At 39.7% G+C, this 57671-nt stretch carries 51 protein-coding genes, 1 tRNA gene and 1 pseudogene (1 of these 53 running past the window's edge); 27 read left to right on the top strand and 26 right to left on the bottom strand.

Features of this window, described 5'->3' with window-relative positions:
* From JWR87_RS15790 to JWR87_RS15775, 4 genes are all read left to right on the top strand, one after another.
* A protein-coding gene (locus tag JWR87_RS15790) for a bifunctional 4-hydroxy-2-oxoglutarate aldolase/2-dehydro-3-deoxy-phosphogluconate aldolase (RefSeq protein WP_297821864.1) crosses the window boundary here: on the top strand, positions 1–20 show its 3' end. It extends 625 nt beyond the left edge of the window; only the last 20 of its 645 coding nucleotides appear in the window; its start codon lies beyond the left edge, outside the window; the stop codon is at positions 18–20.
* Positions 21–146: 126 nt separating this feature from the next.
* Positions 147–1460 (top strand): MFS transporter, encoded by a 1314-nt coding sequence (locus JWR87_RS15785; RefSeq protein WP_297821862.1) that lies wholly within the window; start codon positions 147–149, stop codon positions 1458–1460.
* Positions 1461–1480: 20 nt separating this feature from the next.
* Positions 1481–2845 carry an enolase C-terminal domain-like protein gene (locus JWR87_RS15780; protein WP_297821859.1) on the top strand — a complete coding sequence of 455 codons (1365 nt, stop codon included), beginning with the start codon at positions 1481–1483 and terminating at the stop codon, positions 2843–2845.
* 346 nt (positions 2846–3191) lie between these two features.
* Positions 3192–5222 carry a M13 family metallopeptidase gene (locus tag JWR87_RS15775; RefSeq protein ID WP_297821857.1) on the top strand — a complete coding sequence of 677 codons (2031 nt, stop codon included), beginning with the start codon at positions 3192–3194 and terminating at the stop codon, positions 5220–5222.
* Positions 5223–5298: 76 nt separating this feature from the next.
* Here the strand turns inward: JWR87_RS15775 and JWR87_RS15770 are convergent, their stop codons facing one another.
* Together JWR87_RS15770 and JWR87_RS15765 are read right to left on the bottom strand one after the other, a co-directional pair.
* Positions 5299–5868, bottom strand: coding sequence for a hypothetical protein (locus tag JWR87_RS15770; protein ID WP_297821855.1), 570 nt, complete (start codon positions 5866–5868; stop codon positions 5299–5301).
* Entirely contained in the window at positions 5868–6911 is a 1044-nt protein-coding gene (locus JWR87_RS15765) for an agmatinase family protein (protein WP_297821853.1), read from the bottom strand. The genes JWR87_RS15770 and JWR87_RS15765 overlap by 1 nt, the downstream gene beginning before the upstream one ends.
* 471 nt (positions 6912–7382) lie before the next feature.
* On the opposite strand from JWR87_RS15765, the gene JWR87_RS15760 reads away from it, so the two are divergent.
* On the top strand, positions 7383–8534 hold the full coding sequence (locus JWR87_RS15760; protein ID WP_297821851.1) for a Gfo/Idh/MocA family oxidoreductase: 1152 nt from the start codon (positions 7383–7385) through the stop codon (positions 8532–8534).
* 18 nt (positions 8535–8552) lie between these two features.
* Here JWR87_RS15760 and JWR87_RS15755 read toward each other — a convergent pair whose 3' ends face one another.
* On the bottom strand, positions 8553–9683 hold the full coding sequence (locus JWR87_RS15755; RefSeq protein ID WP_297821849.1) for a Gfo/Idh/MocA family oxidoreductase: 1131 nt from the start codon (positions 9681–9683) through the stop codon (positions 8553–8555).
* A gap of 296 nt (positions 9684–9979) precedes the next feature.
* Between JWR87_RS15755 and JWR87_RS15750 the strand changes: the two genes are divergently transcribed.
* The 6 genes from JWR87_RS15750 to JWR87_RS15725 all read left to right on the top strand — a co-directional run bounded on the left by JWR87_RS15750 (position 9980) and on the right by JWR87_RS15725 (position 16352).
* Positions 9980–10399, top strand: coding sequence for a cytochrome c maturation protein CcmE (locus tag JWR87_RS15750; RefSeq protein ID WP_297821847.1), 420 nt, complete (start codon positions 9980–9982; stop codon positions 10397–10399).
* A gap of 22 nt (positions 10400–10421) precedes the next feature.
* Complete coding sequence (gene ccsA / locus JWR87_RS15745; protein WP_297821845.1) at positions 10422–13031, top strand: cytochrome c biogenesis protein CcsA; 2610 nt, start codon at positions 10422–10424, stop codon at positions 13029–13031.
* Between the two features lie 291 nt (positions 13032–13322).
* The gene (locus JWR87_RS15740) at positions 13323–13940 is read left to right on the top strand and encodes a DUF4294 domain-containing protein (protein WP_297821843.1); all 618 of its coding nucleotides are present in this window, start codon (positions 13323–13325) and stop codon (positions 13938–13940) included.
* A gap of 137 nt (positions 13941–14077) precedes the next feature.
* Positions 14078–14812: a bacillithiol biosynthesis deacetylase BshB1 gene (gene bshB1, locus JWR87_RS15735; protein WP_297821841.1), complete on the top strand. Its 735-nt coding sequence runs from the start codon at positions 14078–14080 to the stop codon at positions 14810–14812.
* 54 nt (positions 14813–14866) lie between these two features.
* Complete coding sequence (locus JWR87_RS15730) at positions 14867–15937, top strand: acyl-CoA desaturase (RefSeq protein WP_297821839.1); 1071 nt, start codon at positions 14867–14869, stop codon at positions 15935–15937.
* A 127-nt stretch (positions 15938–16064) separates the two neighbouring features.
* The gene (locus JWR87_RS15725) at positions 16065–16352 is read left to right on the top strand and encodes a SelT/SelW/SelH family protein (protein WP_297821837.1); all 288 of its coding nucleotides are present in this window, start codon (positions 16065–16067) and stop codon (positions 16350–16352) included.
* A gap of 100 nt (positions 16353–16452) precedes the next feature.
* Here JWR87_RS15725 and JWR87_RS15720 read toward each other — a convergent pair whose 3' ends face one another.
* Positions 16453–16614 (bottom strand): DUF1328 family protein, encoded by a 162-nt coding sequence (locus JWR87_RS15720; protein ID WP_297821835.1) that lies wholly within the window; start codon positions 16612–16614, stop codon positions 16453–16455.
* Positions 16615–16830: 216 nt separating this feature from the next.
* On the opposite strand from JWR87_RS15720, the gene JWR87_RS15715 reads away from it, so the two are divergent.
* From JWR87_RS15715 to JWR87_RS15705, 3 genes are all read left to right on the top strand, one after another.
* Positions 16831–17628, top strand: coding sequence for a HipA family kinase (locus tag JWR87_RS15715; RefSeq protein WP_297821833.1), 798 nt, complete (start codon positions 16831–16833; stop codon positions 17626–17628).
* Complete coding sequence (locus tag JWR87_RS15710; protein ID WP_297821831.1) at positions 17606–17989, top strand: DUF3037 domain-containing protein; 384 nt, start codon at positions 17606–17608, stop codon at positions 17987–17989. The genes JWR87_RS15715 and JWR87_RS15710 overlap by 23 nt, the downstream gene beginning before the upstream one ends.
* Positions 17990–18214: 225 nt before the next feature.
* Entirely contained in the window at positions 18215–20719 is a 2505-nt protein-coding gene (locus JWR87_RS15705; protein ID WP_297821830.1) for a M14 family metallopeptidase, read from the top strand.
* Between the two features lie 50 nt (positions 20720–20769).
* Here the strand turns inward: JWR87_RS15705 and JWR87_RS15700 are convergent, their stop codons facing one another.
* From JWR87_RS15700 to JWR87_RS15655, 10 genes are all read right to left on the bottom strand, one after another.
* Complete coding sequence (locus tag JWR87_RS15700; RefSeq protein ID WP_297821828.1) at positions 20770–21999, bottom strand: thioredoxin fold domain-containing protein; 1230 nt, start codon at positions 21997–21999, stop codon at positions 20770–20772.
* A gap of 390 nt (positions 22000–22389) precedes the next feature.
* Positions 22390–23439: a hypothetical protein gene (locus tag JWR87_RS15695; protein ID WP_297821825.1), complete on the bottom strand. Its 1050-nt coding sequence runs from the start codon at positions 23437–23439 to the stop codon at positions 22390–22392.
* 69 nt (positions 23440–23508) lie between these two features.
* Positions 23509–24078 carry an HAD-IIIA family hydrolase gene (locus JWR87_RS15690; protein WP_297821823.1) on the bottom strand — a complete coding sequence of 190 codons (570 nt, stop codon included), beginning with the start codon at positions 24076–24078 and terminating at the stop codon, positions 23509–23511.
* A 99-nt stretch (positions 24079–24177) separates the two neighbouring features.
* On the bottom strand, positions 24178–24876 hold the full coding sequence (locus JWR87_RS15685) for a nucleotidyltransferase family protein (protein ID WP_297821821.1): 699 nt from the start codon (positions 24874–24876) through the stop codon (positions 24178–24180).
* A 68-nt stretch (positions 24877–24944) separates the two neighbouring features.
* The gene (gmhA, locus tag JWR87_RS15680) at positions 24945–25520 is read right to left on the bottom strand and encodes a D-sedoheptulose 7-phosphate isomerase (protein WP_297821819.1); all 576 of its coding nucleotides are present in this window, start codon (positions 25518–25520) and stop codon (positions 24945–24947) included.
* A 178-nt stretch (positions 25521–25698) separates the two neighbouring features.
* Entirely contained in the window at positions 25699–26721 is a 1023-nt protein-coding gene (locus JWR87_RS15675) for a dehydrogenase (RefSeq protein ID WP_297821817.1), read from the bottom strand.
* A 12-nt stretch (positions 26722–26733) separates the two neighbouring features.
* A complete protein-coding gene (locus JWR87_RS15670; RefSeq protein ID WP_297821815.1) occupies positions 26734–27864 on the bottom strand; it encodes a glycosyltransferase family 4 protein in 1131 nt (376 codons plus the stop codon).
* Positions 27865–27876: 12 nt separating this feature from the next.
* On the bottom strand, positions 27877–28821 hold the full coding sequence (locus JWR87_RS15665) for a glycosyltransferase family 2 protein (protein ID WP_297821813.1): 945 nt from the start codon (positions 28819–28821) through the stop codon (positions 27877–27879).
* 4 nt (positions 28822–28825) lie between these two features.
* The gene (locus JWR87_RS15660) at positions 28826–29365 is read right to left on the bottom strand and encodes a DUF4199 domain-containing protein (protein WP_297821811.1); all 540 of its coding nucleotides are present in this window, start codon (positions 29363–29365) and stop codon (positions 28826–28828) included.
* Positions 29355–30638 (bottom strand): dihydroorotase, encoded by a 1284-nt coding sequence (locus JWR87_RS15655; RefSeq protein ID WP_297821809.1) that lies wholly within the window; start codon positions 30636–30638, stop codon positions 29355–29357. Before JWR87_RS15655 ends, JWR87_RS15660 begins: the two co-directional genes overlap by 11 nt.
* Positions 30639–30726: 88 nt before the next feature.
* On the opposite strand from JWR87_RS15655, the gene JWR87_RS15650 reads away from it, so the two are divergent.
* The 7 genes from JWR87_RS15650 to JWR87_RS15620 all read left to right on the top strand — a co-directional run bounded on the left by JWR87_RS15650 (position 30727) and on the right by JWR87_RS15620 (position 35881).
* Positions 30727–30800 (top strand) — tRNA-Pro (locus JWR87_RS15650).
* Between the two features lie 288 nt (positions 30801–31088).
* Positions 31089–32354, top strand: coding sequence for a site-specific integrase (locus JWR87_RS15645; RefSeq protein ID WP_297821806.1), 1266 nt, complete (start codon positions 31089–31091; stop codon positions 32352–32354).
* Between the two features lie 337 nt (positions 32355–32691).
* A complete protein-coding gene (locus tag JWR87_RS15640; protein WP_297821804.1) occupies positions 32692–33024 on the top strand; it encodes a helix-turn-helix domain-containing protein in 333 nt (110 codons plus the stop codon).
* 42 nt (positions 33025–33066) lie between these two features.
* Positions 33067–33954 (top strand): toprim domain-containing protein, encoded by an 888-nt coding sequence (locus tag JWR87_RS15635; protein ID WP_297821802.1) that lies wholly within the window; start codon positions 33067–33069, stop codon positions 33952–33954.
* 93 nt (positions 33955–34047) lie between these two features.
* A complete protein-coding gene (gene mobC, locus JWR87_RS15630) occupies positions 34048–34428 on the top strand; it encodes a plasmid mobilization relaxosome protein MobC (protein ID WP_297821800.1) in 381 nt (126 codons plus the stop codon).
* Positions 34425–35354, top strand: a complete 930-nt coding sequence (locus JWR87_RS15625; protein WP_297821798.1) for a relaxase/mobilization nuclease domain-containing protein — start codon at positions 34425–34427, stop codon at positions 35352–35354. The genes mobC and JWR87_RS15625 overlap by 4 nt, the downstream gene beginning before the upstream one ends.
* A 14-nt stretch (positions 35355–35368) precedes the next feature.
* A complete protein-coding gene (locus JWR87_RS15620; RefSeq protein WP_297821796.1) occupies positions 35369–35881 on the top strand; it encodes a hypothetical protein in 513 nt (170 codons plus the stop codon).
* Between the two features lie 69 nt (positions 35882–35950).
* On the opposite strand, the gene JWR87_RS15615 is transcribed toward JWR87_RS15620, so the two are convergent.
* Complete coding sequence (locus tag JWR87_RS15615; RefSeq protein ID WP_297821794.1) at positions 35951–36358, bottom strand: DUF1016 N-terminal domain-containing protein; 408 nt, start codon at positions 36356–36358, stop codon at positions 35951–35953.
* A 176-nt stretch (positions 36359–36534) separates the two neighbouring features.
* Between JWR87_RS15615 and JWR87_RS15610 the strand changes: the two genes are divergently transcribed.
* Both JWR87_RS15610 and JWR87_RS15605 read left to right on the top strand, forming a co-directional pair.
* Positions 36535–36846 (top strand): hypothetical protein, encoded by a 312-nt coding sequence (locus JWR87_RS15610; protein ID WP_297821792.1) that lies wholly within the window; start codon positions 36535–36537, stop codon positions 36844–36846.
* Positions 36847–36893: 47 nt separating this feature from the next.
* Positions 36894–37142, top strand: a complete 249-nt coding sequence (locus tag JWR87_RS15605) for a hypothetical protein (protein ID WP_297821789.1) — start codon at positions 36894–36896, stop codon at positions 37140–37142.
* A gap of 429 nt (positions 37143–37571) precedes the next feature.
* On the opposite strand, the gene JWR87_RS15600 is transcribed toward JWR87_RS15605, so the two are convergent.
* The 9 genes from JWR87_RS15600 to JWR87_RS15560 all read right to left on the bottom strand — a co-directional run bounded on the left by JWR87_RS15600 (position 37572) and on the right by JWR87_RS15560 (position 45858).
* Positions 37572–38030 (bottom strand): M15 family metallopeptidase, encoded by a 459-nt coding sequence (locus JWR87_RS15600; RefSeq protein WP_297821787.1) that lies wholly within the window; start codon positions 38028–38030, stop codon positions 37572–37574.
* Positions 38031–38179: 149 nt separating this feature from the next.
* The gene (locus JWR87_RS15595) at positions 38180–39214 is read right to left on the bottom strand and encodes a lipocalin-like domain-containing protein (RefSeq protein WP_297821784.1); all 1035 of its coding nucleotides are present in this window, start codon (positions 39212–39214) and stop codon (positions 38180–38182) included.
* Positions 39215–39331: 117 nt separating this feature from the next.
* Positions 39332–42100 carry a type 2 lanthipeptide synthetase LanM gene (lanM, locus tag JWR87_RS15590; RefSeq protein WP_297821782.1) on the bottom strand — a complete coding sequence of 923 codons (2769 nt, stop codon included), beginning with the start codon at positions 42098–42100 and terminating at the stop codon, positions 39332–39334.
* A 151-nt stretch (positions 42101–42251) separates the two neighbouring features.
* Complete coding sequence (locus JWR87_RS15585; protein WP_297821780.1) at positions 42252–42428, bottom strand: Nif11-like leader peptide family natural product precursor; 177 nt, start codon at positions 42426–42428, stop codon at positions 42252–42254.
* Between the two features lie 170 nt (positions 42429–42598).
* Positions 42599–42934 (bottom strand): hypothetical protein, encoded by a 336-nt coding sequence (locus JWR87_RS15580; protein ID WP_297821778.1) that lies wholly within the window; start codon positions 42932–42934, stop codon positions 42599–42601.
* A gap of 259 nt (positions 42935–43193) precedes the next feature.
* Entirely contained in the window at positions 43194–44153 is a 960-nt protein-coding gene (locus tag JWR87_RS15575) for a hypothetical protein (protein ID WP_297821777.1), read from the bottom strand.
* A 122-nt stretch (positions 44154–44275) separates the two neighbouring features.
* Complete coding sequence (locus JWR87_RS15570) at positions 44276–44854, bottom strand: glycosyl hydrolase 108 family protein (protein WP_297821775.1); 579 nt, start codon at positions 44852–44854, stop codon at positions 44276–44278.
* Between the two features lie 599 nt (positions 44855–45453).
* A complete protein-coding gene (locus tag JWR87_RS15565) occupies positions 45454–45624 on the bottom strand; it encodes a HipA N-terminal domain-containing protein (RefSeq protein WP_297821773.1) in 171 nt (56 codons plus the stop codon).
* A gap of 30 nt (positions 45625–45654) precedes the next feature.
* Complete coding sequence (locus tag JWR87_RS15560) at positions 45655–45858, bottom strand: helix-turn-helix transcriptional regulator (protein ID WP_297821771.1); 204 nt, start codon at positions 45856–45858, stop codon at positions 45655–45657.
* 1487 nt (positions 45859–47345) lie between these two features.
* Between JWR87_RS15560 and JWR87_RS15555 the strand changes: the two genes are divergently transcribed.
* The 4 genes from JWR87_RS15555 to JWR87_RS15540 all read left to right on the top strand — a co-directional run bounded on the left by JWR87_RS15555 (position 47346) and on the right by JWR87_RS15540 (position 55299).
* The gene (locus JWR87_RS15555) at positions 47346–47900 is read left to right on the top strand and encodes a gluconate 2-dehydrogenase subunit 3 family protein (RefSeq protein ID WP_297821769.1); all 555 of its coding nucleotides are present in this window, start codon (positions 47346–47348) and stop codon (positions 47898–47900) included.
* A complete protein-coding gene (locus JWR87_RS15550) occupies positions 47884–49599 on the top strand; it encodes a GMC family oxidoreductase (RefSeq protein WP_297821767.1) in 1716 nt (571 codons plus the stop codon). Before JWR87_RS15555 ends, JWR87_RS15550 begins: the two co-directional genes overlap by 17 nt.
* A 487-nt stretch (positions 49600–50086) precedes the next feature.
* Complete coding sequence (locus JWR87_RS15545) at positions 50087–52402, top strand: glycoside hydrolase family 20 zincin-like fold domain-containing protein (protein WP_297821764.1); 2316 nt, start codon at positions 50087–50089, stop codon at positions 52400–52402.
* A gap of 440 nt (positions 52403–52842) precedes the next feature.
* Entirely contained in the window at positions 52843–55299 is a 2457-nt protein-coding gene (locus JWR87_RS15540) for a heparinase II/III family protein (protein WP_297821762.1), read from the top strand.
* 522 nt (positions 55300–55821) lie between these two features.
* Here the strand turns inward: JWR87_RS15540 and JWR87_RS15535 are convergent.
* Positions 55822–57018 carry a Gfo/Idh/MocA family oxidoreductase gene (locus tag JWR87_RS15535; protein ID WP_297821760.1) on the bottom strand — a complete coding sequence of 399 codons (1197 nt, stop codon included), beginning with the start codon at positions 57016–57018 and terminating at the stop codon, positions 55822–55824.
* A gap of 101 nt (positions 57019–57119) precedes the next feature.
* Positions 57120–57671 (bottom strand): annotated as a pseudogene (locus tag JWR87_RS15530) (hypothetical protein); the annotation flags it as partial.

Genomic DNA, 57671 nt, shown 5'->3' with positions numbered 1-57671 from the left:
AAGTAATGGTGGGAAGTTAGCCGGAAAATGGCAATTCGGGAGTTCAAAGAAGTTCGTGGGTTCGAAAAAAATCGCTAGTGCGTGGGGGAACTATAGGTCGCAAGGTTCTTTATTAACCAAAATCTGCTATATGAAAAATTGGATAAATGCTATCAACAAAAATTAAGAACTATCGATGGCTTATTGTGGTGTTATTGTTTTTTGCTACGACGATCAATTATCTCGACCGGCAGATAATAGGTTTACTAAAGCCAATTCTTGAAAAAGAATTTAATTGGAGTGAAACCGACTTTGCACACATTGTAATGGCATTTACCGCTGCGTATGCAGTAGGTCTCATATCCTTTGGTTGGTTAATAGACAAAATAGGGACGAAGTTAGGGTATGCCATAACTATAGTTGTCTGGAGTATAGCGGGAATGCTTCATGCACTGGCACGAAGTGCTTTTGGATTTGGTTTGGCGAGAGTAGGATTGGGCCTGGGTGAAGCCGGCAATTATCCTGCTGCAATGAAGACTGTAGCAGAATGGTTCCCTAAAAACGAAAGAGCACTGGCTACCGGTTTATTCAACGCGGGCACCAGCGTTGGCGTAGTCGTCGCGTTGCTTGTTGTTCCCCTGATATTAAATTTTTATGGCTGGCAGGAGGTTTTCTGGATTACAGGTGCTTTTGGTTTTGTCTGGTTAATTTTCTGGTGGATCTTCTATGATGTCCCGTCAAAACAAAAGCGATTGTCGGCACAAGAGTATACCTACATTACCAATGGTCAGGATGGCGAAACGGATAAGGGAAGCGCCATTCGTACGGTAAGATGGCAAAGGCTATTTATGTTTCCTCAGACATGGGCAATGATAACAGGCAAAGGTCTTATTGATCCCATTTACTGGTTTTTTCTATTTTGGCTGCCATCTTACTTCTCCTCAACTTTTAGTCTCGACCTTAAAAAACCAAGCCTCCAGTTAATGGTTATTTATGCAGCTACTACAATTGGAAGCATTGGTGGGGGCTATCTGTCATCCTGGTTGATTAAAAAAGGCTGGCCGGTATTAAAAGCACGAAAAACAGTTCTTATCATATTCGCATTCCTTGAAGTGTCTATCATACTGGCTCAGTTTGCAAAAGAGGCATGGGTCGCTGTCGCCCTTATTAGTCTTGCAGTGGCTGCACACCAGGCATGGGCAACTAATGTTTTTACGATGGCTTCCGACATGTTTCCGACCGAAGCCGTAAGTTCTGTAGTGGGCATTGCCGGAATGGCGGGGGCTATAGGAGGTATATTATTTCCGATACTGATCGGAACCTTACTTGATACCTATAAAGCTGCGGGAAACCTGACAGGTGGTTATAATATAATTTTCACCTTTTGCGGTTTTACTTACTTAATCGCCTGGACAATCATTCACTTTCTGACACGAAAATCTGAAAAAGTAAGACTTAGTGAATTGACGGATTTAAAATAATAATCAAAAAACAACCACATATGAAGAAACCTGAAACGGAGTTCTCTTCGAGCCGAAGAGAGACGATGAAAAAAATTGCTCTCGGCTCAACTGCAGGTCTGTTTGGACTGCTTGGAAGTCCTTTTGCCAATGCACGAACACCAGAAATGCCTGAAAGGTATAAAGCAGGCCTGCCGCCGGTAAAAATACGAAGCGTTAAAGCCATTGCAACAGCACCCGAAGGCAGCAACCTGATAGTTGTAAAAGTTGAAACAACCGAGCCTGGGTTGTATGGGTTGGGTTGTGCCACCTTTACACAAAGAGCAGCAGCAGTAGTTACGGCCATAAACAGTTATCTCCACGACTTTTGCGTAGGCAAGGATGTTGACAACATCGAAGACATGTGGCAGTCCTTTTATGTAAGTTCTTATTGGCGCAACGGGCCAGTTTTAAACAACGCATTGAGCGGTCTCGATGAGGCTTTGTGGGACATTAAAGGTAAACGTGCGAATATGCCTGTATACCAACTTCTCGGCGGAAAATCAAGATTTGCTATTCCATGTTATGCACATGCAGGCGGCAATACTCCCGAAGCGGTAGCAGAAAGTGTAAAGACTTTCATGGATCAGGGTTTTCGTCACGTGCGCATTCAGCAAGGCGGTTATGGAGCCGTGGGGGCTAATCAGGCAAAGCCCGATTTTAAAGCTGCCGGTTTTGCTTCTGAGGCTGATAACTACATGAACGAAGCGGCTTATTTAAAATCGGTGCCGAAAATGTTCGAAATGGTTCGCAAAGTATGTGGAGATGAAGTGGAGCTGCTGCACGATATTCATGAACGGGCACAGCCGATGGATGCAATTAATTTATGTAAGAAGCTGGAGGAATACCGTCCTTTCTTTATTGAAGATCCATTTTCTCCTGAAAACACCGGCTGGTGGAAACAACTCCGCCAGAGTACAACTGTACCTATTGCCATGGGCGAACTTTTTAATAATATCAACGAGTTTTTAGAGCCAATGGCTAATCATTACTTCGATTACATTCGTATACATGTTTCCCAAATTGGCGGTATAACCCCTGCTATGAAGGTTGCGAGGTTAGGCGAGTGGTTTAATGTAAGAACAGCATGGCACGGTCCCGGAGATGTTTCTCCTGTCGGGCATGCCGCTCATGCTCATATTGACCTCGCCGTTTGGAACTTCGGTATCCAGGAGGCAGGACGCTTTTCCGAAAAATTGCAATCGGTATTTCCTGGCTGCCCAACAATGAAAAATGGGTACATGTCGGTAAATGAAGTGCCGGGTCTGGGTGTGGATATAAATGAAAAAGAAGCAGCGAAATATCCAATAGGAACTAAGTCTAACTGGCAGGTTAGGGGAAGGGATGGAACGATTATAAGACCGTAGGGAAAGGTTTAGGGTTTAAGGTTTGGGGTTTAGGGTTGAAGGTTTAGGCTTTTGGTTTCTGCATTTCATTTTTGTGCAGCCCCGGTTGTGTCACTCCCTTGTACTATTGTAATTATTTCGGCAGGAAGATTAGTATTTCAAGTGAATTTTAAGTGGAAATTAAAACAGTGGTAAAAAGCTGAATAATGAAAATATTGTAAAAGTGTGCAACGCAACGATGTTGCTTAAGGTGTTTTAAGCCGGCTACCAAAGAGTCTTTCTTTAGTAGCCGGCTTCGACTCTCAAAGACTCAAGTGTGTATATTTGGAATGTTTTCAGGTGGAATAATATATAAAAGTATAATTGAATGAAAATAAGTGTGCTGCTATTTGCTGCTCTTACTACCGCTTGTGTGGCTTGCAATAACAACTCCGGTACAACAAATCAACCTGACTTCTTAGCTAAGAATATTGATAGCACCGTTAATCCTGCTGATGACTTTTTTGCTTATGCAGAAGGCGCGTGGTTAAAAAATACGCCAATACCCGAAGAGGAAAGTTCGTGGGGTATTGGCAACCTGGTACAGGAGGAGATTTATAACAGGCTTCGGAAGATTAACGAAGATGCTACAATCAAAAGTTCTAAAACAGGCGTAGAGCAAAAGATCGGCGACTTTTGGTACAGTGGTATGGATACTCTGTCGTTGGAAAAACAGGGGCTACAACCCTTGCAGGCGAACTTTGCTGAAATCAGCAGAATACAGTCAACAAAAGACTTGCTTGCTGTAGCGGCTGGTTTTCACAATAAAGGTATTGATGTTTTGTTCAACGATTATGTTAGCCAGGATGATAAAAACAGCGAGGTGTACGCTTATCAAATGAGCCAGGGTGGATTGGGAATGCCTAACAGGGATTATTATTTCAATACCGATGCGAGAACTGAAGGAGTTAGGAAAGCCTACAAAATTTACCTCGTACAAACCTTTATGCAACTGGGGAATGACAGCCTTACTGCGGTGAAGAATACCAAGGGTGTATATGATTTGGAAACGAGGCTTGCAAAGTCGAGCAGAAAATTGGCAGACTTACGTGACCCATATAAGAACTACAATAAGATGGATGTAAAGGCGCTTAACACCTTGTCATCTAATATTGACTGGGTTACCTACTTTAAGAACATTAATGCCAATAAGATTGATTCTGTTATTGTAGGGCAGCCTGAGTTTTATGCAACACTTAATCATGAAGTTCAATCCACTTCAATCGAAGACTGGAAAAATTATCTGCGCTTTCATGTAGTGCAAAGCAGTGCGCCTTATTTAGATAAAAAGACTTACAGCAACTATTTCACCTATCGAAAAAGTTTATCAGGTGCAGCCGTTCCCAGGCCAAGATGGAAAAGAGTATTAGATGCTGAGGAAAGGGCAATGGGTGAGGCTTTAGGGCAAATATTTGTGAAGGAATATTTTAATGAAGATGCCAAAGAGCGATATACGGAACTGGTAGAAAACATACGCGATGCATATAAAGAAAAGATAAGAAAGCTTGCCTGGATGAGTGACAGTACCAAAGAAAAGGCCATCAATAAATTGGATAAGATTACTAAAAAGGTAGGTTATCCTGATAAGTGGAAAGACTTTAGTGCATTGACAATTGACAGGGGACCTTTTGTGTTAAATATGGAAAGAGCGAATGTTTGGTGGCACAATTACATGATGAACAAATTAGGTAAGCCTGTAGATCGCGATGAATGGAATATGACCCCGCAAACATGGAACGCCTATTACAATCCAAGTAACAACGAGATTGTTTTGCCTGCAGGTATTTTTGCTGTACCGGGGGTGAAAGACGCTGACCTGGATGATGCTTTCGTTTATGGATATGCAGGTGCTTCAACAATCGGCCATGAAATTACACACGGCTTTGATGACCAGGGCCGGCAATACGATGACAAAGGAAACTTGCACGACTGGTGGGCACCCAGCGATGCGACGCAGTTTAAAGAACGGGCGCAAAAAATTATACTACAGTATAACCAGTTTAATCCTGTTGATACTTTACATATTAACGGAGATGCTACACAAGGAGAAAATATTGCAGATTTGGGAGGCGTTCTGTTAGGGTTAGATGCTTTTAAAAAAACAGACACTTTTAAAAACGGGAAAACAATCGGCGGATTGACACCGTTGCAGCGATACTTTCTCGGCTATGCCTATAGCTGGATGTTTCAAATACGAAAAGAAAGACTAGCTAACCAGGTTATGACCGATGTGCATTCTCCTGCCAAGGAAAGGGTAAATGGCCCGGTTGTAAATGTGCCCGAGTTTTATGAAGCCTTCAATGTGAAGCCTGGAAGTAAAATGTACAGGCCCGACAGTTTAAGGGTGAACATCTGGTAGAACACGGGTTTTTGGGTATTATTTGATTTAAGAGGATACGCGAAGGAGGTTTATAGAAGAATTGTGCAGAGCACAGTTAAGATAATTGTTCGCGGGAATTGGCAGCAACAAGACATCGTTGGGCAAAGTCGTTGAACTCTTTTTCGACGTCGGGGGTTACATAACCTTCAATTTCTTTTTGGTAGAGTTTATTGTTTTTCTGGTCTATTGTAATAAGGCCGTCCTTAATCATTACGTTTTTAATTTCATTCCACTGCAGCACTTTTCGCGGCAAGCTGTTAAACGAAACTTCATTTTCAGCAAACCCAATTTCCACAGGAAATTTTACTTGTTTTTCAAGCAGCCCGGCTATTACATATAGTGCCGCCATCCAAGCATTTCTTTCTGGTCCTAACACCCATCCCAATGCACAGATAAATAGTCCCAGCCTAAACAAGGCCTCGCCTTTCTTGCTTTTTTTTATCATGCTGTAAGCCCACGATAAAAAAACTGCTGCACCAATAAACAGGTATACAGCCCCCGTTTTTGGATGGTGATAGTAGAAGTATGCAAAAGTAAGTAAGGCAAAAACGTACATCAATTGGCTGATTTGGTCAGCCGTGCGGTAGTCCCGCTTCTTTAGCGTTATGAGGTAATCGTACACCATTAACTGTTGCTCTTAACCATTAGGTTGCAAAGTTTAAATAAAATGCGGGCAGCAATATTTGCGTCGAGTCCGCCTTCACCAACTCCAACTTCGTTCAAATCAAAGCCTACCAGTTTTCTGCCGCTTTCAATTACTTTTCTAAACAAATAAGTTATTTGCTCTGCTTCAAAACCGCCTGCCACAGGCGTACCTGTATTTGGACATAGTTTCGGATCAAGCCCATCAATATCGAAACTAATATAAACTTTAGCTGGAAGTTGCTCAACTATCTCTGCAGCAATCATCTTCCAGGTGTCCCCTTCAAACTGGCGCTCTTTAATGTCTTTGTCAAAGTAGGTAACGATGCGCTCCCCGTTATCGAGCACGTATTGGTTCTCGTCTTCCGAATAATCCCGCACACCCACCTGCACCAGCTTCTTCAACTGTGGAATCTCTTGTAAGGCATTATGCATAATAGATGCGTGACTATACTTGAAGTCTTCATAAGAAATACGAAGGTCACAATGTGCATCAATTTGCAGAATTCCGAAATCTCCATGTTTTTCAGCTATTGCTTTAAAAAAGCCCAGTGGTGTACTATGATCTCCACCCACTAACCCTACTAATTTTCCATCTTCAAGTAGTGCTTTAGTTTGGTCGTACACCCAGTTATTTAAAAAAAGACTGCCTTCATTAATTTCTCTAAGGCTTTTGCACATAAATTTATTAGCCTGCACATCGTCGCCTTTCGATATATAATCAATGTACAATTCTGCCTCTTTCCGTAAGTAATCACTCTTTAGTAAAACCTTTCGGTCAATCGGCTTCATATAAAATCCACTCTTCCAGCCGTCTTTTACATCCGGATCGTAAAGGTCTACCTGTAAACTTGCTTTAAAGATTTGGTCCGCCGCCCGTGATGTTCCTGCTCCGAAGCTTACGGTAACTTCCCAGGGAATAGGTAGTAAAACAACTTTTGATTCTTCTTCCGAAAAAGGCAATCCAAAAATGTTGTTATTCGGATTACCTGCCTGGTTAGGATCAAACAAAGATAAATCTGTCATATTTCTTTTTAAAACGCGGTGCAAGTTAGCCCAATTAATCTTTATGGATGGCTTCACCGAACCGCCGGTATAAATCTTAACATTAACGGAATTGCTATTAGCTTATTTCGTACCAGATTTTTTCGCCCACCTATCTCAACGAAGTTCTACTCTAAGAAGATGTGCTTTTAGTTTATACTAACATCTGTTTTCATAGCATCATCGTTGCGTCGCAATCACTTCATCAGCAAATATTCGGGCATCTTTGGTCTGCATTATAAAGTTGCTTTTAAAAACATCTAAACTTCCATTCCCACAACGGTCCTGGTTTTTCCCGAAAAGGGTTTAGAAACAAAGGCCGAATTGAATGAAATACATTCAAAAAAGGCTGGCTTCAGTTACCGGACTGCCAGCGAATTCTTATAACAAATGCCGGTTTTTTGCAGCTATTATTTCTGATCTTTTCATTCCTAATTCTTCAATTCTTCCACCATGTATCCCAACTGCAACACGAACCCCTGCAACCGCAGAAAGTTTATTTATAATCTCTCCTGTAACGCCGGCCTGGCTGCCCTTGCAATAAACGGGATCGCTTCAATATGGGGTTGCGGTAATAGCGAACACAAACGGGAGGAAAAAGCAGGAAACGAAAAAGGCCAGAACAAGCTTGGGATTGCACTGGTAGGGTTGGGAGGTTATAGTTCAGGAGAACTGGCACCATCTTTAAAGGAAACGGAACATTGTTACCTCGCCGGTATTGTTACCGGAAGCCCGGAAAAAGCAGAAAAGTGGAAGAAGCAATATGATATTCCTGACAAGAATATTTACAACTATCAAAACTTTGATACAATTAAAGACAATGCTGATATCGATATCGTTTATGTTGTTTTGCCTAACTCGATGCACGCTGAATATACCATCCGAGCAGCTAAAGCAGGCAAACATGTGATCTGCGAAAAACCGATGGCGATAACACCGGAAGATTGTGAAAGAATGATAGCGGCCTGCAAAGAAGCAGGCAAAATGTTGTCTATCGGTTATAGACTTCATTTTGATCCATACCATATTGAAATGATGAGGCTGGGACAAAAGAAAGTGTATGGACCTATTAAAAAGATAAAGGCTGATAACGGTATGGATGGAACCTCAGGCTGGCGGCTTGATAAAAAGCTGGCGGGTGGAGGACCGTTAATGGATTTAGGTGTTTACAACATACAAGGTGCCCGGTATACCACGGGCTTAGAACCAATTGCTGTTACAGCCCGCGAGGGGCCGAAGACAAACAATGCCTTGTTTAAGGACATTGAAGAAACCATCTTTTGGGAAATGGAATTTCCGCAAGGGATAACGGCTGAATGCATGTGCAGTTACTCCAAAGGAACAAATCTGCTGCGTGCTGAGGCTGAAAAAGGATGGTTCGAACTTTCACCAACCTACGCTTACCGGGGTCTGAAAGGCAAAACATCTAAAGGCGAAATGAATTTTAAAGGTGTAAATCAGCAGGCAAGGCAAATGGATGATTTTGCAATGGCGGTTAAAGACAAACGGCCAACACCCGTACCCGGTGAAATGGGACTGCAGGATGTAAAAATTATACACGCAATTTATAAAGCAATGGAAACAGGAGAACGGGTAGACGTATAGCAATCAGATAATACTTTCTCACTTATTAAATAAAACTGTCTTTCCGGTCTTTGCTGACTCTCTTGCTGCATCCAAAATTTTAACGGCCTTTATATTGTTTTCTAAAGAGTAAAGCCCGTTCTGCTGCACTTTTATTTTACCTCTCACCACATCTGCCATGTAAGAGAAAGGGTCGGTGTATACCGGAACTTCCTTAGTTGTTACTCTCAGCGTTTGTTCCCCTTTTGTTTGTGTGTTTCTCAAACGCATATTATTATTATTTGTCGCAATAATGTATCCCGTCTCCCCATATACCTCCATATCTTTTCTTGCAAAAGGCCAGTTCCATGATGCTTGTATAATACACTGGGCATTTGGGTAGGTAACAACAATAGTAGCTTCATCATCAACACGTGGGTAAATAGCGGGTTGAAAATGGCTGGTGATAGCGGTTACAGAAATGGGCTCCTGGTCTTTCATCAGGTAGGTCATAATATTTGCTCCATAACATCCAAAATCTACAATTGCCCCGCCACCGTTTTGTGCCGGGTCGGTAAGAATATTAAAAAACTCAGGTTGTACACCAATCTTTTTTGGTCCTTCATGCCCATGATGAAATACTACTTTCCTGATTGGACCTACATAATTACTATCAGTAACCAATTGAAAAGTTTTCTCAGTAGATGGATACCATGAGGTCTCGTAATTAGTAAGCAGGTAGATATGATTTTTGTTGGCTAGCTCCTGCATTCTTTTGGCATCCTGGTTATTAAAAGTCAGGGGTTTTTCAACCATTACATGTATACCCCGGGGAGCACAAGCTTCTACGGCAGCAAGGTGGTTTTTTATAGATCCAAATGCTGAGACTGCTTCGGGCTTTACGGCCTCCAGCATTTTGGTGAGGTCGGTGTAGAATAAAGTAGGGTCAAGGTGGTGTTCTTTTGCGTTTCGTTCAGCTAGCTCTTTGTTCGGTTCATAAATGCCCACCAGCGTAACATCCGGCTTTTTTCGTCCTAATATCCACCCTACATGGCCATGAGAGATACCCGCAATAGCGAGGCGAAGCGGGGCAGATGAGGCAGCTTCAGTTTGTGCATTTGTTACAGGCAGAACTAAATGTAGCGACAAGAATATTGTGAAAATGCGGAAAATGATCTTGCAAAGTTTCATAGCGGCGCAGTTAATTACTCTAAAGTTATTGATTTTTTAAGGGGCCTTTTCCTTTTATTACTTGCATTGATTCGACTGCTTTTAAATACCAGTGAAAGCAGCCGAATGAAGATTAAATAGCACAAGGGTGTGACACAACAATGGTTAATAGAGAGGTGGTGCTGGCTACAAAAAAAGAGGCGTCTAAGAAACTAATTAGAGGATACAGTTAAACACCAGCGTTTTAACAATAGAACTAAAGCCATCTCTTGATGCCATCCCTTTTTTTGAACTACATTTGCGGAAAACCTGCAACAATGAAAAAAACGCACATAATTCTACTTGTTTTAATAGCTGCGGCCATAGCGGTTTTAATAAGTTTTATGGGTGATGTTACTACTTATGATACAGTTACCTCGGCCAAGGAAAAACCTGGAAAATTTGTGCATTTAATTGCAAAGGTTGAAAAGAACTCGCTTGACTACGACCCGGTTAAAGATCCAAATTATCTTTCATTTACTGCAGTTGACTCTATTGGTAACAGTATAAAGGTGGTGTACCGCAATACAAAGCCAACCGACATGGAAAAGAGCGAGCGCCTGGTATTGAAAGGCAGGGTAGAAGGAAATCATTTTGAATGTCGTGATATACTTTTAAAATGTCCATCTAAATACAAGGACGATATGAACGCGGCTAAAAAGGATTTGGGAACAGCCGTAAATTATGAAACTAAATAAGAGAAGAATTTAAAAAGTGCTCATGGAATTTATAGGGGAACATTTACTACCTGGACAAATAGGACAATTTTTTGCAATACTTTTTCTGGTGGCTTCCTTGGTGGCCACCGTTGCTTTTTATAAGGCAGCCAATACGTTGGAAACTCAGGAAAAGAACGGTTGGATACGAATAGGAAGAATCTCTTTCTTGTTAGAGACCTTATCGGTTATAGCCATATTTGCTTCGCTTTATTATATTATTTCAAATCATTTGTTCGAATACAAATATGCCTGGCAACATAGCAGCAGAGCGTTGCAGGTTGAATATTTATTAAGTTGTTTCTGGGAAGGCCAGGAAGGAAGTTTTATGCTTTGGAGTTTCTGGCATTGCCTGTTAGGATGGATACTGATATGGCGGGCAAAAAACTGGGAAGCGCCGGTAATGAGTATTGTAAGTTTTGCGCAGTTTTGCCTGGCAACAATGCTTGTTGGTCTTTACTTCTGGGGTGCCAAAGTAGGAAGCAGCCCGTTTGTATTGTTAAGGCAGGAAGGCTTTTTTGATGCTGCCCCGGTTTTTAAAGATGTTGCTACCGGCGAGTTGCGAAAGGATTATCTGACCCTTTGGAAGGATGGTAACGGCTTGAATGCTTTGTTGCAGAACTATTGGATGGTTATTCATCCGCCGGTGTTGTTTTTAGGATTTGCTTCCACAATTGTTCCCTTTGCATACGCAATAGCGGGCCTGTGGAAGAAAGACCATAAAGGCTGGACAAAACCTGCCATTTCGTGGGCGGCTTTTTCAACCGGTATTTTAGGTGTGGGAATAATGATGGGTGCAGCATGGGCATATGAAAGTCTTACTTTTGGCGGCTATTGGGCCTGGGATCCTGTTGAAAATGCTTCATTAGTTCCGTGGCTTGTTATGGTGGCCGGGTTACACACAAACCTGATTTTTAGGAGCAGCGGCTATTCTCTAAAGAGCACTTATACATTTTATATTCTTGCATTTCTGCTTATCCTGTATTCTACGTTTTTAACACGAAGCGGAGTCTTAGGCGATACTTCCGTTCATGCTTTTACCGATCTTGGAATGAACGTGCAATTATATTTGTTTTTAAACCTCTTTTTCTGGATACCTCCTTTTATTGCGGCTACATCGAAAAACCATAAATTAATTGTAGTTGCTCTCTTTATTGGTCTAAACGTGTTGGCGCATTTCTACGGTGTTTTCACGTTGGTTTCTACCATCCTTGCTTTAGTTGCTCTTTTCTGGCTACTTAACCAGGACAAAAATCTGCCAACAATAGTAAAAGAAGAGAATACCTACAGCAGGGAATTCTGGATGTTTATTGGAGCGTTAATTTTCTTCTTGTCCGCTTCCGTTATTATCGTAATTACTTCGCTTCCTGTACTAAACAAATTGCTTAATACCAATTGGGCGGTTGGTGAGGATCCTGAAGGGTTCCATAACCAGGTTCAAATTTTTGTGGCAATTATAATTGGAACGTTAACGGCAATTACTCAATATTTTAAATATAAGGATACCCCTAAACCGTTTTTCTTAAGAAGAATAGCCGGCCCTACCTTAATTGCCGTTTTAGCTAGTATAGCTGTTGCAATATGGGGCGGCATAGAGTACGACAAAAAGGGTGTCGGGTTTTTAATAGCTATTCATTTAGGTGTATTTGCAGCTATTTATGCCGTTGTAGCAAATGCTTCTTATATACAACTGGGTTTAAAAGGCAAGCTAAAAATGGCAGGCGCATCGGTTGCTCATATCGGCTTCGGGCTGTTTCTTTTAGGCATTTTGATTTCGAGTTCTAAAAAATCCGTATTAAGTTATAACACTACAGGCATGTCTCCCCTAAAAATTGGAGACAAAGAAAGTCCGTTAGAAAACCTTACCCTGGTTAAAGGCTTAGCCACGGACATGGGTAAGTATATGGTAACTTATGTAAAGGACACGCTCAATCCAAAAGATCGCAAGCGGTATTACGAGATAAATTTTAAAAGTAAAAAGGGTGATGAAAAGTTCAACTTATACCCCGATATTATTGAGAACAACAAAGGAGCAGAAGGGGTAACTCCTAATCCTTCGGCGAAGCATTATTGGGACCGCGACATTTTCACATACCTCACTTTTTTAGGCGATCCTGAAAAGATTAAGGCCGCTGATACCTCTACTTTCAGGAATACAAACGTTCGTATTGGAGATACCCTTTTTTATTCTAAGGGCGTTATGATTGTAAATAATGTTACAGTCAATCCTTCAAATACCAAATACCAGTTTAGTCAAAACGACACCGCAATTGCTTTAAACATCACAGTAATATCTAAAGAAGGAAACCGGTTCGAAGCACAACCTTTGCTACAGGTTAAAAATGGTAGCATCTATTCAATACCTGACACTGTAATGGCCCAAAGCCTGATTTTGCAATTTTCGCAAGTGAAGGACCAGACCAAAGGGTTGCTGCAAATAGGCGTAAAAGAAAGCAGCTCTGTGCTCGATTTTGTAACGCTTAAAGCATACGAGTTTCCTTTCATTAATGTTTTGTGGCTTGGGGTACTTGTAATGGTGGTAGGGATTGTAATGAGTATTGTGCAGAGGGTAAAGCAAATGAGAAGAATTGGTTCTGATTCAAGAGTTGGATAAGAATTTTTTTGTAGCGGGCTTTTAGCTGCTTCTTCAACATTGTTGTGTCACTCACTGCATCGATACATCTTTTATCAGCTGCCTCTATGCGCACATCAGGCGCCATCTCAAATTAACATTATTAAAGAGTTCAATTTTTTGAGCTCTTTTTTAGTTTAAATAGTTTTTCCATTCTAATCGTTTTTTTTAAATTTTCGTATTTAGAAAGAAATAACAATGACTTAGGTTACTTATATACTAAAGCAGCATAAATATTCGTAGTTATCTCTATATTTATAACAGGAATTAGACATGAGCAAAAATTATAACATACTGCTTACTTCGGCTTTGATAGTCTTCCTGCTATTTATTAAAAGCGAAGTAAAAGCTCAGGACAATAGAAACGACACCTTGCAGGTGTACGCCTTTGTTGTAGATGGAGATACCATTCCTGGGGGCCGCTTATTAGACGTAGAGGTACATACAAGAATGCACGCGAGGTGGCGGCAGTATTGGGCCGAGTGGACAAGACTTAGAAACGCAGTATATGTAACCTACCCATATGCAAAAGCTGCCGGTAAAGTTTTTAACGAGGTAAATAGCATGCTCGTTAATGTGACCGATAAACAGGAGCGCAAAAGAATTATTAAATCAAGGGAAAAAGAACTTAAAAAAGAGTTTACCAGCAAAATCACTAACCTGTCGGTATACCAGGGTAAGGTTTTGATGAAGTTAATTTACCGTGAAACGGGTAACAATTGCTACCATCTTATACAGGAGTATAAAGGTGGATTTACAGCAGGATTTTATCAAACAGTCGCCATTGTGTTTGGAAGTAATTTGAAGCAGAATTACGATCCGGTCGATAAAGATCAGGTCATAGAAATCATCGTCAAAGATGTCGCCCGAATGTACGGCCACCGTAGTTAAACCTCGTATTTCAGCCCCTTTTGTCTTAATCAAAATCCCGCCATTCTGACTATTTTCTGTGAATATCTTATCTGTTTTAATTAACATTATCCATTTTTTAAAAGCTTACCTTGCACCCACTTTTAAAGGTTACAAAAATGTTTGAAAAACTGGATATCCTGGCTTTTGGTGTCCATCCGGATGATGTAGAATTAGGTTGTTCAGGCACCATCCTGGCTTCAGTAGCAGAGGGAAAAAAGGTTGGAATTGTTGATTTAACGCAAGGAGAATTAGGAACCCGTGGAAGTGCTGAAATTAGAAGGGAAGAAGCGGCTGAGGCTGCGAAAGTTCTACAGGTATCCGTAAGAGAAAATCTTAAAATGGCTGATGGATTTTTTCAAAATGATGAAAAGCACCAACGAAAGATTATAGAAGTTATTCGAAAGTATAGGCCTGAAATTGTGCTGTGCAATGCTTTAGAAGATCGCCACCCTGACCATGGAAGAAGCGCACAACTGGTAGAAGACGCTGCTTTTTTATCGGGTTTAAGAAAAATAGAAACTTTGGTTGAGGGAAAACCTCAGGAAGCGTGGAGACCCAAATATATTTTTCATTACCTTCAGGACCGTTTTTTGCAACCCGACTTTGTTTTTGATATTTCAGATTACTTTGATAAAAAATTAGAATCTGTTTTATGTTATAAAACACAGTTTTTCAACCCCGACCTTAACGAACCCCAGACGTATATTTCGAGCCCTGCTTTTTTTGATAGCATTAAAGCAAGATCTATGATGCTTGGAAAAAGAATAGGAGTACAATATGCGGAGGGGTATATAACAAAGAAAATGATAGGAATTAATACCTTCAATTCTTTTATTCAACATATAACCTGATTTAGCGTTAAGACATAATAAATAAACACAAAACGGAATCATAAATATACTATCATGGCTACACCGAAATTCGCTACGCAAAAGCAATCCTTTCATGGGGAACTCAAAAGAAGGATCAATGATTATTTTACTGAACGCAATATCAGTACAACTGGTAATTATAAGTTGTACACAAAGGCTGTAATTCTTTTAGTAAGCTTTTCTATTACTTATATACATCTGGTATTTTTTACTCCCTCAACTGTTTTGGCTCTTCTTGAGGCCGCTTTGCTGGGTGGGTTAATGTCTGCTATTGGCTTTAATATTATGCACGATGGGGGACACGGTAGTTTTAGCGAGTCGCCTTTCATTAATAAATGTGCTGCAATAACACTTGGAATTTTAGGTGGAAGCCCCTTTATGTGGAACGTAAAGCACAACATTATTCACCATGCTTTTACCAACATTGATGGTGTTGACGATGATATTGATGCAAGGCCATTTTTAAGAATGACGTCTACTCAAAAAAAGTATAAAATTCACAATTTCCAGCACTGGTATTTTTGGGCTCCTTATTGTCTTTTACATTTCTACTGGAGTTTTGTGTCTGACTATAGAAAGTATTTCACGAAGAAGATCCAAAACATGCCTTTGAAAAAAATGGACACAGCTGATCATATTAGTTTTTGGGTTTTCAAGGCTATTTATTATTCTTTGTTTATTGTTATTCCAATCATCACTATCGGATTTACAAGCTGGCTGATAGGTTTTATTGCCTTTACTGCTGTTACTGGTTTTATATTAAGTATCGTTTTTCAGTTAGCGCATACCGTAGAACATACACATTTCCCGGTACCTGATGTTGTTACAAATAAAATAGAGGACGAGTGGGCTATACACCAATTAAAGACAACAGCAAACTTTGCTACCAGAAGCAAGTTAGTTTCATGGTATGTAGGCGGACTGAATTTTCAGATAGAGCACCATCTGTTTCCGAAAATATCGCATATCCACTATCCTCAAATTAGTAAGATAATTAAGCAAGCTTGTGAGGAATACGGTGTTCAATATGTAGAATACAAGAAAATGAGTCACGCAGTGGTATCTCATGTTGCCTATTTAAAGCAAATGGCTAAAGCTTCTTAAACGCTTCGAAATTTATATTGCATCAAGTGCGGTTATTATTGCCGCACTTTTTTTATACTTGTTTTTTTATATTAAGGTAAACAAGTGCAGGTGTTTTTTTCATTGTTGAAGAACTTTTTATAATTAAATGAAACCAACAATTAGTATAGAATATTGCCCGAAATGTGGTTGGCTGTTGAGAGCAGCTTACATGGCACAAGAAGTTCTTACAACTTTTGTAAACGACGTTGGCGCAGTTAGTTTAAAGCCGGCAATTGTAAATGGTACCTATACCATCTCTATTAATGAGGAAGTGATTTTTGATCGCAAAACAATGGCACGTTTTCCGGAAATAAAGGAACTGAAACAACTAATCAGAGACCGGATAAGCCCGGATAAAGATCTTGGACATTCAGATAGGAAGACAATGGAGTAAAAACAAGCTATTTCCTTTAATGGGTAAGGCTACAGAATTAATGTTATAAACAAAGAAAGCAGCCGGAAGCTGCTTTCTTTGTTTTAAATATGTCTGGTGGTTATACTGACTTTCTTCCTGCCACCAGGGAGATAAGGAACAGTACAATAAAAATAAAGAATAGCACTTTAGCAATACTAGCTGCACCTGCAGCTATACCACCAAAACCAAATATTGCGGCAATTATAGCAACTACCAGAAATATTACTGTCCAACGTAACATAATAATAAGTTTTAAGTTAGTAATACGTACAGTATTCAAAAAACCGTACCAAAATTTAGTTCAACTCCAAACTTTTGGTGTTGTTAATAAAAAAATAGTTTGTTGTAACACTAAGCCGCCCTGAAAAGGTAACGTACAAGTGAGTGACACAACAAAAGTTGCATGATGTACATTTGTTCGTACCAGATGACTTTTATATAATTTTGAAAGCTTAATATGAGTTTTAAAGCGCCTGAACTTAGAACTGTAAATGTGACCCGTTATGTAACTCCGTTACGTGAGGGCGGCTCATTGCCTGCCATTGCTGAGGCGGACGATGGATTTCTTTATGTTCTTAAGTTTCGTGGTGCAGGCCAGGGTGTAAAAGCTTTGATAGCTGAACTAGTGGCCGGTGAAATTGCGAGGATGATTGGCCTGAGGGTTCCCGAAATTGTTTTTGCGGGTTTAGATGAAGCGTTTGGACGAACCGAACCCGATGAGGAAATACAAGACCTTCTTAAAGCTAGTGTAGGTAAAAACCTGGCGCTGCATTACCTCTCTGGTGCGATTACTTTTGACCCGGTTGTTACGACTGTAGACGCCAAACTTGCTTCTCAAATCGTCTGGTTAGATTGCCTTGTTACCAATGTAGACCGTACGGTACGAAACACAAATATGCTGATGTGGCATAATGAGTTGTGGGTTATAGACCATGGTGCTGCCCTTTACTTTCATCATTCCTGGGAGAATTTTGATGAACAGGCAAAGCGTCCTTTTGTGCAGGTCAAGGACCACGTATTGTTACCTAATGCAACTGAGTTAGATGCGGTTGATGCCACAAATCGTTCGATACTTGATCCGCAAAGTATTCGCTCTATTGTTTCCTTAATTCCGGATGAGTGGCTTATAGAAGACTCTACACCGGGCTCGGTTGATGAAAAACGACAAGTGTATACGCAGTTTTTAGAGACCCGGCTAAACAATTCTCAAATTTTTGTCAAAGAAGCAAAGCATGCAAGAGAAGCACTTATTTGAGTACGCTGTAATACGGATAGTGCCTCGTGTAGAACGCGAAGAATTTTTAAACGCCGGCGTAATAGTTTACTGCGCTGCCCAACGTTTTCTACAAATTCAGTTTAAGCTAGATAAAGAACGGCTCGGGATCTTTGCAGCAGAATTGGACATTTTGCAACTTGAAAAGCGATTGCAGGCTTTTGAAAAAATTTGTGCCGGTGCGAAGGACGGAGGTCCGATAGCAACGCTGTCTCTACCATCGCGTTTTCGCTGGCTTACTGCTACCCGAAGTACTGTTGTGCAAATTTCGTCTGTTCATCCCGGTATGTGCGGTGCTGCAAGCGACACATTAAATAGATTATTTCTACAATTGGTTAATTGAAGAATTAGTGAAGGCGGTCCGAAGCCAGTTGCCAGAAATAATAATTTTACCCTATTATCATTAAAAGGCCGCGGAATTAATAGCGTTATACTTCTGTGTTGTATAGTTCTTTTATTGAAAGGTGGCTCCATTTCACACCCTATGCGTTCTCAAAACAATTTTGTGGCTTACTGTTTTAAAGCCTTGGTATTCTTTTAATTATTTTCGCGCCTTTATTTATAGTTTATGAAGCATCTCCTGGTATTTGTTTTTTCGGTAGCAGGTTTTTGGGCAAATAGTCAAGCACTTCAATCCCCGGAACAATTTCTCGGCTATAAGATGGGTACAAAATTTACACCTCATTATAAAATAATAAATTATGTGAGAGCTGTTGCACAAGCAATGCCCCACCTGGTTAAACTAGAAAAATATGGTGAAACGTATGAAGGAAGAGAGCTATTACTCCTTTATATTGCTAATCCTGATAATCTCAAAAATCTTGACGGCATTCGGCAAAACAACCTGGCTTTTGCCGGCCTGGGTGCCGCTAAAACTGCTGCTGCAACTGCCGGCAATCCTGCTATCGTATGGTTGAGTTACAATGTTCATGGCAATGAGACTTCTTCATCTGAAGCTGCAATGCTTACCTTGTTTTCACTTGTAGATCCAACAAATACCTCTACAAAAGAGTGGCTTAAAAATACCGTCGTTATGATTGATCCATGTATCAATCCTGATGGAAGAGACAGGTATGTAAACTGGTTTAATTCCACCTTGGGACAGAATTACAATACTGATCCACAATCGCGTGAGCATAGCGAGCCGTGGCCAGGTGGCAGAACCAATCACTATAATTTTGATTTGAACCGCGACTGGGCATGGCAAACGCAAAAAGAAACGCAGCAACGGCTGGTGAAGTATAACCAATGGCTACCGCAGGTACATGTTGATTTTCACGAACAGGGCATTAATCAACCTTACTACTTTGCACCGGCCGCCGAACCTTTTCATGAGGTAATTACACCGTGGCAAAGAGAATTTCAAAAGGTCATCGGAAAAAACAACGCAAAATATTTTGATCAAAATGGCTGGCTTTTTTTTACGAAGGAACGTTTTGACTTGTTGTATCCTTCGTATGGCGACACGTACCCATTATACAACGGTGCAATTGGTATGACCTTCGAGCAGGGTGGCGGACCGCGGGGAGGGCTTGCTGTAACAACCGGTTCGGGTGAGGTTTTAACATTGGTTGACAGGGTAACACATCATTACACAACAGGTCTGTCTACTATTGAAATGGCCTCTCAAAATGCCGGTAGGTTAGTGACAGAATATAAAAAATTTTTTGACGACAGTAAAGAGGGCAAAGGAAGTTCAGTTAAAACTTATATACTTACCAGCGACAATCCTGCTAAAATAAACAGCGTAGCACAACTATTAAGACTAAACGGAGTGGAATTTGGAACGGTGGGAAATAAACGTTTTAAGGGATTAAACTACGTCTCTGAAAAACAGGAAACTGGAAACCTGAAAAAATATAATCTCGCCGTTAGTACTTCACAACCAAAGTCTGTGCTGGCGAGGGTGTTGCTCGAACAGAAAAGCAAGCTTGCAGATTCAGTTACTTATGATATAACAGCCTGGTCTTTGCCTTTTGCATATGGCGTAGATGCTTATGCAGTTTCAGAAGCGGTTGCTATTGTACCTTATCAGCCTTCTGTAACAATTAAACCAGTTGCATCTTCAACCTACGGCTATTTAATCCCTTACAACTCTATTAAAAGCGTAAAGATGCTTTGCCAGCTATTAAAGCAAGGTGTAAAAGTTAGGTTTTCAGAAAGGCCATTTAGTTATGGTAATAAACAATACGACCGGGGTACTTTAATTGTGCTTCAGAAATCAAATCCTGCAAATCTTCAATCAACTTTAAATGAGTTGGCGGCTAGAAATGAGGTGGAAGTAGATGCAGTTTCTTCGGGGTTTATGGACAAAGGTCCAGACTTTGGTTCTTCTGATGTAAGGTCTATACGTGTTCCTAAAGTAGCATTACTTACCGGTGAGCAAACCTCTTCCTTGGCTGCGGGTGAAGTGTGGCATCTTTTTGAACAGCAGCTTGATTATCCTTTAACTCTCATTAATGCAAGTGACCTCGGTCGTACAAGCCTGAAAAACTACAATGTTTTAATTGTTCCTGACGGCACTTACAGAAATCTTACTGATAAGATTGTAACAGATAAATTAAAAGAGTTTGTAAGCAGCGGCGGTACCTTAATAGCAATGGAAACCGCTGTTCAAAAACTTTCATCTGCTGACTGGGGGATAAAACTAAAGGAAGATAAAGAAGATAAAAAGGATGATAAAGTTGATTATTCGGTGCTTAAAAAGTATGAGAACCGCGAAAGGGATGAACTGAAAAACAGTATTCCAGGTGCTATTTACCGGGTGCAGTTAGACAATACTCATCCACTTGCTTTTGGTTACTCAGACACATATTATACTTTAAAGCAAGACGCGAATGTGTACGAATTTTTGAAAGAAGGTTGGAATGTAGGAGTTATAAAAAAAGACAATTACGTTACTGGTTTTGCCGGAACTAAAGTAAAAAGTCAACTAAAAGACGGTTTGCTGTTTGGCGTACTGCCGATGGGAACAGGGTCAGTTGTTCTTTTAGCAGAAGACCCTTTATTCCGACTTTTTTGGGAAAACGGAAAAATGCTCTTTTCAAACGCGGTATTTCTTGTAGGGCAATAAATAGACAGTTGACAGAAGGAAAACTGCTGTCAACTGTCAACTTCCGCATGCTATTCTTTCCACGTTTTTTCTCCTTTTTTCATTTTGTCGATTACATCCTGGTATCCTTTCTTGTCGCCTTCCGCAGCGAATTCAAGAGCCTTTTCTTCCCAGGTAATTGCTTCGTCTTTTTTTCCAAGTTTGTATAGGATGTTCGCATAAGTGTCAATAAAGCCTGGCGTGTTGTTGTCCTTAAAAGATCTTTTGCTCCACTCTAGCGCATCGGTTACGCAGCTCATGTCTTTGCAATTTTCAAATACGGTCCAGGCATACTCATTCAATTGACTCGGATTGACTTTAGCACCATAATTTTTCATATAATCCTGTATCGCCACTGCAAAGCTGCTCCAGTCGCGTTTGTTTTGATAATAAAAAACTTTACTTGTAGAAGCTATCTCTCTGGCCTGAGCAGGATATTTTGCCGTTAAGTTTGTTGTGATAGTTTTCCAATCCGGTACACCCGCATCTTTTTTAAAGATCATTGGAAAAACTTCTTCGTTCAATATAATCTCAGTCAGCTTTTTACTGGCTGCTCCCTCGCCCCGTACTGCGTCAAATTTCGCCGGGTTTTTAAGCATAAACAAAAATCCCCGGTCTTTTGTGCTGCGGGTAAACCGATCAATAAATTCTATATTTTCTTTGGTAAACAAATCCTTTTGCGTAGCAAGATATTCTTTGGAAACGCCGTCCGCCACTGTTATATCATATGCCTCCTGCGACGCCTTGGCCAGGCTCAATAGAAATGAAGGGTCCTTCTTGCCGGCTTTGTATTTGTCTAACATAACGTAATACTGCTTCTCAGGGTCAATCGCATTTTTTGCTTTAGCCAAAAACTGGTCAGCTTCAGAAGACCCAAGGGCGCGGTGTACCAATTTACCGCTTGGATCAAAGAAAAGATAGGTAGGAAAAGCGTTCACCTTATAAGTCGTCATAATGTTATGCGCGTCTGCATACCAGCTTTTTACTTCATCGCTATCTGCCTTAGTAGTATCAAGCTGTGCTTTAACGTTTATAAAGGTTGGATTAAAGAATGCCCCCACTTTTTCCTGTGGAAAAATATTAGCGGTCATATATCGGCAAGGGCCGCACCAGGTGGTGTAGGCATCCATAAAAATGTATTTGTTCTCCGCTTTTGCCTTTGCCTGAATTTGTTTCCAGGTCAATCCATATTCAAATTGAACTCCTTTTTGAGCAAACACGATACTTGGAATTACCAGTAAGAGTAATAATAATGTTTTCATGATGTTGTTTTTAAAAAATATAGATTTCTCGTCTCTATAAATTTAAACAATTATCTCATTTTCTAAAAGCTATAATACTCACTTTGCAAATTGAAATCTCAATTGCGGTAAAATAGGTGTCGATAAACTAAAGCTGTGTATGTAGTAGGGAGTTTTTTGATACCGGCAATTGAATCTCTGTTGTATCATCCTTGCGTCGCTTTTCGTTCATCTTTTTCAGCAGAAAGGAGCGGAAATTGTAGATTAACATCTCAAACTTTATGGTGGAGTTGTAGCAAACCCGCCAACGTTGTAAGCATGACAATGGCCAAACAACAGAAGATTGAATGGACTTATGTTACGCCATGCGGAGTAGCATAACAAATAGTGACAATAAACTTATTGGTTATTTTAATTCGAGTCGTCGTCTTTAGCCTGCTTTTGTGGAACCGTTCTCTTAGGTGGAGCCTTCATCGGCGCGGCAGGTCCTTTTCCAGGCTGATTTTTTTGCATATTCTTTTCTGATTGCTCCAGCAGTCTCAACTCATCACTTTTGCCAGTTGCATCCTTCAGCGGAGAAGGCATGGGGGCCTCTCCATCCTTTAGCTTGTAATCGAACACTTTATCTACTAAAATCCATTTGCCGTTTTGCCATTTAAAACCCTGGTAGTCGCCATCGGGCACCATCGTAAATTGCTTGTCCGGCTCGTTAGTTTCGCTTATTAAGTGATCATACACTATCATGTCCATCTCCTGGTCGTAGTTCATTCTTGCACGGCCTTCTTTTTTATATTCAAGGCAGTATCTGGCAACAATTGCATTAGGATTTATTTTGCTGTCCTTCATAGAAAAGTAAGGACCGCCAAATACAGGTCGCCCACTTTCATCAAAAGATAAAACCTCTATCCATTTCTTCGTACTTCGCATGTTATTATCATCGTATCCTAAAAGGGTATAATACTTTTTATTATTAAAAGTCTTCATTACAATACCGTAGTAAATTGCACCAATCCAGTTATTACCTGTACGAACGGAATCTTGTGGAGCGGCTGTAAACTCGCTCATATCAACTAATGGATACAGCTTCAAAGATCCATCTGCAGTTTTCATTTGTATTGCCCCTCGTTGCCTGAAATAATTATCGTCCCTTGCCCACTGCCACGAAAAAATTCGAAACGAGCTATCGGGTGCATAAATGCGTGAGACTGTTTCAAGCGAATCGAAAGGATACTGAAATGAATTGGGAGTTTTTAAAGACCTCACTAACATGCGAATGAAAACACTATCAGCAGAAAATCGTTGTGTAGCCGTTTTCTCGATTATCATCTGGCGGCTGTAGTTCTTCATGCTGTCCTCCTCTTTTCTCAGCTTAGCTCTTGTTCGGGGAGACAAAGGTTGGGCTGAAACTGAAATAGCAACAGAAGCAAAAAGAATTAATAAAAGGCTGCGCACTTGTATCATATTACGATTCAACGAAAATACTCGATGATAATTATAATAAATCGTGAATGTGATAAGGTGTATTCCGATTTAAGGTTTCGTTATAACAGGTTGTAGGGCTGTAGCGAAAGAAGGTAAGTTTTTAAACCTAAAATCTATAAGTGGGTTAGGAGAGGGTACTTCAGGATTTGTGGTGTCGACATACACGGTAATCATTCCGGCATTTTTGCCAAATTTCATATCACTTAACTTATTGCCAACCATAATGCTTTTATTCAAATCGATGTGCCCGAAATCTTTCTTCGCCTGGTAAGCCATCCCGGGATTAGGCTTTCTGTCGTAACAGTCATTGTCCATACTGTCGCAGTAATAGATCCTGTCTAATCTTCCCTGGTTGGCCTTTATAACGGCCAGCATGTTTTCATGAATGTTTGTTAGATCATCAGTTGTCATTACACCTTTGCCAACTCCACGTTGATTGGTAACCAAAACAATGGTTGCAAATAAATTTGAAAGAGTTTTAAGGGCATCTGTAACGCCATCGTAAAAGCTGAACTCATTCCAGTTTAAAACATAATCATCTTTCTTCTCGTGATTAATAACGCCATCACGATCAAGAAATAAAGTCCAACTTTTATCAATCGGGGGAAGTGCATTCATGGTAAGACGTAAGTCATTAGTACAGAGGGGCTTTTGAAGCGCCCTAGGTTTGGTGCGGGAATTTTTAAAGTAATCGAAATTTTCAGCCGTCTAGGGCGTCTAGTTAACAAGTTCTTTTTGTGCTCTTTCAAAATCTTCAGGAATGCCAATATCTATAAAATATTCATCCTGGATAATACCAAACATTCTTCTTTTTTGAAAATACTTTTCAAGGTAATCTGTTTCGAATGAGAATTTTTCGGGCAAATTTTCATCCAGAAATTTATGGGCATGTACAGCGTAAACGCCTCCGTTTATTAAGCCACTTTCGTAAAACTGTTTTTCTTTAAAACTCTTTATCAAACAATGGTTATCAACTTCGACAACCCCATACCGGTCAAAGTTTTTCATTGGTTTTAGGGTTAAAGAGCAACTCGCACCACTTAAGCAGTGTACTCCTGCAATGATTTCTACATCTACTTTGTAAAGTGTATCACCATTAGTAACTAACACGCACTTGTCCTTCGCTATTTTGCAAGCTTTTTTCACAGCACCGCCGGTTCCTAAAGGTTCATCTTCGATCGTAGTTTTAAAAAGGAGTGATGGAAAGTCTTTTGCAATAAAATCTATAATAGCTTCACTTTTATAACCTAATGCGAATATAAAATGTTCGATCCCCTGGGATTGCAAGTGATTGATAACATACGTTAAGAAGGGTTTGCCATTTACAGGAGCCATACATTTAGGTAAATCAGGAACGGCAGAACGTAACCTTGTTCCTAAACCCCCGGCGAGAATAATTGCTTCTTTTATACCCATTTTGTTTAAAGTTTAAAGTTGCTGTTAAGATTGGCAATATAATCTGACCTCTGGTTTCTGTAAATTTTCTAACCAGGAAAAATGTTTTCTTCAACAAATTGACAAATGATGTGCCCGATCATTATATGGCTTTCCTGTATTCTTGGTGTGTCAGATGACGGAACATTAAATATTACATCACTCATTTCTTTCATTATTCCTCCCGACATTCCTGTAAAACCGATAGTTACCATTTCCAGGTTTCTTGCCGATTCAAAAGCCTTTACAATGTTAGCTGAATTTCCGGATGTACTTAGGCCTATTAAAACATCACCTTTTACACCCATGCCTTCAACCAGGCGCGAATAAATAACATCGTAACTATAATCATTTGCAACAGCCGTTAAATAAGATGAATTGCAATGAAGCGCATCTGAAGGCAAAGCTCGCCGGTTCTTATAAAACCTACCAGAAAATTCAGCTGCCAGGTGCTGTGCATCCGCCGCACTTCCTCCATTGCCACAGAACAAAACTTTATTTCCTTTTTTAAACGCTACCGTTACAAGGTCTACTGCATGTTGTATTCTTCCAAGAAACTCCTCATCGGCTAAAATGCGTTGCTTTGTTTCTATCGATTGAGTAATGATTTCTTTAATACTGTTCATTTATATTTCTTGTAATAATTCAATGAGGTTTGTTCAAAGTTTTAAACCCCTCTTCCATATCACAAAGCTATTGTTTCTATAAATTTTTGTAGCGAGAAACCATCATTGTCGAAAAAGTAATTTTTGGTTGAGGCAATTGTAACTATCCCTGAAGTTGAAAAGTTTGTGGTGTAAGGGATTATACAGTCCATGTGTTCAGCCCGTTTTGTGCGAATTGATAATGCCTCGCCTGCCCGCCGAATTTTTCGAGCCTTTCAATTACTTGATACCGACTGTTACCAGGGCAATAGAAAATCATAAAACCCCCGCCTCCTGCACCGCTTATTTTTCCACCGGTTGCACCCGCCTTTTTTGCTGCTTCGTACACTTCTTCAATACTGCTATTAGATATGTTTGTTGCCATTAGTCTCTTTTGCTGGAAACCAAAATCGAGGATTTCGCCTATTTCATGCAACCTTCCTTTTAGCATGGCTTCTTTCATCATCTTAGCTTGCTCCTTCAATTGGTGCATTGCTTCAATTGATTTTTCATTATTCGAGTTTACATTTTTTACCTGCTCTTTAATAATGGTTGCGCTTTCACGGCTGGTGGCTGTAAAATATAACACCAGGTTATTCTCAAGTTCGTTTAAGATTTGCTGTTTGATCCGCAAAGGATTTACAATAACCTTGTCGCCTTCGTAAAACTCCATAAAGTTTACTCCTCCAAAGGTAGCGGCGTACTGATCCTGCTTGCCACCAGCAAGTTTTAGGTCATTTCTTTCGATATCATAGGCATAATGAGCAATATCATATTCGCCCAGTGGTAAACGCAGCATCTCGTAGAAAGCGCCAATAATGGCTACGACCAGGGTTGATGAAGTACCCAAACCACTACCCGCAGGAGCATCAACATAAGTAGATAATTTGAAGCCTGTAAGAGGAACGCCATAGTCTTTCTGTATGCGGTTATATACGCCCTTTAACAGATCCAGTCTGCCGTTGATTGGCAACTCGTTAGTCCAATCAAACCGTTGTTCTTCATGCCTGTCAAGTGCCTGCACAATTATGGCATTTTCCTCAATTGGTTGAATACTTGCCCGGGCATATAAATTAATAGTTGCATTTAAAATGGCACCGCCAAAAAGATCGCTGTATGGACTAACATCTGTTCCGCCACCTGCCAGGCCAATCCTTAAGGGAGCTCTGCTTCTATAAATCATTAGAAAATTGAATTATAAACTGGATAAACGAACTATATGGCTGGTTAAATTGTGCCAGCTGTATTTTTTCTTTTCTTCGCGAAGATGTGGCAAAAAGTAATTTTCACCTAATTCGTATAGCTTTAAAATGTGAGTGGCTATCGATTGTGCAGATGGTTCAGCTACCACTCCGACTGTGTTATCAGGAACGAGATCGGGTAAGCCCCCAACGTTTGTAACAAGCATTGGTTTTTCAAAGTGATAGGCGAGGGGAGTGACGCCGCTTTGGGTTGCATTTTTGTAAGGTTGAATTACAAAATCAGCAGCACTTAGATAATATTTCACTTCACTATCAGCTATAAAATCGGTTCGAAGTATTAGCTGGGGCAAAAGATCATTTGCTGCAATTAAGTCATCATACGTTTGTCTGTTTTCATAAAATTCGCCGGCAATTAAAAGTTTTATTCCAGACTCTTTTATTGCCGGTAATGCCATTGCTTTCAACAACAGGTCCAATCCCTTGTACTGGCGTATAAATCCAAAAAAAAGAATAATTTTTTCGTTTACCGGTAATGCTAAATATTTCCTTGCATCTTGTTTCGGTAGGGCCTCGCCAAAGTTATCGTAAAGGGGATGAACAACTTGTTGAGCCGGCTTCGGGGTGAGGGATCGCAAATCGGTCATTACTTTTTCGCTCATCGTTACAAAGGCATCGATAGGGGTGATAAAGTATTTTGTAAAAGTCTTATCGCCGTAACGTTTTTCGTGTGGCTTTATATTATCAGCAATGCAAATAACTTTTGTGTTCCGGTTCCTTTTTACAATGCGAAGAATAGTTCCCAGGCACGGCCCCATAAAGGGTAGCCAGTAACGCACCACTACTATATCAGGTTTTGATCTTTTTAACTTGATTCCAACTTTAAGCCAGTTAAGAGGATTGATAGAGTTGATTGCAACGTTTATATTGATGTTTTCTGGAGGCGCATCGGTAGAGTATTGCGTAGTGCCCGGAAACAGGAAACCAGGATACTGTAATGAAAAGGTGTAAATACAAACCTCATTTCCTTCTGACATAAACTGTCGCGCAAGCCTTTCATTAAAAGATGCTAGACCTCCACGAAGTGGGTAGGCAGGACCTATAATAATTACCCTCTTCGGTGTCATATTTTTTTAAGGTTACACAATTCCTATCTTTTTTTCTACCAGGTAAGAATTTCGTTCGGTTGAATTTCTAGCTATTAATTCTGCTACAAAACCTGCCAAAAATAATTGCAGACCTATAAGCATAGTAGCAAGGGCAATGTAGAATGAAGGCCTATTGGTGAGAGCAAATTCAGTTGATAATAGTTTTGCAATAACAAGATAAATGAACATACACGCACCCGCTATAAAACTTAAAGTTCCATATAAGCCGAAAAAATGCATTGGTCTTTTACCAAACTTGCCGACGAATGTTATTGTTGCAAGATCAAGAAATCCGTTGATAAATCTTTCCCAACCAAACTTCGTTGTTCCATATTTCCGTGCACGATGTTCGACAACTTTTTCGCCTATTTTTTTAAATCCCGCCCATTTCGCAATAACAGGAATATAACGGTGCATCTCTCCATATACCTCAATGCCTTTGACAACTTTTTTCTTATATGATTTTAGCCCGCAATTGAAGTCATGTAAATAAATGCCGCTTGTTCTTCGTGCAGCAGCATTGAATATTTTAGAGGGGATATTTTTTGTTAGTTTGTTGTCAAACCTTTTCTTCTTCCAACCACTTACAAGGTCATAGTTGTCTTCAATAATCATACGTCTTAACTCGGGAATTTCATCGGGGGAGTCTTGCATGTCAGCATCCATCGTAATTATCACATCTCCTTTTACAGCTTTAAATCCTTCATTTAGTGCTGCTGATTTGCCATAATTTCTTTGAAACTTTATCCCTTTTATGTTTGGGTTAGTAGCGGAAAGGTGCTCGATCACCTGCCAACTATCATCGCTGCTTCCATCATCAATAAGTACAATTTCGTAAGAAAGATTATTTGCATTCACTACTCTTTCAATCCATGCACACAGTTCGGGCAAAGACTCTTCTTCATTAAATAAGGGAACGACAACAGATACGTCCATATTGCTAATTAATTTCCTCGAAAACTGGTTTTTTCTTTTTCACTATTGCCGAAATGATTAACGCGAAAATTCCACTTATTGCAACACTTGACAGGTAGCTCTTAACCATTTGTGGTAGTTCTGTTGCCCGCTTTATATCTCCCATTCTTTCCATGGCTTTGTCTTTATCAGCATCGCTCAATCCCTCACCCATTTTATCAAACATTTCCTGCATCCCTTCTCTCATTCTATCGCCCACGGTAGGATCAATATATGTAAGATGGATATAGGTATAAATTGAATAGAGTAATTCAAAAATCAGAACCGAAATAAAAAGTGTTTGAAACAGGCTTTTCAAACTAATAAAACCCTCGTTTAATTTCCTTCGTTGGAAAGCTTCGTAACATAATAGCCCCAGTATCACAATGTACCCCAGGAATGAGTACAGACCGAATTTTATGAGATTAGTAGCTGCGCTCCAACGAACAAATAATATTAAAACGTAAATCAAACCAATAATGACTCCGTAAGTGACACCGGTAGATATATTTTTGTTATCCTTCATTTTTAGTTGTTTCGTTTAAATATACTTTGTCTTTATTTATGATACCAATCACCTTACCCTTTAATTGCTTGTCAATGTAAGGGCTGTTTTTGCTCTTGCTTTTAATGGAACTGGCACTATAAATAAATTCTGTTTCTCTTTCAAATATCGTTAAGTCTGCTACCTCTTTTTGATCAACTATGTTTTGCCTCAAAGAAAATATTCTTCTTGCGTTATTGCTAAAAAGGTCAACCAACCGTTGAGTGTTAAGTTGAGGCATTATTGTATTAACGGCGGCAAAGGAAGTTTCGAGGCCGATCATACCCGGCGCAGCGTATTCGAACTCGCATATTTTATAGTCGCGGTTCTGCGGCAGATGATGCGAAGCAATGCAGTCAATAATTCCTTCTTCCACTCCTTGCCTTAAAGCCAGCATATCTTCTTTATTACGAAGTGGAGGTTCTGTTTTTAAGTTGGTGTCATAATCCGCTAAATCCTCATCACAAAAAGTAAGATGATAAGGGGTGGCACTGCAGGTTACATTTACTCCCTGCTCTTTGGCTTCTTTTATAAGTTGTACGCTTTTAGCTGTAGATATACCCGTAATGTGAATTTTACTTCCTGTATATTTCGCCAGTTCAATATCCCTGCTTACCAAAAGTTCTTCTGCAATGGCGGGAATGCCCGGAAGTCCTAGCCTTGTACTTGTGATCCCTTCATTTATTAAACCAAACTTCGCAACTGACTTGTCAATAGGCAATTGAATGATAACCCCATTTATCGCCTTTACGTATTGCAATGCTTTTAAAAAGAGCCCCGGGGTTTGCACGGGTAACAGGCCATCAGAAAAAGCGACAGCGCCGCTGTTAAACATATCATACATTTCAGAAAGCTCCTTTCCTTCAGCATTTTGACTAATGGCACCAAGAGGATGTATATTTACGGCTAGAGACCTTGACTTTTGAACAATATACTCAACTGTTGATTTACTGCTGACTACTGGTTTTGTATTTGGAAGGACAAAAACATTTGTGAAACCTCCCGCCGCTGCCACTACGGAGCCTGTCTCAAGAGTTTCTTTATATTCAAGACCGGGGTCATTAAAATGAGCAAAGACGTCAACCCAGCCGGGAGAAACAATCAACCCCTCTTGGTCAATAAGGGTTGCATCGTCTGCTGAAATTGACACATCAATTTTTTCAATAACACCATCAATTACTAAAATATCTTTATTCAATCCGTTGTAAGGAGAATATTTATCTGCGATAGTTACGCGCTTTAATAAAAGCTTCATGAAGCGGGAAGAAAATTTTGTGCAATATACCCGTTTTTTATAAAATCCTTTTACATTTGCCACCCGCTAATGAAACGGGAATTATGTTCGGGACGTAGCGCAGCCCGGTAGCGTACTAGCATGGGGTGCTAGGGGTCGCAAGTTCGAATCTTGTCGTCCCGACAAAGTTGGTTTTATTAAAAATTAAAAAGCTCGTAAAACATTGATTTTGCGGGCTTTTTGTTTTTTAGCCATATCAATTCTTATCAAATTTCTACAAATGATAGGTTACCAATTCGGTTACCAGAACCACCATTTTACTTTTGGTAACCGAATCCTTTGCTACCACTTGAAATTCAAGGAGTTGTTTAAATAAAATTAACCGGTTTTAATATGTTTTCACAGGTCATTATCACACTTTTTTCCTGTAAACATTTCAATTCCTATTAAACAACATTAAAAATTTAGAAAATGGAAAAGAAAGCTAACACGTTCAGCGTGATTTTTCGTCTTAGGAAAGAAAGGTTGAACGAAGAAAAATTTCCTATTTATGCCCGGATAACTATCAACGGCAAGAGGATCGAACTCGCAACGAAACAGAAAATAAAGTTAGAGGACTGGAACGATCAAAAAGGAATGGCAAAGACAAAGAAGGAGGAATTCAAAGTATTGAATAATTACTTGGAGCAGATGCGATCATCGTTTGTAGAGTGTTACCGTGACATGACGATAAAGAAACAGGTGATCAACATTGATACTTTCAAAAAGGCTTATTATGGTCACGATGAAAATGAGATGACACTTTTCAAACTTACAACTTATCACAACCAGGATATGAAGGATACCATCTGTTGGGGCACACTAAAAAATTATTTTACAACTCAAAAGTATCTACAGAAATTCTTGAAGGAACGATTACATCTCGCCGATATTTCTTTGAAGGATATCAATTATAAATTCGTTACAGAGTTTGAGTATTTTCTAAAATCATTTAAGCCCTTAGATCATCATAAAGCGCTTTCAAATAATGGTGTAATGAAACACATGGAACGGTTTAGGAAAATGATCAATGTCGCATTGAAAAATGAGTGGCTGGAAAAAGACCCGTTCAAGGCATACAAGCTAAAGTTCACAAAGTACGAAAGAGGTTATTTGTCAGCCAAAGAGTTGGACCGAATTGAAAGGAAAAATTTTGAGTTTGAAAGACTTCAGTATGTGAAGGATCTTTTTGTATTTAGTTGCTATACCGGACTTGCATATACCGATGCGATGAAGCTAACTCCGGGTAATTTTATCCGCGGTATAGATGGTGATTATTGGCTTACAACTCAGCGTCAAAAAACTGGTACGCCCGTTAAAATCCCTTTGCTACCCAAGGCAAAAGAGATCATAGAAAAATACAAAAACAACCCAAAGAGTTTAAACGATGGAACAATGTTCCCCAATATATCAAACCAAAGATTGAATGGGTATTTAAAAGAACTGGCGGACGTATGCAAAATAGATAAGAACCTCACCTTTCATCTTGCCCGACATACATTCGCAACTACTATAACATTGTCTAACGGTGTGCCTATTGAGTCTGTAAGTAAGATGTTAGGACATACAAAGATTACTACTACTCAGGTATATGCAAAAGTGATCGAGAGCAAGTTAAGTGATGATATGAAATTGTTGAAGCAAAAGTTAAACGATAAAGTAAATGAAGTGGGTATTATGAGAGCGGGTGAAGAGTAGCTTTTTATTAGACAAGGTTTGTAAGGCTTCTTACAGGAGCCTTTTTTTATGCCTGTTAAGATACTATCCTGTCTAAAATTTGAACAGGATTGGTAGCGATAAGTAAGCTGTTTAGTTTTGCTATTAAACAATATTATTTGGCTTTTAAAGGTTCAACCGTGTAACGATATCGGTCGGTTAACGCAGATTGAACTATACTATTTACAGGTGCCAGGATAATCTTTAACTCTGAAATTTATTGACTATTATCAATTTGATCTATCAATCTTTAAACATACTTTTATAACTGAACAACATCACGTTGATGTTATAGAAGTGAATATGAAAATTGTGCGTTATGGAAAGAACATTCAACAAAACAGGGGAGGAGACTTATCCTCAAAAAATTTTTGCTCATCAACTTATAACTATTGATGACTTGCAGCAGTTCAAAAAACAATTGTTGGAAGAACTGTTATTGGCTTTAAAAAAGCAATCGGGGGTAGTGCCAAAAAAGTGGTTAAAGTCGCATGAGTTAAGAAGGCTTCTCAAAATTTCTCCCGGCACTTTGCAAACACTTAAATCTACCGGAGTTATCCCATATACTAAAATTGGTGGCGTTCACTTCTACGACTATGAAGACATCCAAAGACTATTGGAGTCAGGAAAGATGAATGCGATCCAGGGATAATCTCTTCAGCATTATTTGAAAATTTCTTTTACAAACTGCGTTATGAATTGTGCAGAAGCGAACCAAATAGATTTGGTTGAGTACCTCTATGCTTTAGGTTTTCAACCGGAAAAAGTAAGGAACAATGACTACTGGTATTTGTCACCCTTAAGAAATGAAAAGACGGCGTCTTTTAAAGTGAACAGAGTATTAAACCAATGGTACGATCATGGAGAAGGCAAAGGTGGCAACGTGGTCGATTTTGCTTTGCTATACCACCATTGCCCACTCCATGAGACACTACAAAAATTAGAGCATAATTTTTCTTTTCACCAGCATAAATCCCTCTCACAAAAGCCAACAAATGCAGGTGAAAAAGGACACATTGAAGTGATGGATGTAAGAGAAATTCAAGCCCCGGAATTAACTGCATATTTATCCCAAAGAAAGGTATCATTAACCGTTGCAAAATCATTTTGTAAGGAAGTAGATTTTGTTGTTTATGATAAGAAACATACTGCCATCGCGCTTAAAAATAATAGCGGTGGTTACGAGTTGAGAAACGAATATTTTAAAGGAAGTGCAAGCCCGAAAGATGTTACGATCATAAACAATAATTCTGAAAATATTAGTGTGTTTGAAGGCATGTTTAGCTTTCTTTCTTTTCAAACCCTTCATCAGAATAATTCTATAGCTCTGACAAATTTTCTTGTATTAAACTCTCTTTCTTTTCTTGAAAAGAGCCGGCAGGTGATGGAACAACATCAACAAATTAAGTTGTATTTAGACAGAGATAGCGCGGGTTTGAAGCATTTACAAAACGCATTAACCTGGAGCAAAAAATATGTAGACCAAAGTCGGCTTTATCAACACCATAAAGATTTAAATGATTATCTCATTCACCGAGGTGAACAACATAAGCAGAGCCAGCGGTTACAAAGGCATCTTTGAATTTTTGGTAGTTGGTAGCCAGCTATGTTTTGACTTCGTCAAAACTGCTGGCTTTCCTCATGCTGTCGCATTCGTAAAGAAAAACCTGAAGATATGGAAAGCGAGAAAGACTATACAAAACATAAAGGTGGGAGACCAAGAAAACAGGTGAAGCGAAGCGAGCAGCTTGCCGTAATGTGTACATTGGTTGAGCGAACAATCATTGAGCATAAAGCAAAAGCGGCCAATGTAAGTGTTTCAGAATTTTTAAGAACGCTTGGTTTAAAAGGACAGGTTGACATACGAAAAAAAGTACTTCCCAAAGAAGTTTTGCAAGGCATCGCAACCGTAAACCACATAGCTGCAAACGTAAACCAGATAGCAAGAAAGCGAAACAGTTTTGATGAATTAAGCCCAATTGAAAGAGCAGAATTACAATGGATAGTTGAACGGTTAAAGCAGTTTATAAATGACTTCAAAAATTACTTTCAATGATTGGAAAAATATCAACAGGAAAGTCCTTTAGAGGATGCATTGCCTACTGTTTACATGATAAAATACAACTGAAAAATGAGCAGGTAATGAAGGATAGAGCAGAGGTTTTAATGTTCAACAAATGCTTCGGAAATGAGAAAGAATTGGTGCAACAATTTAATGAAGTAAGGAGGTTAAATAGCAAGCTTTGTAAGCCTGTATTGCATGTTACTTTAAGCCTTTCACCCGGCGAGAATTTAAGCAAGGATAAGCTGATGGAAATGAGTGAACATTGCGCCAAAGATCTGGGCTTTGAAAACAATCAATACATCGCAATTACTCATCGTGATACGGACCATCAACATCTACATATTGTAGCAAACAGAATCGGCTTTGATAAGCGAACTGTAAGTGATAGTAACAACTACCAGAAGATGGCAAAGTACTGCCGGAAAATGGAGTTAAAGTATGAGTTAAAACAAGTGCTTAGCCCAAGAAGATATTTATCAAAAGAGCAAAGAAATATTCCTCGTTTTGATCAGCGAAAAGAACTACTAAGAAACCATATCCAGCAGGCATTAAAGGAGAGTTGCAACCTGGAGCAATTTAAAGTCTCTATGAATAGGAGAGGATACACAATTATAAAAGGAAGAGGGATAAGTTTTGCTGATGAAAAGAAAGTAACGGTGAAAGGCAGTGAACTTAATTACTCTTTAGCAACCATTGAAAAAATTCTTGCTCAACAGCAATGGTCACAAGCTCAAAAACAAAGCACACAAGTAGTTCCCGCACTTCATCAAGATGCAAGTTCCAATGCCTCCAGCTTCCAGGACAATAAAGAAAGGATTATAGATGTACTGATGAAACCGTCGATGAACAATCAAGAAATAGACAAGGGCTTTCTAAAACAAAAGCGAAAGAAAAAAAGGCAATCTCAACACTTATAAAACAGTTGAAAATTATGGAAACTGAAATCATGCACACGGTGTTAACCGAAGTGCTGGAAGAGCTTAAAGAATTGAAACAACAACATTCAAAATTGATGGCAGTTGTCGCGGATTTGAATAACAAAGTAGATGACTTTGAACTTAAGTTAAGCAACATACAGGTTAGTGCTCCCACTACCGACTTGAAACCTATAACTTCAACAGTTAATGAAGGAATATTAAGGCTGGAAGGCATTATTCAAGCTCAGCCAAAAAGTATAACAAGGCAATATAGACTCTTGCTCTTTCCAGAACATTATGCAAGTGAGTACTATAGAATCGTTTTTGGAAAACTACTTTTCTGGATGATGGTTTTTCTAACGGCTACTTACCTTTTTTCATTAGGCAAGCAGCTTATAAATAGTAATACTGCAGTAAGATATAAAGAAGCTGAAAGTATTCAATATAAAAAGGCGTGGAATTATCTTTATATCAATAGTAAGAAGACGATTAGGGTAAAGATGGATAATGCGTGGAAGAAGAATTGAAAATTCTACCTCAATATAGGGATCTCTGAAAACAAGATCAGGTGTAAGGGTATCCTTCTGTTTTAATTGTTATAATTCTAACGAGGCGAGTTCGTCTGTTTTTTTTGAGATAGCGGTGCGCTCAAAGAGCATCGATTGTATTTTTTTAAGTAACGTAGCTACGGCTCCACTTTTCCAGCCGGCACATTTGAGTGTAAAAATCCCGCTGCAACTCATTTTTAGGGGGATGAGCGCAATGAAATGCGTCCAGCTTAATTGTCGTATCAGCGATACGACAATGGTATAATCAGGAAACACTTGGTAAAATTGAACTACTCTTCTTAAATTTTTTTCTGAAAAACCTTTACCGTATTCCCTTTCCAGCCTTAATGACAATGTTTGAAAAATCATCTCTCCACCGCCTTTCTGTCTATCGGCGGGTTTATGATGATGCCCATGAGTAGTGCTTTTGCAGTCAACAACCTGGAAGTGACACATGAACAATTGCCCTTATTATTTATGGTTTCCGGGTGCAGTTCTCTTGTCATTATGCCGCTTATAGGGCGCATTGCCGACCGCATAGACAAGTTTACTTTATATACTATTGCATCCGCATCGATGATAGTCGTGGTTGTTATCTATACCAATATGTTAGTAACACCCTGTGGTTAGTAATGATCGTAAATGTATTAATGATGATGGGAATACTAAGTCGCATGGTTCCTGCAGTTGCATTAACAACAGCCATACCCGGCCTCGCAGACCGTGGAGCATTCATGAGTATTAATTCGTCATTACAACAAATAGCGGGTGGCATAGCCGCTGCGGCTGCAGGAATGATCGTACAGCAAAAAACAGAGTTCAGTCCCCTCGAACACTACAATACGGTTGGCAATGTAATGGTGTGTATCTCCATATTGAGTGTGCTCCTTCTTTATCGTGTAAGTTTGATGGTCAAGAAAAAACTGGGGGAGAAGAAGGTATAAGAAATTCTTTTGTTAAACCGGCTTTAATTCCTTGATTAAACATCGTTGTGTCACTCACTTGTACTGATAGTAGTTGCTTCGACAAACTTGGCAGCATAGCAACCGTTGTTGCGTCTTCGAGCAACAACGGTACAAGGCTATCGATGGAAGAATGTGTTGATGAAGATGAAGAACAACAACCAGGCGAAAAAACTGTAGCAGAGGTTTGCGGCATAGCTATGAGTATTGCTGCTATCCGTATACTGAAAAATGCTTATCACTATTCTCCAGCTTTCATTAATAGTATTTCACATTAGCATCAAGAGTATTGAAAGCTATATTTGTCCGGACGAGGACGGGATTTAATTTAGTTTCCCTCTGCCAGCGGCTTAAAAACCCCCCTAAAGATTTCCTGTACTGTCAAGCATTTTATCCCACATTTTTATGGTCTCCAAATTTTTCGGTCGCTGCGATTCGGTTGTGTAAAGGCTTTGGATATTGCTTTTGAGAGCTGCTACTTCACTTTGATGAAGCTGGAAATTTTCAACGGCTTTATCCATTAGATTTAAAGCTTGTGGTTTGGTAGTTTCAGTTTGTGAAAAGACTTGCTGGTTGCAGTGGAGGGCCGGACCGCAGCTAAAAGGCAATCATAAAAATTAGAATCGCCGGCATGAGAAATACATGAAAGTGTTTCTTGTGTTTCATTTCAGAAGTGTTAAGATGTAAAGAATGAATGTTTAATTGAGTTAGCAAGATTTACCGAAATATTCGTTTATTTTCTGCTTATACTCTTCTGGATTTCTGATATTCAGTCCATCGTCAAAATGAACAGGGTCTTTTTCGTGGAAGTCGCCGCCCCAGCGCAAGCCTTTCTGCTTTACTGTTTCAATAAACTGCCGTACGACTCCTGTTGAAGATTCCATCTTTACAGAATTGTAGTATTCTTTTGTTTGCAAAACTATAATGTTTACATCTACTGCATGACCTACAAGATGATTGCTCATTTTGGCAGGTTCAACTATCGCTCCATGAACGATAATTGTATCACGTTTGGCTGAAATCACTATTATCTCAAGACCAAGAGACTTTGCCGCTTCATTCATTATGTCCATTCCAGGTACAAAATCCTGGTCTACAAAAATGTCTACCTTGGTTGTATCAATCTGGTGTTCTATAATGTTGGAGGCACTATACGCTGCAATCATTGGGATTTTAGTTTTTGATAATAAAATTATGGTGATTTGCCTGGGTAGTTGCCTTGAGGAACGGTACGGAGAGCTGTGTAGGAGATATGGTAGCAGGACAGAAATCCGATACCTGAAATATTCTGATTATTGTCGAGTGAATAGAAGAACTAACCTAGATTTTGTTCGATCCATGCTGTTCCGAAAACAATCTCATCTGAACTGCCAAAACGGGCGTGACATTCGGCAACTCCCTCATATACATCAGGACCGGCTTCGTCTTTAAATAATTGGTCAGGATATAAGCTATTAACTATAAAAGTCGCGGTTAGTTCAGAACTATTTATTTCTACTTTAAATTTTAAATAATATGTAATTTCCTTGTTGCTGGTAAAAATAGGTTCCATCGGCGTGGTTACGGTTTTAACATATATACTTTTACCATTCTGAAATAATATAGTTGCATTCGAAATCATCGGGATGTTTTCTTTGGGAACATCGCCAACGTTTGTAAAATTTGATAAATGCATACCATTACTTAATTGGATGTCCTGTAAAGTCCATGTCGAATTATCAGGGAAGGCTCCATATTCATGATCCATCCAGGTAAGGCCGGTAACGTGCACTACTTCGTCCCCAATTGTTATCGAACCGGTTGCCCGTAAATGAGTGAGCGAATAATAATAATTGTTCTTGGTTAAGGGGCTTGTACCGCCAGAATTTACCAGTTTACAACCAGTGCCCCAAACGAGTAGGGGCGAACCTTGTTGATAAAGACTAAGATTAAGTTGGCAAGAGACATTGCTAGCGACATCAATGAAACTGGCTTTAACTCCCATATTTAAGGGATTGCCATCAATTGACTGCATTAATATAGCACCATTAGTTAGATTGGCCGCTGGTCCCGATAATTGAACATACCAAGGTTCCGCTATATTGTATTGTGCCCAATTGGATGGGCGTGCAATAATAGGGTTCACTTTTTGATAATTACATTGATTCTGCACGTCGGTAATTTCGATCTGGGTGAAAGCATATGAAGACTTCCCTGCTGCATTTATTTCGAAGCCAAATTTGCGGCCATCAGAACTTTTCAAAGTACCAACATGCCACCACCATTCATTTTGAGCACCTTCATGGGCATACTGATCTTTAGGTAGTGTAATTGCACAAATTGCTGCCAGGTCTTGTTGTTTCGTTAACATTACTATTTTTTTTAAGTTGTTATCAAATTTCTTTTCACAAACCGGTGCCTTTAAGTGGTTCTGAAATCAATTATTTTTAACCCGTGATGGTCATGTACTAAAACAATTTGTTATCTCTCAAAATCCCAGGCTTACCAGCTTTTTATTATAGAGAGACTTCATAAGTATATATCCAATGCCGGTAGTGCCCCTAAACAATGTCGGGTTTTCCATGCTTAGCGACGAATTTCGATAGGTTTGATAATAGCCTAACTTATTTTTTTTATCCAAAAAAGAACTGATTACCTGGTTACAATACAACACCAGCTTTTTATCTTGTAATTGTTGAGACGCCTCAATTAAAAAATCAATCCGTCCGATATTGCCGCAGCAGTAATGGTCAATATTTGATAAATCTGTTTTTTTAGTTGCTTCAATAGCGTGGTTAACATCAAGCAACAATGATGGATCTTTTAAAATTTTATAAGCATATAGCCTTGACAGACCTATACCTGCAGCCCCATGGCACCATGAATTTTGATATTTCTCCTCAGTTGATCTTAAGTCCTTCCAGTTTGTGTGAGATTTACTAAAATAGCAGTTCTCGTACCGTAAGCCATCGTAAAAAGCATCTCTATACTTAACTATTTTAGTTGCTTCATATAACCTGAGTAACGAATATCCTATCCCCGATGCACCATGTGAGTACCCGGTTAAAGCCTCGCCTGTTATGGAAATCCAGCACCGTTCATTCGAATGTGCATCTAAAATGCTGCTTTTCAATAAATGTTCACCAATGTATATGCATCTTTTAAGTATGCCTGCACAATTTGTTTTTTTATATAATTCGCAAAGAGCTACCAAAGTGCCTGCCGAGCCTCCCATTATGTCATAGGTTTTATCTTCATTTACTCTTTCATCTGTCATGTGCATAGACAGCCTTATCGCAGCCTTTAAGAAATCCTCACGTTCAGTTCGGAGCAGCGTATATATTAATCCTGAAACCCCAACACTCAAGGATAGGTTTATAGAATTATTGCAATCGGCCTGGTATCGCTCAATTTCTCTAATTAAAATAGACTCAATGATATGATCATAATGAGTAGTTTTTAAGTATTTCGAAATGGAGTGAAGAAATAATGCAATGCCGAGTTTACCGGAATACAAAGAATTGTCTATGAAACTTAAAATGGAATAGTCACCCTCTTCTACAAAAGAAGACCACGTTAGCTCTGAATCATTTATAATGATACTCATCTCTATTTTCTTTGCTATACTTTTAATTTCTTCGGTAATCAACTTTCTTGCATTCGAGCTATTCTTTTTTGTTATATTGAAAATCTCAGGCTGTGGAAGTGCAATTTTATATCGGGAAGTAAAAGCTGAACGGATACATTTTTTTTGTTCTTCCGCCTCATGCGGATCAAAAAACCGTATTTTCTTACATATACTTGCATACGGAGTTGAGGTATAATAGTCTTTTAAGACAATGGTATTTGCTTCCTTAAAATATAGTTCTGATGTGTTTGCAGTAAAGTAAGGAATATCTAACCTTTCAATCGCCTTAAATTCGCTTTTAATAATTTGTTCCTTTTGTTCACTATTCACATATGGTAGTTGAAATGAAAATTGGTTCAGAAAATGAAGAATAACTTTTCTTCGGTCATCTTCACTTTTCAGAGCGGGCACAGTATAGGAGTTTTCTAAAATATCGTAGTAACTTCGAGTTAACCTTGGAATGATTCTAATAACTTGATTTTTAAAGTGAGAAAATGGATTACTGTTTTCATCTTCTAATAATGGCTGGATTTCAAATATCCAATCAGTTACCTTATCGAAGCCAGTAATAATCTGTTCCAAATATTCTTCAGGAGAAATTGCTTTAGTATTTAGAACAGGTTGATTTCCTTCTGCTTTATAAAATCCACTCTCTTGTTCTAAGTTCAACGCATCGGTACCTATATTTTTCCATTTCCATATTTTATGGTTGCTTTCAATTTCTCCATTAGCCCCTAAAGCACTTGCATCAATTGGAGGTTTATTATGACCTTGAAATACTAAAACAGGCAATAAGGCGGTATTTAAAACATTAAATTGGGGTAATTTGGTGTCATGGAATAAACATTCAATATCAATTAGAATAGGATCGTCTTTACAAGCAATTAGGTTTTCAAAATGAATGTCGGTGCCTTGTAATAAATATAAAAAAGCGAGCATTACTCCTGCTTTTGTATAATAAGTCTCTACTTCTTTAACCGTGGTACAAGGAAGATCTGTTATATACTCACACCAACAATACTCACCTTTATCAATGAAGTTTAAAGTTCTCAGCTTAATTTCATTTTCAAATAACTGAAAGCTGTCAATAAGTTTATTAAAAGCTAAGTCAAGTCCTGCAGATCTTGGTTTAAAGACAATTTTGCTATTGTTTTGAAATGTTACGATAGTGGTAGATCTTCCTTCCTGGTGAACATCTCCTAAACCTGTTTTAATATATTTTATTACGAAATCTTTAATCCCAAATTTCTCTTCAAGCAATATTTTATCCTGTTCTATGCAACACGAAATTTCAGTCACAAAATTGCAAAATAGGTTTATTTTGTTGTGTAATAAAACTGGTAATATATTATACTTTTTAAAGAGGTCTTCTAAATTAAATTCTTTTTCATACTCTCTTAGTAAAGTAGTTGACTTTAGAAAATCAAATCTTAAACTCGGAAGAAAATCAATTAAGGGGTGATGCTGATGTAAAAATCTATTATATTCTTTATCAATTGAGAAACGGAGAATTTTCGAAAGTTCTGACAATAAGGGTTCTTCTGTGTCATATGAAAATCTTTTTTCCTGACTACAGGAATCTAAAAAGTTCCGTAATTCGGTATAAAATGGCAGATTATGATGTTTCAAGCTAAAAATTAAAGTTTAACAAATATCCATTCAAGATAGTCTGCCTTTACTTAGTTGACTTCTTTATTGCGCCCAAAGTCTGAATTGAACAATATAATACGGTAAATATTTTAATAAACAGAGGCTCTTTCGAGCCTCTGTTTATTATTCATTAACCAGTACATTCGTAAAGAGTAGCGATCTTCACCTCGCATCCAAGCATACCTGAGGGGTTGTTTTGTTTTTCATTAATGGTAAGTCCATTTTTTTCTGCAATTTGCCTTAATGCATCTTCTACTTGTTGTTGCAAATTCTTGTCTGTTTTTACTGCTTCTAAGAAATCAGCCATGATTTTAAATTTTAAATTTTTTTAAGAAATAATGATTATGCAAAAACTTTTACTTTTAAAAAGGAGGGAGACCAATAATGCGGATGTTGGAGCGTCAATATTTATTGACTTTTGAAATGCTCATTTCGGTTCCGTTTTGATGTCGCCTGGCATTATAAAGTAAAAGTGAACTACCAGGTAAATAACTTTCCGCTTCCTTTATACACTGTATGACCCACTGCTTCTACATCTACATCGTAATCCAATTCTTTGCCGGCAAAGTTTGCAGTTAGTGTTAGATCAGCCTTTCCAAATCCTACACTTCCACCTAATGAGACTGTAGGATTTTGAGTGTTAATTAGGATACTCCCTATGCTAACCCCGAATAAAGTTGCATTTCCACTTACTTGCGGTACCGACAGATCTATGTGATAATTAATAGTTAAGGGTCCAAAACTTTTTGAGCCAGAAATTAGCTGAGATAAAGCTTGCGCATCAAGAGCGTAAGGCATTTGATTAGTTTCCATTTTGTTAGTTTTAATTTTTCCTACTCATTTGGCTTTTTGGAATACGCCCCGTTTATTATAGTGATTTCTGGTCTCCACTTTGTATTGTAAGTGATAAATTAATAAACAAAAACTTTAAAGGTTAAGTGTATAGAGAGTTTTGGTGTTAGCGGGTCCTTATAGGAATGCTTTGTGCGCAGGCTTAAGACCTTAAGCTCCATACCCGGCTCCCTGCTGCCTACGAGGCTAAGATGAGGAGACCCCAGCGGGAATGACGGCGTTATTTCACAGCACCATCAAGCATAACAGGACCGCCCATTATGTTCATTTGATTGTCTATAGCCTGATTTATCAACTTTAAAACCTCACTATTATCATCATTAACAGGAAGTTTATTTTTCATCGCTATAAAACTTGATGCATTAGCGATTTGAGTATGCGCAAGTTTTGCTGCTGAATTTGCCTGCAATTCTTTATCTCTTGCATTCATTATATCTTTTGCGTCGCTACTGAACAATGCCTCTACAGTACCTTCCAGCTTCATTAAGAGTTTATAAACAACTCCTGCTGAAAAGCCACCTAATAATGCTAATAACGGCTTTGCCATCATTCCACTTTTACTATCTGCATCAATTGGTATCAGTTCTGATAAAATAATCCCTGATATTATACCAAGAACAAATCTTATCCAATAAGAGGACAAATAAATAGCTTCGTATGTCTGGTCAGAGATATATCTGTTCACTTTAAACAATGCAGAGAATGTTGCACCTAATACTGCGGCAGCCAGAATGAAAACCAAATTGATTAGCATAGCTTTACCGTGTCCATCAAAAATGCTAAGTCCGATTGATTTTTCCGTCACGTCTGGTGATATGCCGGTACTGAGTAGGACTATTAATGCAAGAAAAGCTATAAGCATTAAGTACTGAACCAATGGTACCGGTCCTAAAAATCTTAATATTCCTTTTGATTTTCTATCACCTTCCAAGAGAAGAATTGAACCGGGTTTAGCCGGAGCGATAATTTGCGAAAGGTGTTGGTGAAGGATCACTAAATCCTCGAAAGCAAAAGTTGAGAGTTCAGACCTACTTTCAGTATTGTTGTCTACTAACTGCTTTGGGTCGTTCAATAAGCTGTCAAATCCTTTTAGATGTCGCGGATTTACCGCCAAACCCTTCGAAAAGGAATGCTTGGCCATAATAAAGCATTCTTCTATTAATTGCTCTTTCAGATCCATAGCTTGCGTCTTTTTTCACCAGGTTATAGGCTACAGCCAAATATTCACACGCCTGAGGATATTGAATAAAACCGATCGATTAATGTTGATTGTTTTTGCTTGCTCTAACGTATAAATAAGCTTTAGGCAACAGTACTCATACTTTCATTATAAGGCTTAATCCTGCTAAACCATGTATTCCTATATCTTTCATCCGAAGGATTGTGAATAATGATGGCATTGTAGTGTGCCTTTCTTAACTCGTTAATTACATTGTAGAGCTTTTCTGGGTCTAAGTTATTAGCAGTTTCTATTGTTTTTGGCCCAACTTTTTCATCAATCGGGATCGAATTGCCTGGAAAAGTATCAATGGCACTTTGTAGAAGTTTGGCTCCTTCACCGGTGCCCATATTTACTCCAATATCAAATAATTGGTTGGCTATTTGCTGATCCCGGATTAGGTCAAGAGAATTACAATCCCAAAACGATTTCTTATATAAATTAAGAACTAATGTAGTTAACTCAATATCTTTTGCTAATGAATCATTAAGGCTCTCGGGGTGTTTCGACTTAATGTTATCCACTATTGGCCATCCCTGCCAATGAGGCCAATTCTTTCTTGAAACTCCTTTCCATGTTTCGCCGCCACTGTCATGAGGATCATTTGCGTATCCACCTTCATTACCCGTAGTTATTTGATAAGCCTGTTCAAAAATTGCCATATACTTTTCCGATATTAAAATGTTATAACAAACCTAACAGATTAAGTACTCTAAGTATTTACCTTAATCATGTATAACCAGTTACATTTGTATTTAAGCGTTTAAAAACGTTTAAATACAAATGCTAGTTGATTTGCAAACCATTTGGCGCTATTTTGTCTTACTAACGTAATCCTAATCTATGACATCACAATGCTTGCAATGCGCTAAACCTTTAAGGGGTAGAAGCGATAAAAAGTTTTGTTGCGACGTTTGTCGTGTTAGTTTTCACAATAACCTAAACTCTCAAAAAAGCGGGTACATTAGAAATGTGAATAGCATATTAGCTCGAAACAGGAAAATACTGGAGGAATGCTTGTTTAGTCAGCTTACGGAGATAAGCAAATCGAAATTGCAACAAAGGGGTTTTAATTTTCAGTTTTATACTAACAAAGAAAGGTCACCCAATGGCGAAGGCTCCTATTATTGTTATGATTATGGATACAGACCTACAAGGAATAATACGTGCGTTTTAGTAAATATAAATCAGAGTGATTTGTAATTTTATAACATGTAGGAGGATAATCTCAATTGTCTTTTCGAGAAAGTTTTCGCGATATTTAATTCTGTTTGTCTGCTATGTCCAGCAGCCATCCTTCCGGAATTAAGCCGTCGAAAAATGGGAACATAACGTTGGATGTATAGGGCTGATCTTTTAGTGGTAAGGTGAGGCTAACCGGGAAAATGATAACCGTTTTCATCTTGAGTAAGCCAGCCTGCTGTTCGATCATTCAACTTTATTTCTGCTTTCCTGTTAGCCATTACTCAGTTTTATTTAATTCAACAGCGCAAACTTCGTAGCCAAACAACTGGAGCACCTGGTTTACTTTGTCAAGACGTAAGGTTTTTTTACCTTGTTCTAAGTCTCGTACAAAACGTAATCCTACGCCGGCCTTTTCCGCCAACTCCGGTTGCGTTAGCTTAACAACGCTACGTTTATGCTTTACGAATTCAGCAATTTTCATTTTATACCTTTTCGGGTATAAAGATAAGTATTTATTGTTTTTATACCTTTTAGGGTATAAACAGTAGAATCTGGCTATCTATTATACCTTAGCGGGTATAACTGTCAGGACAACCAAAATCTCTATTAAAAAAGGCGTAGTAATATTTGTGATACTATCATAACCACTTGCAAAGGTATCTTGCTTCCATTTCAACCGAAAGTTTTTAGCTGAAATTCAAATGTTGCAATTTTCATTTCTGCCAATTATGGTCGTGTATCAATTGTTGCTACGTTGCGAGGACAACTTGTTTTAATTTTTTACTTTCCGGATGCAAGCAATAATTCGATGATGGAGATCGCATTATGATTAATTTCCTATTCTCACGGTTGGTGGGATTTAGTTCCATTTAGCGATATTTGTATCAGAAACTCCTTGAAAAAAAGTGATACCAATTCGGTGACATAACTGAGAAGAAGTTTATAAGAAGTTGAAATAAAACGTTTTACAGCTACAAAAATCATCTTGTCGTCCCGACAATGTGAAAGGTGAAACCCGGTACTGGAAAGGGTTTCACCTTTTTATTTAGCAAAAGTGTAGCAAAAAGTTATACCGCCTTGACTGCCTTGAGAACCTAAGCTCCGGTTCTCTTTGACCTGTACCTCCTTAAAAAAACTTTGCTGCACTTGGGGAAAAAGCAATCCTTGAAAATTATAGTCACCCGTACTCTCATCCTAAAAAATCCCACATACGGGCAAAACAAAAGACACAGAGAGCGTATGAATATTTCTAGCTGCTCACAAACTAACAAAACAAATAGCCAAAAGAATAAAACAACGAACGGTACAAAAGCAAGCTACCTAGGTATAAGTTTAAAACAAACCTCTCACTCCTGAACGAAGTGCGTCGATGCGACAACAAACAGTATAAAAATGAACAATGATATAAGGTATGTATTAAGATTTGCCCCCGCCGATAAAAATAGGATCTGTAAAAACTAGACTCATCAGAATTTATTACCCGTAGACAGTGATGTCGGGAAAATATTAATTAAAGGAAGTGAAAGCGAAATATGAGAGTTGCGTTTGAGGATGCAAAATCGAAGGATTTTAAAAGAGAAATGTTTTTTGTAGGAAAGGAAGTAATTAATATTATATTCGCTAGGCAATGTTTTGAAAGTATTTTTATTCTTTGCAAAAGAGGGGATCTGGTGGCTTGGTGGTGGTTGAGGGGAAAACTGGATTGCGTCAACCGAATACTAGTCGTGGGACGAAGATTGCTGCAACGTTTTTACGCCGGGCGGGGGGCAAGTGTTAGAGGACAAAATGATATGTGAGCGGTGTTTACCTGCAAAGTTTTAGCTAACAGGCGAGCGATTATTGACAAAAGCAATTTAAATATATGCGCCGATTATAAAAGAAACCGGGAACGGCCTGCCGGACAGCTGCACCGCTATGCACCTATTCCAGGTGTTTTTGAATAAACTACATCGGTCAAAAGATATTAAGATGAAAAGAAGATCTGCCATTAGAGATTTAATATTAATTGCTGGAGGTATTACCATTTTACCTTCCTTTCAGAATAAGCCGGGGAAGGCCTCTTTAGCACTTAAGAACATGGATATAAGTGCTGATCAGGAAAAGCTGTTGGCAGAAATTGCTTCTACTATAATTCCGAAAACAGCAACGCCAGGTGCAAAAGAATTGGGATCGCATTTGTTTGCTTTGAAAATGCTAGATGACTGCTATGAAAAAGAGGATCAGCAAATTTTTTTGACTGGGTTAAAGGCCCTCGACGAAGTTACAAAGAAGCGTTTTCAGCGTTCGTTTATGCGTTGTACTCCGGCGCAAAGAGAAAAAATACTTCTTTCGGTAGAGAACAAAGAAACATTTCCACCGGAGGTTTTCAGCTTTTATGAAATAATGAAAGCAAAAACATTGCAGGGATACATGACGTCAAAGTATGTTGTGCTGAATATTACGAAATATGAAATAATCCCCTCAGTTCCGTATAACGGGTACTATCGTGTAAAAAACTTAAACGTCAATGGAAGACAATTATAAAGGTTCTGTGAAAGAGCGTAGTTTCGATGCTATCGTTATCGGATCAGGAATGAGCGGCGGATGGGCTGCGAAAGAGTTTACTGAAAAAGGATTAAAAACCCTGGTGCTTGAAAGAGGCAGGGATGTAAAGCACATCAAGGACTATCCGACGGCTAATAAGTTTCCCTACGAATTTGAGCATAGGGGCGAGATGCCGCTCGATATAAAAAAGGCGAATCCGATCATCAACCGCTGCTACGCGTTCCGGGAAGATGCAGCACATTTTTTTGTAAAAGATAGCGAGCATCCTTACATAGAGGAGAAGCCATTTGATTGGATCCGTGGATACCAGGTAGGTGGTAAGTCATTAATGTGGGCTAAGGCCACACAACGATGGAGCGATTTTGACTATGAAGGTCCGGCAAGAGATGGGTTTGCAGTAGACTGGCCTATTCGTGAAAAAGACATGGCACCCTGGTATAGCCATGTTGAAAAGTTCGCTGGTATCGCCGGCAATAGGGATGGATTAAAACAACTGCCGGATGGAGAATTTCTCCCAGCTTTTCCTTTGAATGTTGTAGAAGATTATTTTAAAAAGCAATTGATCCAAAAATACGAACACAGGCATGTAATAAGTGAGAGGGTCGCCCATTTATCAAAACCCAATCCGATACATTATGAACAGGGAAGAGCACAATGCATGAGCAGGAACCTTTGTCATCGTGGTTGTCCGTTGGGAGGCTATTTCAGCAGTAACTCTTCCACTTTACCCTGGGCGGAGAAAACCGGAAATATGACTCTTCGCCCGTTTTCGGTTGTACACTCTGTCATCTACGACGAGCAAAAGGGAAAAGCCACAGGGGTAAGAGTGATAGATACAAACAGCAAGGAAGTGATTGAGTACTATGCTAAAGTCATTTTCGTAAATGCAGGTGCTTTAAATTCTAACCTGTTATTACTGAATTCTACCTCCCACCGTTTTCCGAATGGCCTCGGTAATGACAATGGCCTCATGGGCAAGTTTGTGGCTTTTCATAATTATAGTGCACGTTTAAGCGCAGAGATCGATGGTTTTAAAGAATTTACTACAATCGGTCGAAACCCCGCAGGTGGTGGTTATATGCCAAGATTTAGAAACCTATTTAAACAAGAGACTAATTTTCTTCGCGGTTATGCAGCCGGGTTTAATGCCTACAGAAGTTCACATAGTGATACCAGCGGCGTAGGTGCAGATTTAAAAAAGCGATTGGCAAAACCTGAAGTAGGCCCCTGGAAAATCGGATCTCACATGATGGGAGAAACAATTCCTAAGGAAACAAATATGGTAAGCCTCGATCAGACTAGGAAAGACGATTTTGATATGCCCCTTTTGAAGATTTCAGTGGTTTTCGACGAAAATGATGAAAAGATGAGACAGGATTATTTTGACCAGTTTACAGAGATGTTAACCAATACAGGGTTCAAAAATATTAAAACGCAAACTTCCTCGCAGAATCCCGGAAGTGACATTCACGAAATGGGTGGGATACGAATGGGGCATGATCCTAAAACATCTTTACTGAATAAATGGAACCAGCTGCATGTATGTAAAAATGTGTATGTAACTGACGGAGCTTGTATGACGTCAACGTCTACCCAAAACCCTTCACTTACATACATGGCGTTAACGGCAAGGGCGGTTGATCATGCGTTTGCTGAATTGAAAAGAGGTGAGTTATAATGAGGAATTAGTGCATCACATAAAGAATTTAAGGTTGTTAGCCATAAGTAGGTTGTGGTAAACGAACAGGTAATTATAAGACCCGGCTTATTTATTTTTATTCTTAGTCCTTCAACTCCCGATCTCTTTAAATGGTTTTTCACGGGGGAAAATCTAGGTTAATAAAATTGAGGACGACAGAAGCCAGGTGTTGCAATCGTATTTACAATATGGTTCAGCATTTAGTATCGGCTGGTGCCCGAAGCTAACGGTGCAAATATCTACACGAGGTTGATGACGTAAAAGACCAACTACCCGTAATAACTGTAGATGGCGGCTATTGGGTTTATCGCCAGTTGAATTATCCCTTGCGTAAATGGGCTACAGAGGTAATGCATGCAAGAAACGAATTTGCAGCCAAGAAGAATTTAACGAAAGTCGCAAAATCAGAAATCAGCAGAATAAATAAAGTATTCGAAAATACCTTGATACAAAACCAGAAACACTTATGCGTACGGCTTACCTACTTTTATTGGTTTTATTTAATAGCCTGCTTGCTCCTGCAGCCAACCCGCAGGATAAGGTAGCGAGCGCACTTGCCCCCGGTGCCGGCTTGCTGCCAGTACCACAAAAGGTTGCTTTCATCCACGAGCGTAATCTGCTTGATGACAGCTGGTCTATAAGTACGCCTGCAAATATTTCAAGCACACATCCTGCAGTACTTAGCCTAACTGCCGAACTAAAAGAGCGATTCGGTGTCAGGTTAAAAAATAGACGGGGGGGCACTGGCAGAAGCATACAGTTAGCTATTAAACCAGGTGCAGTTGCTATAGGACCAACAACCGACACCAACAGAACCGCGTTGAAACAACAAGCCTACAACATAAAATTGGAGCGAGGGCGAATATTAATTACAGCTAATGATGCACCGGGACTTTTTTATGGCGTACAAACACTTGTCCAATTGCTTCAACGAGAAAATGGTAAGACCTTCTTTACCGGTGGAGAAATCGTAGACTGGCCTGATATGGATCTGCGGATGATCTATTGGGATAATGCTCACCACCTGGAGAAACTGGACGAGATGAAGCGTGCCATCAGGCAGGCAAGTTATTATAAGATCAATGCTTTTACATTAAAGCTCGAAGGGCATTTCCGGTTTAAAACCGCAAAGTCTATCGTTGAACCTTATGCCTATACTGCTGCAGACTATGCAGAGCTGAGCGAGTATGCAAAAGCACATTATGTGGAGTTGGTTCCGTGGATAGACGGACCTGCACACATTACTTTCATATTAAAACACCCGGAATATAAGCATCTCAGGGCATTTTCTAATTCCAATTACGAGTTTGATGTTATGAATCCCGACTCCGACAAACTGTTACTGGGAATGTTTGACGAGTTGATGGAGGCGAATAAGGGGGGGAAATATCTTTTGTTTTCTACAGATGAGGCATATTATATTGGAAAGTCTCCGGCTGAAAAAAAGCGGGCAGAGGAATTAGGAGGTAATGGTAAGTTGCTCGCTGAATATATTACAAGGATCGCCAATGAACTTCATGCAAAAGGAAGGAAAGTAATTATCTGGGCAGAATACCCGCTTGCTGTGAATGATATTAATTCTATACCCTCGCATATTATTAATGGGGTGTACAATAAAGACTGGGCACCTAAAATTAAAGCACATGGCATGCGCCAGCTTATTTACACATCTACCCAGGGAGTTGAACCACACTTCCCGAATTATCATAAACTTCCCGCCAAAAAACCGGCCCCGGTAAACCGAGCGGTAGTGTTGACTGACGATGAAGAACAGCAAGGTGAACTGGCAAAAGGCAGGGTGGGTGAAGTGCTTAATGGCATTACGACAACTATAGCTGCAGGTAATGCTGATCTGATGGGAGTGATTGTTGCCGCCTGGGGCGACGCCGGTTTGAATCCTGAAACCTTTTGGTTAGGTTATGCTGCCGGTGCAGCTGCTGGTTGGAATAACAAAGGTATGACCGCCCAGGATCTTAGCAACCGGTTCTACAACTCCTTTTATGGTCGCAATAATGTAAACATGGATAGAGTGTATCAACTGCTAAGCACTCAGGCCGATTTCTGGGATAAAAGTTGGGGCTGGCAGTTGTCTAACTGGCGTACACCCATTTTCGGTAATTCATATAAGATATACGATACTCCGAGGCTGGCGAAAGATCAGACTTTGCCTCTTTTACCCGTTTCCGGCAGTAATCTTTCTTTTGATAACACATGGAATAATAATAACAAAGCCAGGCTTGAAGCCGCCGAAAAATACCTGCAGGAAAATAACGAGCTTATGCAGTTATTGAATGAAAACATCCACCAGGTAGATTACCAGCATTACAATTTACAGGTGCTTCATTCCGTGGCTTTACTATGTCGCCAGAATTTAAACATGTTACTGGATTTGAAAAGGGTTAATAACCTGCTGGATATTTCCTCACAACTCGCTTCAGCGAATCCGGCAGCCGCAGTAACACTGGTAGATCAGGTATTGGATCGTGCGAGGTGTATTCGGGATCAACGCAATGAAGTGTTGCAGTCAATAACCACAACCTGGTACCAGGGCAGGCATCCTCGCGTAGCTGAAGCGAACGGACGAAAGTTTGTAAACCAGGTAGACGATGTAAAAGATCACCAGCCCGTGAGAACGATAGATATGAGTTATTTGATCTACCGGCAGTTGAAATATCCTTTAGGAAAGTGGGCTGATGATGTACTAAAAGCCAGGAACCAATTTGCAAAGACACATGATTTGCCCTTGCGCTCAGATCGGTTAGACTGGGAAAAATACTTTTAATTACCCTTCCAGAAAAAATTATCATCGTGCTGTAAGCTCCGAAAAGTAGGTAAGAGGGACATTTTTAGACAATTCGGCTTGTCTACTTAACACTACTCATCGTGCTGGCCACGGCTTTCTTATATAGTACCGCGAAAGTACGCAATGAGAGCACGGCTCCAACTGCTGTTCCAATGGAGGGTTGTTGCAATTGATGGGAATGTGAAACCGGGCAGTTGATAACGATAAATACGGCATAAAGCATTTAAATGGCCAGGGCATACCAGGGCTATGGAAACTCACAGGGCAAAATTTGTTCATCCACGACCTTTGTCCATAAACACATTACCAGCCCCTGCACTTCCATTCACTGCAGGTTTAGATCATTATCTAAAGGCACTTATACTGGAGAAAATACAAGAGATTAGTCAAGGATCCACCAAAACAACAGAAGACGCCATATGAAAACAATAGCATTTAAATATTTACATATCACCGCATTCCTTGTATTGTTATCGTTTTTTGGATACTCACAAAGAAGCGGAACGTCTTTCAACACTCTCAACAGTGGTACAGAACATGCACTAGCAAATAATCTTAAAAAGGGATCTGTCGTCACTGGTCGTCAACCTATCGGGGGTGGTGAGGATCTGCTTATATCGAATCTTCGGCCTCGTCTTTTTATAAGGGCTGATAACGCCAAAATCGGAAGAGGTCTTACCCTTTCTGCCCTACGGCTAAGATTAAAAGACCCCGCGTATAAAAACTGCATTGATTATAATCGGGAAGCAGCAGGCTTTGAAAGCTTACCGGCCATTGCAATGCAATATCTACTGAAGGGAGAAAAGAAAAATGCTACAATAGTTGGCAATTATCTTGTTAATAATGCTTTTCCGCTTAATGAGCACACCTCAACTGCATCTGCCGTTTATAACAGTGCCATTGCATTTGATTGGGTTAGAGATGGGCTATCCGATGAAATGGCGGCGAAAATAAGTGCAAAGTTGGTTGAAGGAGCAGAACATCTTAAAGACGGAGTGGTTAAGCCCTCAATCAATCATAATTATACCATCGTTTCCCTTCATGGGTTTGCTATGGTGGCCTTGGCGGTTTATGGAGAGGGTGAGGAAAATACACGAAAGTCCATAGCGTATATGAAACTCGTTAAAAACCTCGTTTCAGGAGATCAAATGTTACTGCGTACCCTAAAAGAAAAACAGGGAACCTGGGGAGAAGGAAACCATTATACTCCTTTCGTCGTTTTCTACCCTTTCCTGATGACGATGAGAGGTTTGACTACTGCTACCAATACAGATTATTTTCAGACTATTAAAGACGGGTACGATAACTTTTTAGAGCCGATGTCAAAATTTGTAGTTGCGAATTTTCGGCCCGATTTTACCCTCGAACGTATCGGCGACGTTACCGGGAGAGTTGTTCCCCACAAAACATTTCTGCGCCCGCTTATAGATATGTTGGCCTCGGAGGTCAGCAATCAGCAGTTGCAGGGCCAGTTGCATTCTTTTTCAAAGGAGTTGTCAGCCAATTATGGGGTGGATTTAGTGCCCGACATTTATAGATGGATGATGTTAACATTCTATGACTCGAATCTTCCTGATACACCTTCCTATAAAACCCTTCCTAATGTAATGCGCTTTGGCGAAAATGCTTACGAGCATGTTATGTTTAGAAACAACTGGAGTGAAAATGGCACACAAATCACCTATATAACCGGAGATCACTATTCTGACCATCAACACTTCGATAAAGGTCATTTTCTTATTTATAAGAAAGGAGGCCTGATCATCGACGGTGGCGGCTATTCCGATATGTACGAAGAAAGTTGGTCCAATTACTCTACTAGGAGCCTCGCTCATAACAACGTCCTTGTTTATGATCCGTCGGAACAGACGAAGAAAGGAATATCCGGTACGTTAATTTACCCAGACGGGGGGCAGCGGGTAATCAGAGGTGCGCAAGCGCAGAAAGACTGGAAAGATTACCTGGAAGACAGTAAGAAACAGGGCCTTAATACCGCTGATGTTTTAGCCTTCGACTACGACCAAAAATCTAACAGCTACAACTACGTTAAAAGCAACCTTACCAGGGCCTACGGGGAAAAAGTTAAATGGATAGACAGGCAATTGCTTTACCTGCCGCTTCCGGATTATATGGTAGTAAAGGATCGGGTGATAAGCGCAATGCCACTGGATAAATACTGGATGTTACACTTTGAAGAGAGCCCGGAAATAGGGGGAAAGACTGCCGTGGCAGGAATATCTGATTTTAAGGATGAGCGTATTGTGCATTCTTCAAGAAGCGGGGAATTAAAACTTGAGGGCAGTACCCACAAATATGGCGGTGGGTTGTTTGTTAAAACCTTATTACCAAGGGAAAAAATAATTTCCATTATCGGCGGACCGGGTTATGAATATTATAACCGTTTTGCAAAGAAAAACTTCGCGCCGGAAAAACCGTTTTTAGCTAACAGGGAAGCAGGTAACTGGCGGATGGATGTAAATCCAAAACAAGCACAATCGGGTACTGCATTCATGCATGCATTTGAGATCACAACCTCAGATAAGAAAAGCATGGTGCCTTCAGAATATATCAAATCAACGGATGGGAAAATGGAAGGAGCCATCTTTCTATCTAAAGAAAATCCGTATGTGGTATTTTTTAGCAGCAGCCTGGATGAAAGAGGGCATCTATATCAACAAGCTGATTTGCCGGTAACGTATAAATTAAATGTACCTGCACAAACTACTCATGTGTTGGCTGAACTTCGGCCAAATAAAAAGGTGAAAGTAATTATCAATAATAAGGTTTTCGGCACATTTCAAACTACACCTGCAGGGGTATTGTCCTTTAAAGACAAAGGTCTTGGAGCAAGGACTATTCAAATAAAACCAGTATAAGAAGAAGGTCTAATGGATTAACAAGCGCTTACTTAAGGCTGAAGGTGAATGTTTGTTTCGTCTTCTTATATTTCCCAGTTAAAAAAAAGGTGCGTCAGCACTCTAAGATAAAATGGGTTAAATGGCAAGAAAAATAGATTTTTCATCTCGTTAAAGGAAACTTAGGTGTGGTCGGTACAAGAAATGGTTAACCAATAATATCGACACTGGAAAATTAATTTCGTTTTCGTTTTTTGGATGATATCAAATCAGTTCAGGGGGTAATATTACACAGACAAGAGACTATGCTTCGCTGAATGTAGACTCGCTGCGGTGCCTGTTTGTGTATGTAGCAGAATCTTAAGTAGATGAAATTGAAGGTAATTCAATTGTTTTTCATTCGTTTTAATGCAGCCATATACCCCCGGACGTGCATCCGGGGGGGGTGAAAGACTTGCGAAAAAGGGCTCTGCCGAATACCCATTCTTCATAAGATAATTATGGGGACTTTATTATAACTGTAAGGAAAACTAGATTGCAAGTCTACGCCTTGCCTCCGCGAGAAGCCTCATTTTGCTGTATGGTAAACCTGAGGTTTTTTGCCTGCTTTTGTGCTTTTAATGCCAATTCCGTTGCCAGGAAACAATGTTCCTGCGACATTACAGTTTGTGTACGGTTCAAAATATCGTCTACAAGAAGTCGCCCGTAATGCACTTGGCCATTGTCGCAATTAAAATACCTGGTTTCTTTTTGGTCAACAAGAAAGATATGGTGACCGCCTTCCCGGCCTGCTATATCCACATTTTTTCTGATCTCGATATATCCTTCAGTTCCAAGAATGGTAATCCGATCATCGCCCCATGATTTAAGTCCATTAGGGGTAAACCAATCAACCCGAAGGTATCCCGTTCCACCATCACCGGTTACCATTGCATCGCCAAAGTCCTGGAATGCGGGGTATTGAGGATGATGTACATTTCCTGCCTGTGCGGCCACAATTTTAGCCTTGGAAGAGCCGGTGAAAAACAGGAACTCATCAAATTGATGTGAGCCGATGTCGTTTATAATGCCACCATAACGCTTAATGTCCCAAAACCAATCAGGCCTGGTTTGAGGGTTTACGCGATGAGGCGCTACTGCAAGCGTCTGAATTACTTTGCCAATAGCTCCGGCTTTCACCAATTCTCCGGCCCTGGTAGAAGCGGGGTTCTCTAACCTCCCGTAAAGAATTGAAAAAATGCGCCCGGTTTCCTTCTGCACTTTACGTACTTCGCTAAGCTGTTGCAACGTGCTAACGGCTGGCTTATCCACCATGAAGTCTTTGCCATGTCGCATCGCAGCAATGCCGATTGCCGCACGTGCGTCCGGGATGGCCGCGCTTACAATCAGGTGAATTGTTTTGTCTTCCAGGATCTCCTTTTCACTACGTGCAAGCTTTGCCTTTGGGTATCGCCTGGCAAAGTCCGCAGCCAGGTCAGCTTCTTTTGCGTAAAAAGCAACAAACTGGCCGCCACCTTTTATTACTATTTCCACCAGGGAATGAATATGACCATGATTAATGCCGATAACTGCGAACTTAATCCGCGGAGCTACGTCGTATAGTTGGCTTTTCGGCGTGCTTGCATATTCTTCTGAGTGTGCCCGCACTTGCTTTGGCAAAGCAGAAAGTAGAGCCATTCCACTCAAAGTGTTTGTTGCATTCTTAATAAAACGGCGGCGATTATTGTGTGTTTCTTTCATCTCCAGGTGTGTGTTGAAATTTATGTACTTAGCTGATTGCTACTATTAAGCATGGTTACCGCTCCCCCGTCAATTTTCAGGGTCACTCGCTTGTATGGGATCTAAGCCTTCAGCCATCGGTCAAACCACTTAAAGGCTTCGCCCTGCATATCTCCATCAAACTTGTGCAGCCCCGGATAATAAGAGCATTTAAAGCGATCTTCTGCGCCTGCTTTTTTAAAGACTTCGGTTAAAATTTTTTCTGCCTCTTGCATTTCAGCAAGTGTGTACAACTGGTCTTCACTGTCGTTTAAAACTAGTGTTGGAAGCGGCGCACGTAACCCCATAATTTCAGGGAAATCCAATTCGTTTGGAAGCAAAGGCACATAGGCCATCCATGTATGGGTGAAGGACTTGTTCAAGACAAAATCCGACCACGTGGTTGTGAACCCAACGTTGACTGCACATTTAATCCGTGGATCGAGCCCTGCCATAAACGCCGTTCTTACACCTCCGCCCGACAAACCCCCACAGCCAATCCTGGTCGCATCAACATCTGGTCGGGCACACAAAACATCAAGCGCTTTTTTGTCTTCCGCATAAAACACACCGGGCCAGGTAGTTCCGGCCGAGAAGAGCGATTTTGCCATGATGTGTTCATGCCCGCTCGCCCA

It is taken from the genome of Segetibacter sp. (assembly GCF_025963695.1).
In the GTDB taxonomy this organism is placed as follows: Bacteria; Bacteroidota; Bacteroidia; order Chitinophagales; family Chitinophagaceae; genus Segetibacter.
This window is presented reverse-complemented; position numbering and strand designations above follow the sequence as displayed.

Bases quoted from the DNA above. Each gene is read 5' to 3' on its own strand.
- JWR87_RS15535 (WP_297821760.1), bottom strand. From the start codon at position 57,018: ATGAAAGAAACACACAATAATCGCCGCCGTTTTATTAAGAATGCAACA.
- JWR87_RS15595 (WP_297821784.1), bottom strand. From the start codon at position 39,214: ATGTTAACGAAACAACAAGACCTGGCAGCAATTTGTGCAATTACACTA.
- JWR87_RS15570 (WP_297821775.1), bottom strand. From the start codon at position 44,854: ATGGCAATTTTTGAACAGGCTTATCAAATAACTACGGGTAATGAAGGT.
- JWR87_RS15740 (WP_297821843.1), top strand. From the start codon at position 13,323: ATGAGCAAAAATTATAACATACTGCTTACTTCGGCTTTGATAGTCTTC.
- JWR87_RS15780 (WP_297821859.1), top strand. From the start codon at position 1,481: ATGAAGAAACCTGAAACGGAGTTCTCTTCGAGCCGAAGAGAGACGATG.
- JWR87_RS15730 (WP_297821839.1), top strand. From the start codon at position 14,867: ATGGCTACACCGAAATTCGCTACGCAAAAGCAATCCTTTCATGGGGAA.
- ccsA (WP_297821845.1), top strand. From the start codon at position 10,422: ATGGAATTTATAGGGGAACATTTACTACCTGGACAAATAGGACAATTT.
- JWR87_RS15620 (WP_297821796.1), top strand. From the start codon at position 35,369: ATGGAAACTGAAATCATGCACACGGTGTTAACCGAAGTGCTGGAAGAG.
- JWR87_RS15710 (WP_297821831.1), top strand. From the start codon at position 17,606: ATGCAAGAGAAGCACTTATTTGAGTACGCTGTAATACGGATAGTGCCT.
- JWR87_RS15690 (WP_297821823.1), bottom strand. From the start codon at position 24,078: ATGAATGCACTTCCCCCGATTGATAAAAGTTGGACTTTATTTCTTGAT.
- JWR87_RS15750 (WP_297821847.1), top strand. From the start codon at position 9,980: ATGAAAAAAACGCACATAATTCTACTTGTTTTAATAGCTGCGGCCATA.
- JWR87_RS15760 (WP_297821851.1), top strand. From the start codon at position 7,383: ATGTATCCCAACTGCAACACGAACCCCTGCAACCGCAGAAAGTTTATT.
- bshB1 (WP_297821841.1), top strand. From the start codon at position 14,078: ATGTTTGAAAAACTGGATATCCTGGCTTTTGGTGTCCATCCGGATGAT.
- JWR87_RS15540 (WP_297821762.1), top strand. From the start codon at position 52,843: ATGAAAACAATAGCATTTAAATATTTACATATCACCGCATTCCTTGTA.
- JWR87_RS15610 (WP_297821792.1), top strand. From the start codon at position 36,535: ATGATCGTAAATGTATTAATGATGATGGGAATACTAAGTCGCATGGTT.
- JWR87_RS15705 (WP_297821830.1), top strand. From the start codon at position 18,215: ATGAAGCATCTCCTGGTATTTGTTTTTTCGGTAGCAGGTTTTTGGGCA.
- JWR87_RS15545 (WP_297821764.1), top strand. From the start codon at position 50,087: ATGCGTACGGCTTACCTACTTTTATTGGTTTTATTTAATAGCCTGCTT.
- JWR87_RS15785 (WP_297821862.1), top strand. From the start codon at position 147: ATGCTATCAACAAAAATTAAGAACTATCGATGGCTTATTGTGGTGTTA.
- JWR87_RS15550 (WP_297821767.1), top strand. From the start codon at position 47,884: ATGGAAGACAATTATAAAGGTTCTGTGAAAGAGCGTAGTTTCGATGCT.
- JWR87_RS15640 (WP_297821804.1), top strand. From the start codon at position 32,692: ATGGAAAGAACATTCAACAAAACAGGGGAGGAGACTTATCCTCAAAAA.
- JWR87_RS15675 (WP_297821817.1), bottom strand. From the start codon at position 26,721: ATGATTTATAGAAGCAGAGCTCCCTTAAGGATTGGCCTGGCAGGTGGC.
- JWR87_RS15565 (WP_297821773.1), bottom strand. From the start codon at position 45,624: ATGATCGAACAGCAGGCTGGCTTACTCAAGATGAAAACGGTTATCATT.
- JWR87_RS15720 (WP_297821835.1), bottom strand. From the start codon at position 16,614: ATGTTACGTTGGACAGTAATATTTCTGGTAGTTGCTATAATTGCCGCA.
- JWR87_RS15715 (WP_297821833.1), top strand. From the start codon at position 16,831: ATGAGTTTTAAAGCGCCTGAACTTAGAACTGTAAATGTGACCCGTTAT.
- JWR87_RS15635 (WP_297821802.1), top strand. From the start codon at position 33,067: ATGAATTGTGCAGAAGCGAACCAAATAGATTTGGTTGAGTACCTCTAT.
- JWR87_RS15725 (WP_297821837.1), top strand. From the start codon at position 16,065: ATGAAACCAACAATTAGTATAGAATATTGCCCGAAATGTGGTTGGCTG.
- JWR87_RS15665 (WP_297821813.1), bottom strand. From the start codon at position 28,821: ATGGACGTATCTGTTGTCGTTCCCTTATTTAATGAAGAAGAGTCTTTG.
- JWR87_RS15765 (WP_297821853.1), bottom strand. From the start codon at position 6,911: ATGACAGATTTATCTTTGTTTGATCCTAACCAGGCAGGTAATCCGAAT.
- JWR87_RS15625 (WP_297821798.1), top strand. From the start codon at position 34,425: ATGATTGGAAAAATATCAACAGGAAAGTCCTTTAGAGGATGCATTGCC.
- JWR87_RS15600 (WP_297821787.1), bottom strand. From the start codon at position 38,030: ATGATTGCAGCGTATAGTGCCTCCAACATTATAGAACACCAGATTGAT.
- JWR87_RS15755 (WP_297821849.1), bottom strand. From the start codon at position 9,683: ATGAAACTTTGCAAGATCATTTTCCGCATTTTCACAATATTCTTGTCG.
- JWR87_RS15655 (WP_297821809.1), bottom strand. From the start codon at position 30,638: ATGAAGCTTTTATTAAAGCGCGTAACTATCGCAGATAAATATTCTCCT.
- JWR87_RS15580 (WP_297821778.1), bottom strand. From the start codon at position 42,934: ATGGAAACTAATCAAATGCCTTACGCTCTTGATGCGCAAGCTTTATCT.
- JWR87_RS15560 (WP_297821771.1), bottom strand. From the start codon at position 45,858: ATGAAAATTGCTGAATTCGTAAAGCATAAACGTAGCGTTGTTAAGCTA.
- JWR87_RS15585 (WP_297821780.1), bottom strand. From the start codon at position 42,428: ATGGCTGATTTCTTAGAAGCAGTAAAAACAGACAAGAATTTGCAACAA.
- JWR87_RS15685 (WP_297821821.1), bottom strand. From the start codon at position 24,876: ATGGGTATAAAAGAAGCAATTATTCTCGCCGGGGGTTTAGGAACAAGG.
- JWR87_RS15770 (WP_297821855.1), bottom strand. From the start codon at position 5,868: ATGGTGTACGATTACCTCATAACGCTAAAGAAGCGGGACTACCGCACG.
- JWR87_RS15660 (WP_297821811.1), bottom strand. From the start codon at position 29,365: ATGAAGGATAACAAAAATATATCTACCGGTGTCACTTACGGAGTCATT.
- JWR87_RS15645 (WP_297821806.1), top strand. From the start codon at position 31,089: ATGGAAAAGAAAGCTAACACGTTCAGCGTGATTTTTCGTCTTAGGAAA.
- JWR87_RS15670 (WP_297821815.1), bottom strand. From the start codon at position 27,864: ATGACACCGAAGAGGGTAATTATTATAGGTCCTGCCTACCCACTTCGT.
- JWR87_RS15775 (WP_297821857.1), top strand. From the start codon at position 3,192: ATGAAAATAAGTGTGCTGCTATTTGCTGCTCTTACTACCGCTTGTGTG.
- JWR87_RS15700 (WP_297821828.1), bottom strand. From the start codon at position 21,999: ATGAAAACATTATTATTACTCTTACTGGTAATTCCAAGTATCGTGTTT.
- JWR87_RS15575 (WP_297821777.1), bottom strand. From the start codon at position 44,153: ATGGATCTGAAAGAGCAATTAATAGAAGAATGCTTTATTATGGCCAAG.
- JWR87_RS15615 (WP_297821794.1), bottom strand. From the start codon at position 36,358: ATGTGTCACTTCCAGGTTGTTGACTGCAAAAGCACTACTCATGGGCAT.
- JWR87_RS15555 (WP_297821769.1), top strand. From the start codon at position 47,346: ATGAAAAGAAGATCTGCCATTAGAGATTTAATATTAATTGCTGGAGGT.
- gmhA (WP_297821819.1), bottom strand. From the start codon at position 25,520: ATGAACAGTATTAAAGAAATCATTACTCAATCGATAGAAACAAAGCAA.
- JWR87_RS15695 (WP_297821825.1), bottom strand. From the start codon at position 23,439: ATGATACAAGTGCGCAGCCTTTTATTAATTCTTTTTGCTTCTGTTGCT.
- mobC (WP_297821800.1), top strand. From the start codon at position 34,048: ATGGAAAGCGAGAAAGACTATACAAAACATAAAGGTGGGAGACCAAGA.